This is a genomic window from Micromonospora sp. NPDC007208 (assembly GCF_042869175.1).
In the GTDB taxonomy this organism is placed as follows: Bacteria; Actinomycetota; Actinomycetes; order Mycobacteriales; family Micromonosporaceae; genus Micromonospora; species Micromonospora foliorum.
Genome location: NZ_JBIAFG010000008.1, coordinates 1 through 56,044 on the forward strand (window position 1 = coordinate 1; position 56,044 = coordinate 56,044).

The following is a 56,044-nucleotide window of genomic DNA, read 5'->3' on the forward strand; positions in this document are numbered from 1 at the left end:
CAACCGACCCCGCCGTATCCTCGCCTACAAGAAACCCAAAGAAGTCTTCGCCGAGCTGCTGACCAGCCAGATTGCTTCCACCAGCTGAGCACGGGGCTGCCTCCGGGCAACAGGATGCGGCAACGACCCTGATGTTGTGCGGATCATCGCCCCGGCCGCGTCAGCAGGGTGGGTTGGCGGCCGCACACATCCGGGCTGCCGCCGCCACTGCGAGCTGGACGAGTTCGGCCTCGGTGCCGTCGTCGCCGAGGCGGAGCACCGAGACGGTATCGCCGACCCGGACGACCGCCAGCAGGATCGGCGACGGCGCGTCGCCGAGCGGCTGCCCGGTCTCCAGGTCCCGGGTGACGGTGAGCGAGTCCCGCAGGATGGCGGCGTCGTCACCGGCGAAGCTCCGCCGCACCACCGACCACCGGTGCAGTGCTTCCCCCGTGCGGGTCCCTTTTGCAGTCATGATCGGCCCGACGCTCAGCCATTCGGCACACGGAGCGACCAGGTCGTCCAAACTGGCGAAGACCTGCGTGGCCGCCTCGGGCGTCAGGCGGAAGAGATCCTGCGTGACCAGCACGTGCTTGTCCACCTGGACGCGCGGAGGGTGCTCCCGCAGCAGGGTCTGCGAGCGGGACCAACGCGAGATTTGCCAGCCCTCCGGCAGCGCCTGGCTCGTGCGGCAGTAACCGAGCATGTCCGCCAGCCGGACCGGCTCGCCCAGCCCCGACTCGCTGAGCTGCACGCCGACCGGCTGCGCCAGGTCGGCCGGTTGCAGCAGCGCGTCGGTGCTGATCTCGCCCCGGGTCGGCGAGGCGGAGGCGGCCGGCAGAGCCGGTGACGGGGACTTCCCCGGAGCGGCGACCGCCGCGGCGGACACCCCGGCGAGGGCCAGCACGACGGTGGCCACCACGATCTTGCGCTGGCTGCGGCGACGGCCCCGGGAGCGGATCTCCTCCGGGGCGAGCCAGCGCACGTCCCGCAGGTCCCGCTGGATCTGTTCGACGAACGTCGGGTCGTCACGCATCGGTTGCCTCCTCCAGGTCAGAGACGGCGAGCAGACCGGCGAGCGCGGCACGCCCCCGGGAGAGTCGAGCCTTGACCGTGCCCACCGGGGCTGCGGTCTCCCGCGCCACGTCGGCGACCGGCATGCCCATCAGGTAGTACAGGGCGATCGCGACGCGTTGTTCCTCGGGCAGTAGACGCAGCGCGGCGACCACCTCGACGGTGTCGGTGCCCGGCCCGGGAACCGTTTCGGTCACACCGTGCCGCAGGTACGCGCGGGCCCGGCTCCGCAGACTGCGCCACCGGCTGACCGCGATCCGGCTGGCCACCACCCGCAGCCACGCCTCCGGGTCGTCGTACCCGCTCACCGTCGACCAGCGCTGCCACGCCCGGATGTACGCCTCCTGCACGGCGTCCTGCGCCTCGCCCCGATCGCCGGTGAGGGCGTAGACGAACCCGAGGAGTCGTTGCCGACTCCCCCGGTAGAACTCGTCGAACCCGTCGACGTCCGGCACCCCGCTACCTCCCCGTGTCGGTCGCTGGGAACACGCACCGGGCGGGGTCGTCGGTTGCCCCGGTCAGGGGATCATCTTCTCCAACTCGGTGAGCGGGAACGCGCCGGCCGCGATCCGCTCCCGGACCGCCCGGCGTACGGCCCGCTGCACGGCGACGTTGACCGGCGTCGGTACGCCGTGCAACCGGCCCAGCAGCGCGATCTCGCCGTTGAGGTGGTCCACCTCGGTCGAGCCGGTGCCCCGGGCCAGGCTCTGCCAGGTGGAGCCGCCTGAGCGGGCCTCGCCGTCGACCGGGCGCTGCCCGACCAGGTCGCCGCGTTCGGCCTTCTCCTCCTCCGGCGAGGTGTGCGCGATGCCGGCGGCGGCGAGCGCGGCGACGCCCTCGGCGCGTACCCGCTCGACCAGCGCGTCCGGGATGTCCTGGCCGAGCAGCGCCTGTAGGCCGTTACCGAGGTTGCTGAGCAGCTTGCCGTACTTCCAGCGCAGCACGTCGGCGCGGACCGGGGCGACGAAGCCGGCGGCGGTCAGGTCGGCGGCGATCGCCCGGTCCGTGTCGTCGGCGCCGCCGGGGTACCGCCCGATGTGGAGCATCCCGGGATGCGGGTACCCGTTCGCGACCACCACGCCCGGGTCCAGGTGCGTGGCCGGCAGCCAGACGCAGACCGGGTGTACGTCGGCGAAGAGCCGCAGCGCGGCCCGCTCGTTGGCCACCCCGTTCTGCGCGGTCACCAGCGGCAGGCGTTCGCCCGCCGTGCCGCCGCCGACCACCGGCGCGTCCACCCAGGCGGCCAACGCGCCGGCGGTGTCCTGCGACTTCACGGTGAGGACCAGCACGGTGTCCGCTGGCAGCGGCTGGTCACCGGGCCGGTCCACCGCCGCGAGCCGGGCGGTGACCGCGCCGTCGGGCTGCCGCAGAGTCAGACCCCGCGCGCGGATCGCGTCCAGGTGGGCACCGCGGGCCACCACTGTCACGTCCCGGTCGGCCTGGGCCAGCCGTACGCCGATGGTCCCGCCAACCGCACCAGCCCCGATGATCAGGTATCGCATGACCTCATCCTGCCCGACCGCGCCGTGCCGCCGTGGTCCGAGCCGCCACCCCTCCCGCCGTCGATCATGGAGTTGTGGTGCCTGGCTGCGGGGGTATTGCGGTTTCTGCGGCCCACCACAACTCCTTGATCGACGCGGACGGAGGCGGGGTTAGCCGGTCAGGCCGGCGTTGGTGAGGATCGGGCCGGCGAGCAGGAGCGCGCCGGCGATCAGCGCCGCCAGGTTGACGAGGGCGAAGACGCCCACCCAGAAGAGCGGCGGGAACGGGGTGAGCCCGGCGAGTTGGTCGGCGTCGGAGGCGGGCATCCGGCCCCGGGAACGCAGCCGTTGCAGCTCGACCACCGGCCGCACCCCACCGAGCAGAAGAAACCACACCCCGGTGTACGCGAACGCGGCCTGGACCTGCGGCGTCGCGTACCACGAGACGGCGAACACCAGCGCGCCGGTGACCAGCAACGACACCACGCCGAAGGCGTTGCGGATCATGACGAGCATGGCCAGCAGCAGCGCCACGGCCACCCACAGCAGCAGGGTGATCCGGTTTCCGCCGAGCAGCCAGGCGCCGGCCAGCCCGACCAGCGGCGGGGCGACGTATCCGGCGAGCAGAGTGAGGATCATGCCCGGCCCGGTGGGGCGGCCGGCGGAGAGCGTCAGCCCGGACGTGTCCGAGTGCAGCCGGATGCCACGCAACTTGCGGCCGGTGAGCAGGGCGACCAGGGCGTGCCCACCCTCGTGCGCGATGGTGATGGCGTTACGGGCGATCCGCCACGGCAGCCGGGTGGAGACCACCACCAGCGCGACGGCCCCGGTGATCAGCACCAGCAGCGCGGGCGGGTCCGGCTGCGCGCCGAACAGCGTGTCCCACAGGTCGCCCAGCCCGTCGATCGACATCATGGGGCGCGAGCCTACCGGCGGCGTTCCGTGTCGCTCCGGAGGCACCGGCTCGTATCCTGTGAAACTGATCGGGTGGCGAGGGAAGCGGGAGGTGAGCGCGGATGAGTGCGGAACCCCTGGGACACCACGTCGGGCTCTGGACCGAGGCCGACTACTTCGCCCTGGGTGAGACCCCGGACCGGATCGAGCTGCTCGACGGGAGCCTGATCGTGAGCCCTGCCCCGAGCAAGCGGCACCAGTTGGTGTCGTGGGAACTCGTCTACAGCCTGCGTCGAGCGATCCGACCACAACCCCTCCTCGTCTTCGAGGCGGTCAACGTCCGGCTCGGGGTGGATCGGATCGTCATCCCCGATGTGGTCGTCGCGGACACCGACGACGAGGGCACGGCGGTAGAGGCCGCCGAAGTGGTGCTCGTCTGCGAGATCGTCTCGCCCGGGAACGCCGCTGCCGACCGGCTGGTCAAGATGCAGCTCTACGCCATTGCGCGGATCCCCTGGTACCTGCTGGTCGAGCAGGACGGGGACGGTCACTCGTTGCGGCTGTTCCGGCTGGACGGTGAGCACTACGTCGAGGACCAGGTGGCCAAGCCCGGCGAGACGCTGACCGTCGTCGAGCCGTTCCGCTGGCAGCTCGACCCGGCCACGCTCCGCTGATCCGTCCTGCCCCGACCATCGGGCCTTCGCATCCCGTCAATGAAGCTTTTCTCCGGTCGGCCTTGTGATCTAGGGCACTTAACTCCAATGATGGGTGTCGATAGAGCGACGTCCTTGGAGGCACTCATGGCCCGTACCCGATCATCGCTGCGCCGCGCGCTCGCGGCCGGCCTCACCGTCCTCGCCACCGCGGCGGCGGCCCTGGTCGCGACCGCCGGACCGGCGACCGCCGCCACCACAGCCGGTGTCGACGTGTCCCGTTACCAGGGCACCATCAACTGGACCAGCGTCCGCAACGCGGGCATCGAGTTCGCCTTCATCAAGGCGACCGAGGGCACCAGCTACAAGGACCCGAACTTCAACGCCAACTACGTCAACGCGTACAACGCCGGGGTGATCCGCGGGGCGTACCACTTCGCCCGGCCGAACATCTCCGCCGGCTCCACCCAGGCCAACTACCTGGCGTCCAACGGTGGGGCCTGGTCCGCGGACAGCCGTACCCTGCCGGCCGCGCTGGACATCGAGGGCAACCCGTACGCCGGTGGCTACTGCTACGGGCTCAGCACCACCGGGATGCGCAACTGGGTGCAGGACTTCCTGAACACCTACCGCTCCCGCACCGGCCGGTACGCGGTCATCTACACCACCACGAGCTGGTGGAACCAGTGCACCGGCAGTTGGACCGGCCCGTGGGCGAACCACCCGCTCTGGCTGGCCCGCTGGTCGAGCACGCCCGGCGCCCTGCCGGCCGGCGCATCGGTGTGGAGCTTCTGGCAGTACACCAGCACCGGCGCGGTCTCCGGGATCAGCGGCAACGTGGACCGCAACTACTGGAACGGCGACCGGAGCCGCCTGATCGCGTTGGCCAACAACACCTGACCGGGCCGTTGGCGGCAGCGGGATCGACGGTCACCACACGGTCGACAATCGGTCCGGCTGCCGCCACACCACCGGGTACGGGTCAGGCCCGCCGCCGGCTCAGGACCGGCACCACAGCATCCTCACGAGCCAGCGCGCCCCTGCGGGTCAACCGCCAGGCAGCCACGCCAAAGCCGGCAACGATCACGACGCCGAGCAGTGCGACGAGCACCGAAACCCCGGCGCTGACCAGCAGCAGGATCGCGTCGCCGAGCGCCACGAGCATCCACAGTGCCAGCCGGGGCCGAGTGTCCCTCCGTCGGTAACCCATGTCGTGCCTCCTTCCGTCGTCGACTGTCAATTACCCACGACGACGGAAGGTCATGCGAATGAGTTTCAGTCCTGACGGTCGGGCACGAAACCCTTGGCGATCCGGTCGAAGTTCGGCAGGTTGGCCTGCCAGTCCTTCTGGGCGATCTCCCACCGCAGGGCGTAGCCGCGGTTCTTGGCCGTCACGAACCCGCGGTTACGGACGTGGATCCGCTGCCCGTCCCGGGTCTCCAGCCACTCCCAGTCTCCGCAGGTCTTCCAAAAGTCGCAGCCCACGATGTTGAGGTACTGGTAGTTGTTGACGAGCCGCTTGCGGTTCGGCTCCTGCTCCCGCCAGTCGGCGACCGCGTCCTTCGCCGGGGTGTTGGTCCACTGCACGAGCAGCTCACCCGGCCCGTTGGACTCGTTGAAGACGACCGTGAAGCTGTCGACCTGGCTACGCACCCACCCGTCGGGGATCGGCAGGGTGAAGCCGGCCGGGTCCCGGTGCAGCTTCCAGCCCGCCGGCAGCGCGTTCGGGTCGACCGAGGGGGTGGCCGAGGCCGACGGGCTGGGCGCACCGCTGGTGGGCGCCGGTGGCGCGGCAGCGGAGGTCGGCGCGGCCCCCGAGGTCGCCGCAGCACTGGTCGGGCCGGCCTGCGGACTCCTGTCGTCGTCCTTGGTCAGCATCGGCACGACCACCACGAGGCCGATCAGCAACAGGGCGACAACGGCACCGATCAGCAGGTTACGTCGGGTGTTGTTCGGCTTCGTGCCATCCGGGGGCAGCACCGCCGCGCGACCGGCCGGACTCACCGGCGGCATGAGCGACGTCGGCGTGGTCGGCTTGCGCTGCTCCGGAGCCACCGGCGGGCCATCGACGACCGTCGGCTCGTCGTCGCCGTTCGTCGTACCGTCGCCGCTCGTGTCGGGCGCGGCCGTGACCTTCGCGGTCGGCTCGGCATCGGACGGGTCGGCCTCGGACGGCGCCGGGCGGTCGATCGCCGTGCTCGGCTCGGCCGGCGCCGCTGCGGTCGGGTCGGCTGGCACCACCGCGGTCGGGTCGGCGACCGCACCGGAGGAGACGACGGCCGTCGGCGTGGCATCAGCGGCGGGCGTCGCGGCGGCAGCAGAGGTGGCGGTGGGCGTCGCGGCGGCGGCCGGCGGCGGCGACACCGGCCGGTCGACAGTCTCGGCCGGTCGCGGGGCCGGCACCACCGGCAGGCGCGGCTCGCGCGGACCGTTCGGCCCAGGCCGGCGTACGCCATCGAGCAGTGAGATGCCACGCGACCGCTTGCCGGCGGCGCGGCGCAGCAGGCGCTCCGCCACCTCGGCGGTGATCCGCTCGTTCGGGTCCTTGCGCAGCAGCCCATTGAGCACAGCCTTGAGCGGACCGGCGTTCTTCGGCGGCGGAATCGGCTCGGTCGCCAACGCCGCCAGGGTGCCGATCGCCGACGGCCGGGCGTACGGCGACTTACCCTCGACCGCCGCGTAGAGCGTCGCGCCCAGCGACCACAGGTCGGCCTCCGGCCCGGCGGTGCCGTCCCGTGCCCGCTCCGGGGAGATGTACGCAGGTGAGCCGAGCACCATGCCGGTGCGGGTCACGTTGGGGTCGCCCGGGATCGTGGCGAGACCGAAATCGGTCAGCACCACCCGACCATCGTCGCCGAGCAACACGTTGCCGGGCTTCACGTCGCGGTGCATGACGCCCGCCTTGTGCGCGGCGGTGAGCGCACCCAGCACACCAAGGCCGATCTCCACCGTGCGGGCCACCGAGACGGGGCCGTCCTCGGCGAGAGTGTCCTGCAAGGACTTCGACGCCACGTACTCCATGACGATCCACGGATCGCCGTCGGTGCGCAGCACGTCGAAGATGCGGACGACGTTGGCGTGGTTGAGCCGGGCGATGGCCCGCGCCTCCCGCAACGAGCGCTCGCGCATCTCGCGGCGCTCCTCATCGGTGAGACCGGGCGGCGGCACCAACTCCTTGATGGCGACGTCCCGGTGCAGCACCTCGTCGCGCGCCTTCCACACCCGGCCCATGCCGCCCTGGCCGAGCGGCGAAAGAAGCCGGTATCGGTCAGCGACGAGTTGGGGAAGCGCGTTCGACATCGGTGAGACGGTACCCGGACCCGCTGACGCTCACACCGCCGGCACGCCACTGTGCGCTTCGCGTAACTTCGCGCCGCGTACCCTGGCGGCATGTCTGCCGAAGAGCCGCTGTTCCGGGTCGTCCGCGGCGTGCCCACCGCCGAGGAGTTGGCCGCTCTGGTGGGGGCGATCCTCGTCCGGACCCGTCCGACCGTCGCCCCCGCGCCGGCAACCGCGTCCGCCTGGGCGCGCAGCGGTCGACCGGGTGGCTCCAGTGGGTGGCGCGCCGCCGGCCTGCCCCGTTGACCCGACCCGCCGTACGGGGGCTGTCAGGGGGGCGTTGAGCCGTTAACCTCACTCAGGGAAACGGTGCCGTTACGGGTAGGGAGGATCCATGATCCCCGAAGAGGACCGGCCAGCACCCTGGCTACGCGGTTACGGCGGCATCGAAGCCGACATCAGCCAGCTCAGAGAGTTCGCCGACCGGCTCGCCGCCGAGGTCGAGAGCAACTACGCGCCGCACCTGTCGTACATCGCCGAAGACATGTCCGCGAAGCTGCCCAACCCGTGCGACGCCTTCATCGAGCTGGTCACCTTCCTGCACGCGCACCACGAGACGCAGCAGGCCACCGCCGACATGGTGTACGCCGTCCGAGGCGCCACCGGCCACCTCGCCGCCGCCGCCGACCAGGTCGCCACCCACTACGCCGACAGCGACGCCTTCACCGCCGCCCGAGTGGTGGACGTGCAACGAGCCCTCGCCAACCCGGCCAGCGTCCTCCCTGGCGGCCCCACGCCGACACTGACCGACCCGACCAGCCCCGACGCCGAAGGGCCGGTGGTGCTGCCGTGATCGAACGGGGCGCCGGCCGCACCTCCGGCCTCACCGACTGGCACCTCATGGACGTCAACAGCATGTGGGCCTGCCTCCAGGACCACGACACCGCCAACCACTGGAAGCAGGTCGCCGGCTGGCGCAAGGTCTGCGACCTGGCGCAAACCCACCTCGGCCGCCTCCAGCAGTACCGACGCGGCCTCGCCGAGGCATGGCCCCCCGAAACCAGCGCCGCCTCCCGCACGTACCTCGCCGAACTCGACGAACTCATCGACAAGGTGCAGCGCACCCACGACGCCGCCGCCGCGAACTACACCGCACTCTCCGCCGCAACCCAGGCCATCGGCACCACCCGCGCCGCACTCCGCAAGATCTACGAGGAGTACGCGACCAAGTTCCAACAGAAGCAGGCGTACGAGTCGATGGCCGCCGACCCGAAAGCGGTGATGGGCAACCGAGTCACCGAGCCGCCGGTTGCTGACGGGGAACTCGAACGGCTCAACGTGCAGGCCCGATCCATGATGTTCAGCTTGAGCGGCGAACTCCAACAAGCCCAAGCAACCCTCCAAAAACCACCCCCGCCACCTCGTCGACCAGGCCATCAGCCGAATGATCCTGACGTTTATGACACGAGCGCACAGAGTCCGGTCATTTCCCCGGTCGTCGCAGTGCCAATATCGCCAACAACCCCGCCATCGCAGACTCCGAAAACATCTACTGCAGGCCCTACGCCTGCCGTGACTGCCCCGAGCGTAGGGCCGGTACTGGGTGGAGTGGGTGCGGCCTTAACGCCGGGCACGCCAAACCCAAGTCCCGCCGGACTGGCGAGCCCTCCGCTAGCCTCCCCCGGCGCTCCCATAAGCCCGCCACCCGGCATCTCAATGCGGCCTGTTGGCGAGCTGGCCCCCCATGCACCATCAGGGTCAATCGGCAGGCAAAAGGCTGGGGTCGAAGGCCCTACCCATCGATCAACGTCCCCGGTTCCGAATAGAGCCATGCCACCGGGAGGCATCATCGGAGGTCCACCGGCAATCGGTTTGGGCCAGCCCGGGTCAGGACCGAACTCGCCCCGCCGCGTCAACCCGATCGGCGGTGTGATTGGGGGCGGAGGCGCGGGCACAGCACCTAGTGGAGGAGCTGGTTCTCGACCCGGCGCAGGTCGCAGCCTTCCAGCGGCACAGAGCATCCCACCGATTGGCGGTGGCCCCGGCCTGACGAGTCCCGGTTATATGCAGCCAAACCCCGCGCGGCCGAGCGCCCGCAGACAGACTGATAACAGTTCGCCCCACTGGGACCCCGACAACCCGTGGGAGACCGAAAAGGGAGTGACTCCGGTAGTCCGGCCACCCGACGACGAAGGACCCATCGATCCAGGCCCGGCTATCGGCTTCGCCCGGTAATGCTATTCATTACCCGAGCCGTTCTAGTCTCGATAGTCGTGCCAATCGCGGCCCTTGGGACGGCCCCGGAGGGCCGGCCGATTTCGATACACGGCGCCCCAAAGCCGGGCCAAGTCGAGCGCATTCGCGAGGACCAGTGGCACCTTCGCTTCCTGAATGCCTCCCGAGCACAGACGATCAGCCAGGGCGAGGGCGTCACTGTCGCGGTTCCGGACACTGGCGTCGATCCTCATCCTGACCTCAGGAACAATTTACTCAAGGGCACAGACACCGTAGCGGGTGGCTCGGGAGATGGTCAGCAGGACCTGAACAGCCATGGGACGAGCATGGCGGGGTTGATTGCGGCACACGGCAGGGGCACAAGTTCGGGTGCGCTCGGCATTGCACCTAAGGCCAAAATTCTCCCAATAAGGGCGGCTGGTGCAGACAATTTCGGCGAAGCCGATGATCTCGCCGCAGCCGTTGAATACGCGATAGCCAGCAATGCTCAAGTCATTAGCATCTCGAGCGGAGGCGCCTCGACACCGCGACTCGTCCGAGCGATCAAGTCCGCACTCGCAGCCAACATCACAGTTGTGGCATCGGTCGGTAATTCACCCCACAGCCCGACTGCATATCCGGCCAGCGAAGAGGGTGTTATCGCGGTTGGGGGTGTCGATCGCGCTGGACAACACGCTGCTATCTCGGTAACCGGACCGAAGATAGATGTGGTCGCTCCTGCGGTTGACATCTACAGCACCAGCTACGGCGGGAAATACTCGAAAGGGACTGGCACGTCGAGCGCGACGGCCATCGTGGCGGGTGCGGCTGCTTTGATCAGGTCCAAGTACCCATACCTGCCGGCCCGGGAGGTGGCGCACCGGCTCACGGCTACCGCCGTCGACAAAGGCGCTCCTGGGCGTGACGACGAGTACGGCTACGGGGTGATCGATCTTGTGGCGGCGCTGACGGCAGACGTACCGCCGCTGGGTTTTGAATCGGTGAGCGCCCCGGCCGGTGCTGGCCCGACCACGACGGCTGGCGCTCAACCGGGTGATGAGAGTGATGGCGCGACCGCGCGCGGCCTGGCCACCCTTGGGGTGCTCGTCGCTGCCGGGGTCGGGTGGGCCGTGATAGCGCGGCGACGCCGGCGCGGTGATGATCCGCCGCCCAGAATCAGTCGCTGATCGATCAACGAAGCGTGATCCACTCGCGTTCCAGGAAACCGCGGTGTCCGGGGCGAGGGGATACCGCGTGTTCCTGAAAGGCGAGTGGATCAAGGGCCCGGCAGACCGGGCAGACCGGCCACCCGACCAAACCGACCGTTCGACCGGCCGGGGCGGCGGGGGCTGGGCGGGGTGGCGGTGTTGGTGCAGGGGTGGGCGGTAACGTCGGGCTCGTGTCTGAGACCTTGCCGCTCCGCCTCGTGCTCGCCTCGGCGAGCCCTGCCCGTCGTAAGTTGCTCCAGGCTGCCGGCGTCGAGCCGGAAGTGCTGGTCAGCGGGGTGGACGAGTCCCTGGTGGTGACCGAGCGGGCCGAGGAGTTGTGTCTGGAGCTGGCTCGTCTGAAGGCGCAGGCGGTGTTGACCCGGCTGAACCCGACCTCCGAGCAGCGGACGTTGGTGATCGGCTGCGACTCGGTGCTCGCCTTCGACGGCGAGATCCTCGGCAAGCCGGCGGATGCGGCCGACGCGACCCGGCGGTGGCTGCGGATGCGGGGGCGCAGCGGCGTTCTGCACAGCGGGCACTGCCTCGTCGATGTTGCCGCGGGGCGGCGTGCGGAGGCGGTGGCGTCGACCACGGTCCACTTCGCTGACATCAGTGACGACGAGATCGCCGCGTACGTGGCCACGGGTGAGCCGCTGGCGGTGGCGGGCGCGTTCACGATCGACGGTTTGGGTGGGCCGTTCGTGGAGCGGATCGAGGGTGACCCGGGGACGGTGGTCGGGCTGTCGATGCCGCTGCTGCGCCGGCTCCTCGCCGAGTTGGATCTGCGGATCACCGACCTGTGGACGACTGTCGCGCCGGGCGGCCAAACGGTCGAGCCGCTCGGTAACGTCCGGTCATGACCACCAAGTCGATCCCGCTCACCAACGAGCTGCACGCCTATCTGATCGCACACGGCTCCCCGCCGGACGAGATCATCCGTGACCTGGCCGAGGAAACCCGGTCGGTGCTGCCGGAGCACGCCACCATGCAGGTGGCGCCGGAGCAGGCCGCGTTCCTGACGTTCCTCACCCGGCTGCTCGGCGTACGGCAGGCCGTCGAGGTCGGCACGTTCACCGGGCTCTCGTCGCTGGCGATCGCCCGCGGGTTGCCCGAGGGTGGGCGACTGACCTGCTTCGACATCTCCGAGGAGTTCACCGGCATCGCCCGGCGCTACTGGGCGAGGGCCGGCGTGCAGGATTCGATCGACCTGCGCATCGGCCCGGCCGCGGACGGGCTGCGGGAGTTGCCGCACGAGCGGCACCTGGACTTCGCGTTCATCGACGCGGACAAGACCGGCTACCCCATCTACTGGGCGGAGTTGGTGCCCCGGATGCGTCCGGGTGGGGTGATCGCCGTCGACAACGTGTTGCGGGGCGGGCGGGTCATCGCCCCGCAGGACGCCGGTGACCGGGCCATCGCCGCGTTCAACGACGAGGTCCTCGCCGACGTACGGGTGGACCCGGTGATGCTGCCGATCGCGGACGGCCTGACCCTCGCCCGGGTCCGCTGACCGCCGACAACCATTGGACACGGAGATTGGGGTGTCCCCACCAGGGGACACCCCAATACCAAAGAGCAGCGAAAGCCAGCGTCAGCGGACGCTGCGGGCGAACTGGCGGGCGGCCCAGTAGACGCCCAGCGCCGCGAGGACCGCGGTGATGCTGAGGCCCTGCCAGACCTTGTCGCTGCCCAGGTCACCGGCGAACAGCGCCCGGGTGCCGTCGACCGCCCAGGAGAACGGGTTCCAGTTGGCGATGCCCTGCAACCAGCCGGGGGCGAAGGTCAGCGGCAGCAGGATGCCGGAGAGCAGCAGCACCGGCTGCGCCACGGTGTTCATCAGCGGGGCCAGCGCGTCCTCGCTCTTGACCTTGAGGGCGACGCCGTAGGAGACGGCCGAGGTCATGAGGGCGATCAGGGCGAGCATCAGGTACGCCAGCAGCAGGTCCCCGATGAACACCCGTAGGTCGAAGATGAGCGCCAAGAGCGTGATGATGACGGCCTGCACCAGGAGCGAGACCACGTCGCGCAGCGAGCGGCCGAGCAGCAGGGCAAGCCGGCTGATCGGGGTGACCCGGGAGCGTTCGATGACGCCGGCTCGCAGCTCGGCGATCAGCCCGAAGCCCTGGAACAGGCCACCGAAGATGGCCAACAGCACCAGCAGACCCGGTACGAAGATCTTGTAGGCGGCGGCCTGGGTGGGCGCGTTCAGTGCGGGCTTGAGCAGCGGGGCGAAGAGCAGCAGGTACATGACCGGCTGGAACACGCCGACGAAGACCCAGACCGGGTTGCGCAGCAGGAGTTGGATCTGGCGCTGAAAGATCAGCCACGTGTCGCGGGCGAATTTCATGAGAGTCGTCTCCGGTGGTCAGGACTCGCGCAGCGAGCGGCCGGTCTTGGTGAGGAAGACGTCGTCCAGGCTGGGTCGGTGCAGCTCGATCGAGCGCAGCTCCAGCCCGGCGTGGTCGAGTCGGCGCAGCACCTGCGGGATGGCGGTGGCGCCCTCGTCGACGTAGAGGCGCAGGCCGCCCTCGTCGACCGTCTCCAGCTTGTTGACGTACGGCTCGCCGTCGAGCGTCTGGGCGGCCTGCGGGGTGGCGGCCAGGTCGAGACCGACAAGCACCACGTCCCCGGAGATCTCCCGCTTGAGCTCGGTCGGCGTGCCCTCGGCCACCACCTCTCCGTTGTCCATGATCGCGATGCGGTCGCAGAGCGCGTCGGCCTCGTCCAGGTAGTGCGTGGTGATGAAGACGGTCATCCCGTCGCCGCGTAGCCGCCGGATCTCGTCCCACATGTGGGCCCGACTCTGCGGGTCGAGGCCGGTGGTCGGCTCGTCCAGGAAGACGATCTTCGGCTCGTGGATGATGCCGAGGGCGATCTCCACCCGGCGGCGCTGGCCGCCGGAGTAGGTCTTGCACTTGCGGTCGGCGTACTCGGTGAGCTGGAAGGCATCCAGGGCTTGGGCGGCGCGCCGCTGCGCGTCGGCCTTGCTGATGCCGTACATCCGGGCGTGCAGCACCAACTCCTCGCGGGCGGTGGACTCGTCCCAGGTGCTGCCGCCCTGCGGGACGTACCCGATGCGGCGGCGCACCTCGGCCGGGTCCTTGCGCAGGTCGGCGCCCGCGATGGTGGCCTCGCCGCCGTCCGGCTCGATCAGCGTGGCGAGCATCCGCAGCGTGGTGGTCTTGCCGGCGCCGTTCGGGCCGAGGAAGCCGAAGATCTCGCCCTTGGCAACGTCAAGGTCGACGCCCCGCACGGCGTCCACCGTCTTCGTCTCTCGACCCGCGCGGGAGCGGAACGACTTCCGCAGCCCCCTGGTCTCGATCATTTCTGCTCCTGGTCGTTCGGGCCGGTCGGGCCGGCCGTCGAGTGGGCGGACGCCGGACGGCGCACTCCCCCGCTGTGCCGCCAGCAGGCTAACGCGATATAGCTTTTTTAGTCAACGTTGATTATTCCGCGTCGGCGTCGGACGGCTCCACGCCGTCCCTCCACCCCGACCAACCCTGCGCTTCATCCAGCTCAGCAGGCAGGTACGACACTCCGGAATCGATCCGCTCCGCGATCCGCTCGCACCAGCTCATCTCCGCTTCCGCTCGCGCCGACCACAGCTCGAACATCCAGCCCACGTGCGCCGGCTTGCGGTTGCGCACCCAGTCCGACTCCAGCGAGGCGCGCATCGACTCGACGCCGGCGCGCAGCAGGTTGGCCCGGTTACGGAGGGCGGCGGCCGCCTCGGCGCGCGGCATGGCCGGCAGGAAGGAGAAGGCCGCCACGAACGGGTCGGCGGGCTCGCTGATGGTCCACCAGGAGTTGCGCAGCAGCGTCTCGAACTCGTCCTCCCCCTTGACCGTCACCTCGTACGTGGTGCGCGCCGGACGGGCGCCGACCTGCTCGGTCGCGACGGCGCGGAGCAGCCCTTCCTCGGTGAGCTTGCGCAGGGCGTGATAGATCGATCCAGGCTGTATGTTCGCCCACTTGTCGGCGCTCCAGCTCAGCAGCTCGCGGCGCACGTCGTAGCCGTGCACAGGCTGCATCCACCGCACCAGACCGAGAATCATCATCCGAGTCGAAGACACCCGACAAGCGTAATAGCCAAGTTTGACTAAACCGTGGTGGGTGCAGTGCGGCATCCCACACTGAGCGATCGTTAGGGCCGCCGTGGGCGGCCGATACACTCCCCGTCAGTAACCTGCCCGGGAGGAGCCACGAAGGTGCGCAAGGTACTCATCGCCAACCGCGGCGAGATCGCCGTCCGGGTGATCCGCGCGTGCCGCGACGCCGGCCTGGGCAGCGTCGCCGTGTACGCGGACTCCGACCGCGACGCCCTGCACGCCACCCTCGCGGACGAGGCGTACGCGCTCGGCGGGGACAGCGCGACCGAGACCTACCTGCGCATCGACAAGCTGCTCGACGTCGCCGCTCGGGCCGGCGCCGACGCCGTACACCCGGGTTATGGCTTCCTCAGTGAGAACGGCGACTTCGCCCAGGCCGTCATCGACGCCGGGCTGACCTGGATCGGCCCCACCCCGCAGGCGATCCGCGACCTGGGCGACAAGGTCACCGCCCGGCACATCGCCCAGCGGGCTGGCGCACCGCTGGTCCCCGGCACCCCGGACCCGGTGGCCAGCCCGGACGAGGTGATGGCGTTCGCCGTCGACCACGGCCTGCCGGTCGCCATCAAGGCCGCTTTCGGTGGCGGTGGGCGCGGCCTCAAGGTCGCCCGCACTATGGAGGAGATCCCCCAGCTCTTCGAGTCGGCCACCCGCGAGGCGGTCGCGGCGTTCGGTCGGGGCGAGTGCTTCGTCGAGCGGTACCTCGACCAGCCCCGGCACGTCGAGGCGCAGGTCCTCGCCGACCAGCACGGAAACGTGATCGTGGTGGGCACCCGGGACTGCTCGTTGCAGCGACGCCACCAGAAGCTCGTCGAGGAGGCGCCCGCGCCGTTCCTCACCGACGCCCAGCGTGCCCAGATCCACGACAGCGCCAAGGCGATCTGCCGGGAGGCCGGCTACCACGGTGCCGGCACTGTGGAATACCTGGTCGGCAAGGACGGCACCATCTCCTTCCTGGAGGTCAACACCCGGCTCCAGGTCGAGCACCCGGTCACCGAGGAGACCGCCGGCATCGACCTGGTCCGCGAGCAGTTCCGGATCGCCGACGGCGAGAAGCTGCGGATCACCGAAGACCCGACGCCGCGCGGGCACGCCATCGAGTTCCGGATCAACGGCGAGGACCCGGGCCGCAATTTCCTGCCCGCCCCGGGCACGGTCACCGCACTGCGCCTGCCCAGCGGGCCGGGTGTGCGGGTCGACACCGGCATCTCGGCCGGCGACGTGATCGGCGGCAACTTCGACTCACTGCTCGCCAAGGTGATCATCACGGGTGAGACGCGGACCGAGGCGCTGGAGCGCGCCCGCCGCGCGCTGGACGAGATGGTCCTCGACGGGATGGCCACCGCACTGCCGTTCCACCGGCTCGTCGTGCGGGACGAGGCGTTCACCGCCGAGCCGTTCACCGTGCACACCCGGTGGATCGAGACCGAGTTCCAGAACACCGTGCCGCCGTTCACCGCCGCCGCCGGCGCCGCCGAGGCGCCGGCCGAACGCGACACCGTCGTGGTCGAGGTCGGTGGCAAGCGCCTCGAGGTCAGCCTCCCCGCCGGCTTCGGCGGGAGTACGACCACCGCGGCACCCGCCTCCCGCAAGCCGACCCGGCGCGGTGGCGGTGCCAAGGCCGGCGCTCCGGTCGGCGGCGACGCGCTCACCTCGCCGATGCAGGGCACCATCGTCAAGATCGCGGTGGCGGACGGCGACACCGTGGCCGAGGGTGACCTGGTCGTGGTGTTGGAGGCGATGAAGATGGAGCAGCCGCTGCACGCGCACAAGGCGGGCACGGTCAGCGGTCTCAGCGCCGAGGTCGGTGCCGTGCTCACCGCTGGCGCCCCCATCTGCACCATCGCCTGAGCCGCCCGGCGGGCAGTCAGCGCAGGGTCTCGGCGGCGACCGCCCGGACGGCGGCGGTCAGGGCGTTCAGCACGTCCGACTCCAGCCGCCAGTGCTGCCAGTAGAGCGGGACGTCGAGGTGTCGGCCCGGCGCGAGGTCGACACAGCGGCCGGCGGCCAGGTCGGCCTGGGCGATCTGTTCCGGCACCAGACTCCAGCCCAACCCGAGCCGGATCGCCTCGCTGAACGCCGGCACCGACGGTACGTAGTGCACCGGCGGGTCGAGCGGCCGCCCGGCCACCACCCGGATGAAGCGGTGTTGCACTCGGTCCTTCCGGTCGAAGACCACCAGCGGGGTGGTCGCCAGCGCCGCCGCGGTGAGTCCTCCGACGAAGTGGGACGCCGCGAATTCCGGCGTGGCCAGCGGGCGGTAGCGCATGGCCCCGAGCCGCAGCACGCGGCAGCCCTGCACGGCCTCCCGCTGGGCGGTGACCGCCGCCGTCACCGAACCGTCGCGCAGCAGCTCGGCGGTGTGGTCCTGGTCGTCCTGGCGCAGGTCGAACGAGAGCCCGGCCCGCTGCGGTAACCGGGCCAGCGCGGCGGGAAACCAGGTGGCCAGCGAGTCGGCGTTGACCACCACGGCGACCCGGATCCGGCCACCGCCGGCCAGCGGGCCGCGGGCATCGGCCAGCGCCTCCCGTTCGAGCAGCGCGAGCTGGCCGGCCAGGCGCAGCAGCGGGCGGCCGGCGTCGGTTGCCACGCACGGTCGGGCGCGGCGGACCAACACCTGGCCGGCGGTCTCCTCCAGCGCCTTGATCCGTTGGCTCACTGCCGACGGGGTGACGTGCAGCAGTCGGGCCGCGGCGTCGAAGCTGCCCTCCGCCACCACCGCCGCGAGCGTCCGTAGCTGCGCCGAGTCGAGACCATCCATTAGCTGAGCTTAAGTTGCGTGAGAATCTTTAGTTGGACTGGTGGCCGTCGACGGCCCTAGCGTCGAGCCCGTGCTCACCTCCGCCGTCGCCGGCTTCTCGATCTCCATCGCGCTCATCGTCGCCATCGGCGCCCAGAACGCCTTCGTCCTGCGCCAGGGCCTACGACGTGAGCACGTCGTACCCGTGGTGCTGACCTGCGCCGCGTCGGACGCGCTGCTGATCATGGCGGGGGTGGCCGGGGTCGGTTCGCTGGTGACCGGCCGACCGGGCCTCCTGACGGCGATCCGCTGGGGCGGTGCGGCCTTCCTGCTCTGCTACGCGGTGCTCGCCGCCCGCCGCGCCGCGCGTCCCGGTGCCCTGCTGCCCACCGATCGACCGCCGGCAACGTTGGGCGCGACCCTGCTCGCCTGCGCCGCCTTCACCTACCTGAACCCCCACGTCTACCTGGACACCGTGCTGCTCCTCGGCGGCGTGGCCCAACAACACCCACACCGGTGGGTGTTCGGCGCCGGCGCCGCCCTGGCCAGTGTGGTCTGGTTCACCGCGCTCGGCGTCGGCGCCCAACGCCTCGCGCCGCTGCTCGCCCGCGCCGTCGCCTGGCGGGTGCTGGACGCGGTCATCGCCGTCGTGATGGCCGGGCTCGCCGTGGCGCTCCTGCTGGGCTGATCGGTTCGCCCGGCGGTGCGAGTGTTTTTCGCGACCACCGGCGGTGGAACCGACCGCGAGCGGGAATGATTGCCGGGTGCGGTTCCTTCACGGCGCGGCTCCCGCGCACGACTTGACCTATACCGACGTCTTCATGGCGCCGGCCCGCTCCGACCTGGGTTCCCGGCTCGACGTCGACCTGTCCACCGGCGACGGCACCGGCACCACCATCCCGTTGGTGGTGTCGAACATGACCGCGGTCGCCGGACGGCGGATGGCGGAGACGGTCGCCCGCCGGGGTGCCATCGCGGTGATCCCGCAGGACATTCCGATCGAGGTGGTGGCGAATGTCGTCGCCTGGGTCAAGCAGCGCCACCTGGTCTACGACACGCCGATCACGCTGGGCCCGACCGAGACCGTGGGCGACGCCATCCACCTGCTGCCCAAGCGCTCGCACGGTGCGGTGATCGTGGTCGACGACGCCGGCCGGCCGATGGGTGTGGTCACCGAGGCGGACACCACGGGCGTGGACCGGTTCGCCCAGCTGCGGCACGTGATGTCCACCGAGCTGCACACCGTTCCGGCGGACGCGGACCCGCGTACCGGGTTCGACCTGCTCTCGGCGGGCCGCCGCCGACTCGCCCCGGTGGTGGACGCCGAGGGCCGGCTGGTCGGGGTGCTGACCCGGCAGGGCGCGTTGCGCGCCACGCTCTACACCCCGGCCGTGGACGACCGGGGCCGGCTCCGGATCGCGGCAGCCGTCGGGATCAACGGTGACGTGACCGGCAAGGCGGCGGCGCTGCTGGAGGCGGGGGTGGACACGTTGGTCGTGGACACCGCGCACGGCCACCAGGCACGGATGATCTCCGCACTTCAGGCGGTCCGCAAGCTGGACCCGGGGGTGCCGGTGGCGGCCGGCAACGTGGTCACCGCCGAGGGCGTACGCGACCTGGTGGAGGCGGGGGCGGACATCATCAAGGTCGGCGTCGGCCCCGGCGCGATGTGCACCACCCGGATGATGACCGGCGTGGGTCGACCGCAGTTCTCCGCCGTGCTCGACTGCGCGGACGCCGCCCGCCAACTGGGCCGGCACGTGTGGGCCGACGGCGGGGTGCGGCACCCCCGGGACGTGGCGCTCGCGCTCGCCGCCGGCGCGTCGAACGTGATGATCGGCTCCTGGTTCGCCGGCACCTACGAGTCCCCCGGTGACCTGTACACCGACGCGGACGGCCGGCGGTACAAGGAGAGCTTCGGGATGGCCTCGGCTCGGGCGGTCAGCGCCCGAACCGCCGACGACAGCCCGTACGACCGGGCCCGCAAGGCGGTGTTCGAGGAGGGCATCTCCTCGGCCCGGATGCACCTGGACCCGGCCCGCCCCGGCGTCGAGGACCTGATCGACGAGATCATCGCGGGGGTACGCAGCGCCTTCACCTACGCCGGAGCACGGAACCTGACCCAGTTCCACGAGCGGGCCATCGTCGGCGTGCAGAGCGCCGCCGGCTTCACCGAAGGAATGCCCCTCCCGACCAGCTGGTGATCCCAGCCCCGCGCGCCCCGACGCGTCGATCATGGAGTTGTGGTGCCTCGCAGAAGGGGCAGCGATGGGTGAACCGCCCACCACCACTCCATGATCGACGCCGGGGGGCGGGGGCGGGCGGCGGGGCGGGGCGGGGTTAGGGCGCTAGTCGGCGTAGGACGGCGCGGGCTGCTTCGCGGGGGTTGTCGCCGACCCGGTCGGGCAGCGCGCCGGCCAGCCAGAGGGTGGCGAAGCCGTGCGCGATCGACCAGGCCGCGAGCGCGTCCCGGTCGGTGTCGGCGGGCGCGCCGCCGGTGGGTAGCGCCGCCACCCCGGAGCGGAGGGCTGCGCCGGCCCGGCCCCGGGCGGCGGCCAGCTCGGCGTCGTCGGCCCGGTAGAGCTCCGGCCGGAACATCACCTCGAAGTACGCGCGGCGCGTGACGGCGAAGTCGACGTACGCGACGCCGGCCTCCAACAGGTCGTCATTCGCCTCGGTCAACGTCCGGGCCAGCAGGTCGAAGCCCTGCGCGGCGAGCGCGGTGAGCAGGCCCGCCTTGTCGCCGAAGTGGTGTGCGGGCGCGGCGTGCGAGACACCGGCCCGACGGGCCAGGTCGCGCAGGCTCAGCGCGGCCGGCCCGACCTCCTCGATGGCCTCCAGCGCCGCGGCCAGCAGGGCGCGGCGCAGGTCGCCGTGGTGGTAGGCGCGCGTGTCGGTCATGCCCGAATCCTATCTTGCCATTGACAAGATACGACGTTGACGCTCAATCTTGTCACTGACAAGTTCGACCGAGGAGGATTCCGATGGCACCCCTGATCGCCCTGATCGTCGGCACCGCGCTGGCCCGACTCACCGGCCTGGCCGGCGTCTCCGCACTGGACGACTGGATTTCCGCACTCCGCGTCGGGCTGGCCGTGATGTTCACGCTGACCGCCGTCGCGCACTTCGCCGGTCAACGCCGAGCCGACCTGATCGCGATGGTCCCGCCCGGACTGCCCCGGCCGGACCTGCTGGTCACCGTCACCGGCGTGCTGGAGCTGGTCGGCGCGGTCGGCCTCCTGGTGCCGGCGACCGCCCGGGTCGCGGCGGCCGGGCTCGGCCTGCTCATGCTCGCCATGTTCCCGGCCAACGTCTCGGCCGCCCGTCGCGAACTGACTCTCGCCGGCCGCCCGGTCACCCCGCTCGGGCAGCGCACCGCCCTGCAGATCGTGTTCGTGGCCGCCGCCACGGTAATTTCGTTTGGTGCCTGACTATCAGGGGGCTAACCTACTTCTCGTGGAACTCGTGACCCTCCAGGACGTGCCGCTCGGCCGTCTCCTGGTGGTGGCCGGGCACCTGGTCGGGCAGCGGTGGAACCGCTACCTCGCCGAGGAGCACGGCCTCACCCAGGCCGGCATGATCACCCTGATGACGCTCGCCCGGCACGGCGAGCTGCCCCACCGGGCGGTCGCCGAGAGGGGGTTCGTCCGCCCGGCGACCCTGACCGGCATCGTCGACACGCTCGAGCGCGACGGTCTGGTCGAGCGGCAGCGTGACGACAACGACCGACGCAGCATCCGACTCGCCATCACCCCCGCCGGGCGGGAACGGGTGGCCGCGCTCGGCGCGCTCATGCACTCCGGACGGCCTCTCACCTCGGTCGACGCCGATCCGGCGAAGGCCCAGGTGATCCGGGAGTTCCTGCTTGAGGTCATCGGCAGCGGAGACGACCCGCGGATGACCGGACGCCCTACCGAAACGAAGGACCCGGCGTGCTGATCCGACTCCTGCGCGGCCAACTGCGCACCTATCAGAGACCGTTGCTGGCGGTCGTGCTGCTCCAGTTCGTGGGCACCATGGCCTCGCTCTACCTGCCCAGCCTCAACGCGGACATCATCGACCAGGGCGTGGCCCGGGGCGACACCGACTACATCGTGCGCACCGGCGGCTGGATGCTGTTGGTCAGCCTGATCCAGATCGTCTGTTCGATCGCCGCCGTCTACCTGGGCGCGCGGGTCGCGATGGGCTTCGGTCGCGACGTACGCGCCGAGCTGTTCGGGCACGTCAACCGCTTCTCCGCCCGCGAGGTGGCCCGGTTCGGGGCGCCGTCGCTGATCACCCGCAACACCAACGATGTGCAGCAGGTGCAGATGCTCGTGTTGATGAGCTGCACGATGCTGGTCGCCGCACCGATCATGAGTGTCGGCGGCGTGTTCATGGCGCTGCGCGAGGACGTCGGGCTCTCCTGGCTGATGCTGGTCAGCGTGCCGGTGCTGGCCATCGCGCTGGGCGCGATCATCCGTCGGATGGTGCCGGGCTTCCGGCTGATGCAGACCCGCATCGACACGGTCAACCGGGTGCTGCGGGAGCAGATCACCGGCATCCGGGTGGTCCGCGCGTTCGTCCGGGAGCCGTACGAGACGGACCGCTTCGGCGTCGCCAACGCCGACCTGACCGCCACCGCCCTGCGTACCGGTCGGTTGCTGGCGTTGATCTTCCCGGTGGTCATGCTGGTGCTGAACGTCTCCAGCGTGGCGGTGCTCTGGTTCGGCGCGCAGCGGGTGGACGCCGGCGCGATCCAGGTCGGCGCGCTCACCGCGTTCCTGCAGTACCTGATGCAGATCCTGATGGCGGTCATGATGGCCACCTTCATGCTGATGATGGTGCCGCGGGCGGCGGTCTGCGCCGAGCGGATCGTCGAGGTGATGGACACCGACTCCTCGGTGGTCCCGGCCGCCGCGCCGGTCACCGAGTTGCCCACCCGAGCCGAGCTGGAGTTGCGCGGGGTGCGCTTCCAGTACCCGGGGGCGGTGGAGCCGGTGCTGCGCGACATCTCCTTCCGGGCGACCCCGGGCACCACCACGGCGATCATCGGCAGCACCGGCGCGGGCAAGACGACGCTGCTGTCGCTGATCCCCCGCCTGGTGGACGTCACCGCCGGCGCGGTGCTGGTGGACGGGGTGGACGTGCGGGAGTTGGCGCCGGACGAGCTGTGGCGACGCATCGGCCTGGTGCCGCAGCGGCCGTACCTGTTCACCGGGACGGTTGCCAGCAACCTGCGCTACGGCAATCCGGACGCCACCGACGAGGAGCTGTGGACGGCGTTGGAGATCGCCCAGGCCCGGGACTTCGTGGCGCAGATGCCCGGCGGGCTGGACGCCCCGATCGCGCAGGGCGGCACCACCGTCTCCGGTGGGCAGCGGCAGCGCCTGGCCATCGCCCGGGCCCTGGTCCGGCAGCCGGAGATCTACCTCTTCGACGACTCGTTCTCCGCGCTCGACCTGGGCACCGACGCGCGGCTGCGAGCGGCACTGCGGCCGGTCACCGCGCAGTCTGCGGTGGTGATCGTGGCCCAGCGGGTCTCCACGATCATCGACGCCGATCAGATCATCGTCCTGGAAAACGGAGGGGTCGTCGGAGTGGGACGACATGCGGAGTTGTTGGACACCTGCCCGACGTACGCCGAGATCGTGGCCTCGCAGCAGACCACGGAGGTGGCGGCATGAGTGAGCGTGACGAGCCGCGCACCGCGGCCGTACCCAGTCAGAAGCCGGCCGCCGACGGACGGACGCCGGATGAGACCGCGCAGCAACCCGGCGGGGAAACCGCGCCGGAGACCGACGGTGGCGCGGCGACGCCGAAGCGGCTGCCGCCCGGCCGTCAGGGCGGTGGCCCGGGATGGATGAGCGCCGGGATGCCCGCCGAGAAGTCGATGAACTTCGGGCCGTCGGCCCGACGGCTACTCGGCCGGCTGCGCTCGCACCGACTGCACCTGGCCGCGATCATCACCCTCGCCGTGGTGAGTGTCGGGTTCAGCGTGGCCGGGCCGAAGATCCTCGGCCACGCCACCGACCTGATCTTCAGCGGGGTGATCGGGCGGCAACTGCCGGCCGGCACCACCGCCGAGCAGGCCGTCGCGGCGGCCCGGGCCAGCGGCAACGACAGCTTCGCCGACATGCTGGCCCGGATGGACGTGGTGCCCGGGGTGGGCATCGACTTCAGCGCCCTGAGTCGGGTGCTGCTGCTGGCGCTCGGGCTCTACCTGGCGGCGAGCCTGCTGTCCTGGTGGCAGGGCTGGCTGCTCAACGGCGTGGTCCAGCGCACCGTGCTGCGGCTGCGCGCCGAGGTGGAGGAGAAGCTCAACCGGCTGCCGCTGCCCTACTTCGACCGGCAGCCGCGCGGCGAGTTGCTCAGTCGGGTCACCAACGACATCGACAACATCTCCACCAGCCTTCAGCAGACCCTCAGCCAGCTGCTCACCTCACTGCTGACCGTCGTCGGCGTGCTGGCCGTGATGTTCTGGATCTCGCCGGTGCTGGCCCTGGTGGCGCTGGTCGCGGTGCCGTTGTCGGTGCTGGTCACCCAGCGCATCGCCAAGCGCTCGCAGAAGCAGTTCATCGCCCAGTGGACGCACACCGGCGAGTTGAACGGCCAGATCGAGGAGGCGTACACCGGTCATGAGCTGGTGAAGGTCTTCGGCCGACAGCGTGAGGTCGAGGCCGCCTTCCACGCGAAGAACGAGGAGTTGTTCCGAGCCAGCTTCGGGGCGCAGTTCATCTCCGGGATCATCATGCCGTCGATGATGTTCATCGGGAACCTGAGCTACGTGGCGATCGCCGTGGTGGGCGGGCTGCGGGTCGCCTCCGGCACGATGAGTCTCGGCGACGTGCAGGCGTTCATCCAGTACTCCCGCCAGTTCACCCAGCCGCTCACCCAACTCGCCTCGATGGCCAACCTGCTCCAGTCCGGGGTGGCGTCGGCCGAGCGGGTCTTCGCGGTGCTCGACGCGGACGAGCAGACCCCCGACCCGGTAGCGCCGGCCCGGGTCACCGACCCGCACGGTCGGGTCGAGTTCGAGCACGTCTCGTTCCGCTACGAGCCGGACAAGCCGCTGATCGACGACCTGTCGCTGGTCGCCGAGCCCGGTCACACCGTGGCCATCGTCGGCCCGACCGGGGCCGGCAAGACCACGCTGGTCAACCTGGTGATGCGGTTCTACGAGCTGGACGCCGGCCGGATCACGCTCGACGGGGTGGACATCACCACGATGCGCCGCGACGACCTGCGCGGCCGGATCGGCATGGTCCTCCAGGACACCTGGCTGTTCGGCGGCACCATCCGGGACAACATCGCCTACGGGCGGCCGGACGCGACCGAGGAGGAGATCCTCGCCGCGGCACAGGCCACCTTCGTGGACCGGTTCGTGCGCAGCCTGCCCGACGGCTACGACACGGTCATCGACGAGGAGGGCAGCAACGTCAGCGCCGGCGAGAAGCAGCTCATCACCATCGCACGGGCGTTCCTCGCCGAGCCGTCGCTGCTGATCCTGGACGAGGCCACCAGTTCGGTGGACACCCGCACCGAGGTGCTGTTGCAACGGGCGATGGCCGCGCTGCGCTCGGACCGGACCAGCTTCGTCATCGCGCACCGGCTCTCCACCATCCGCGACGCCGACCTGATCCTCATGATGGAGAACGGTCGGATCGTCGAGCAGGGCACCCACGAGCAGTTGCTCGCCGCCCAGGGCGCTTACCACCGGCTCTACCGCTCACAGTTCACCGGCGCGGTGGTCGACGAGGAACCGGCCGCCCAACCGGCGTCGGTCTGAGGTCGGGCGGCCGTGCGCGCGAGACGATCGGTGGGCGTGTCAGTCCGACGGCAGCAGGTCGGTCGCGCGGGCGGCGACCTGCCCGCCGATCAGGGCGAGCGCGGCGTCGGCGGGCATCGGGGCCAGGGCTCGGCCGCCGCGCGGGCGCAGCGCCACGTGCCCGTCGGCCACCTCCCGGGCACCCAACACCCCGAGGTACGGGACGCGGCGGCGGGCCGCGTCCCGGACCCGGGCGCCCAGCGAGCCGGCGACGTCGACCTCGACCCGCAGGCCGGCGTCGCCCGCCCGCCGGGCCAGGTCGGCCGCCGCGTCGACCTGGCCGTCGTCGACCGGCAGCAGCACCAACTGGACGGGCGCGTACCAGGCCGGGAACGCGCCCTCGTGCACCTCGATGAGGTACGCGAACAGCCGCTCCATGCTGCCGACCAGGCTGCGGTGCACCATCACCGGCCGACGCCGGCTGCCGTCCGAGTCGGTGTACGACAGGTCGAACCGTTCCGGCTTGTCGAAGTCCACCTGGATGGTGGAGATGGTCGACTCCCGGCCGGCGGCGTCGACGATCTGAATGTCGATCTTCGGGCCGTAGAAGGCGGCCTCCCCCGGCGCCTCGACGTACTCCACCCCGGCCAGCGCCTCCCGGAGCAGTTCCTCGGCGCGGGCCCACTGGGCGTCGTCGCCGACGTACTTCTCGCCCGGCCCGCGCAGCGACAGCCGGAACCCGGCCGGCCGGACGCCGAGCGCGGCGTGCGCTTCGCGGATCAGCCCGAGGATCTCGACGACCTCCGCGCCGACCTGCTCGGGGGCGCAGAAGGTGTGCGCGTCGTTGAGCGAGATGGCGCGGACCCGGGACAGCCCGCCGAGCACGCCGGAGCGCTCCGAGCGGTACATCCCGCCCAGCTCGGCGATCCGCAACGGCAACTCCCGGTAGGAACGGCCGCGCGCCCGGAAGACCAGCGCGTGGTGCGGGCAGAGCGCCGGCCGGAGCACGAACTCGTCGTCGGCGCTCAGCCGCATCGGCGGGAACATGTCGTCGGCGAAGTAGCCGAGATGGCCGGAGAGTTCGAAGAGTTCCCGCTTACCCAACGGCGGCGAGTAGACGTGCTGGTGGCCGGAGCGGCGCTCCAACTCCCGGACGTACTCCTCGACGGCGTGCCGGGCGGCGGCGCCGGCCGGCAGCCAGATCGGCAGGCCGGCGCCGGCCAGCGGATCGGAGACGAAGAGGTCCAGCTCGCGGCCGAGCCTACGGTGGTCGATCATGTCGGGCTCCTGGATCGGGTACGACCCGGAGGCGACCTGAGCTCCGAACGGCGCGCTGCCCTCGGGGGCGGATCGCCCCGGGGCCTGGTCGACGGTGGTTACGTCAGAGCGGCGCGCCGGGGACACCCGGCGTCGTGGTCATCACTACCGCGCTGCGCATACGGCGACCGTACCCGTGCGACGTTCGGGGACGCACCCGGATTTGCGGCGGAGGGGTGGGCCGCCGGCGCGGGACCCGCCGGCGGCCCTGGCGGCCGAATCGTCAGGAACGGGGGACCCGACGGGCGTGGCCGCGCCGACAACGGTACGCCGACGAAAGCCGTTCTGCCGCCCGCCTGGGACGGGTGGAACTACCGTGGAACCCGTCACCCGGCAGCGATCGGCCTCGTTGTAGCTGGGTTGGCCCAGTCGTGTCGACGGTCACGACGGGCCGGGGCCGTCCACCGTGACGCCGGACACGACGTCAGGCTCAAGACACCCAATCGGCCGCATCCGGCGAGGTGGCAGGCGTGCCCGAACTTCTGACTGACGTCGCGTCGCCGACGTGGGCGTACCTGGTGCTGCTCGCGCTGCTGATCGCGGACGCCTTCGTGCCGGTGATCCCCACCCAGATCGTCATGATCACCAGTGGTGCGCTCACCGTCTACGGCGGGCTCAGCCTGCCGGTCACCATCGCCGTCGGCGCGCTCGGCGTATTCGCCGGCGACCTGGCCTGCTACCTGCTCGGGCGCAGCGCACCGGACCGGCGGCCGCCCAAGCACGCCGAGCTGAGCCGGGCCCGCCGGGTGGCCAGCCGGGTCACCCAGGGGCTGCGACAACCCGGGCCGCTGGTCATCCTGCTCTGCCGATTCGTGCCGGGCGGCCGGATGGCGGCCTGCTTCTCGGCCGGACGCAGCCGCTACCCGTACCGGCTGTTCGTGCTCTACGAGGCCGTCGCGGCGCTGGGCTGGGCCACCTACGGTGCGCTGGTCGGGCACCTGGGCGGCACCGCACTGACCGAGTCGGCCTGGCGGCTGGCCATCATCGCCACCGCCGCGGCGGCCGGTTTCGCCGCGGCCGGATGGGCGATGACAGTGGTCAGCGCCCGCCACGCCCGCGCCGCCGCCGCCGTCGACGTCCCCATCGACTGAGTGCCGCCCCAACCTTCGCGATCTTGCACTTACTGTCCCGGCAATTGGGGCATGCCGCACATACGAACGACCGAAACTGCAAGATCGCGGCGGGTTGTCGGCAGGCCTCTAGGGGTGGTCCCGGGGGACGATTTCGGTGGCTGTCCCCGATTCGGCTGGGGTGTCCGCGGCGACAGGCTGAGGCATGCCTGTTACCCGGAGTACCGGCCTGCTGGCCCTGGGCGGGATCGCCCTGGCGGCGCTGCTCACCGTGATCGGCCACCTCGAAGTCAACGACGACCTCAACCCGTGGGCGTTGACCATCAGTGACTTCGCGGTCTCCGACCGGGGCGGCGTCATCGACGTCGCCATGGTGGTGCTCGCGCTCGCCACCGTGGCGCTGCTGTACGGCCTGCGCCGCGCCGGCCCACCCCGACCGCACTCCGGTCGAACGGCCGAACTGCTGCTCGGCGCATGGGTCGGTGGACTGCTGCTGGCCGCCGTGGTGCCGACCAACGAGCCGGGCACCGCCATGACCACCGCCGCCTACCTGCACCGGTACGCGTCGGTGATCGCCTTCCTGGCGTTGCCGGTCGGGGGCTGGCTGCTCGCCCGCCGACCCGACCTGACACCCGCCGCCCGGACGCTACGCGCCCTGGTCCTGCTCAGCCTCGTCCTGGCGGCGGCCATGATCTGGTCCGCCTACCCGGGTGACCGGATGCTCATCGGCCTGGCCGAACGCCTCCTCATCCTCACCGAGGTAGCCGTCCTGGCCACGGTGGCGATAATCCAGACCCGGCGGGCTACTCCAGCTCGTGCAGCATGAGCTGGCGGGCCGCCTCCGTGATCGAGCCGGACAGCGACGGGTAGATGGTGATGGTCTGGGCCAGCTCGTTGACGGTGAGGTTGTTCTCCACCGCCATGGTGATGGGCAGGATCAGCTCGCTGGCCTTCGGAGCGACCACCACACCGCCGATCACCTGACCGCTGGCCGGCCGGCAGAACAGCTTCACGAAACCGTCGGAGAGGTCGTCCATCTTGGCCCGGGCGTTGCCGGACAGCGGCAGCATCACCTGCCGGGCCGGCACCTTGCCCGCGTCCACCTCGTCCTGCGAGACGCCCACGGTGGCCAGCTCCGGGTCGGTGAAGACGTTCGCCGCGACAGTACGCAGCCGCAGCGGGCGCACCGCCTCGCCGAGCGCGTGCCACATGGCGATCCGGCCCTGCATGGCGGCGACGCTGGCCAGCAGCAGCACGCCCGTGCAGTCACCAGCGGCGTAGATGCCGGGCACGTTGGTCCGGGAAGCCCGGTCGACGGTCAGGTAGCCGCCCCGGCCCAGCTCCACCCCGTACTCGGTCAGGCCCAGGTTGGCCGTGTTGGGGATCGAACCGACGGTGATCAGCGCGTGCGAACCGGTCACCTTACGGCCGTCGGAGAGCTCCACCTCGACGCCGTCGGCGGTACGCCGTACCGAGTCCGCCCGGGAGTTGTTGAGAATCTCCATGCCCCGGTTGCGGAACACCCGCTCGATGGCGGAGGCGGCGTCGGCGTCCTCGTGCGGCATCACCCGGTCCCGGCTGGAGACCAGGGTGACCTCGACCCCCATCGCCAGGTACGCACTGGCGAACTCGGCGCCGGTCACGCCGGACCCGACCACGATCAGGTGCTTGGGCAGCTCCGGCAGGTCGTACACCTGTCGCCAGGTCAGGATGCGCTCGCCGTCCGGTACGGCGGTGGGCAACTGGCGGGGTGTCGAGCCGGTGGCCACCAGCACGGTGGACGCGTCGATCGAGTACTCCTCGCCGCCGTCGGCGGGGGTGACGACGACCCGGTGGGTGTGCCCGAGGGAGTCGTCGCCGAGCCGGGCGGTGCCGGCCACGAAGGTGACCCCCGCCTTCAGCAGCTTGGCGTGGATGTCGGCGGACTGCGCCAGGGCCAACCGCTTGACCCGCTCGTGCACCGCCCGGGCGTCGACGGTGACCGCCTCCAGGCCGTCGGAGTGCACCCCGAACTCCTCGGTGTCGCGGTAGCCGGTGACCACCTGCGAGCTGGCGATGAAGGTCTTCGACGGCACGCAGTCGGAGAGCACACAGGCGCCGCCGGCACCGTCGGCCTCCACCACGGTGACATCGGCGTCCAGCTGGGCGGCGACCAGTGCCGCCTCGTACCCGGCCGGCCCCCCACCGATGATCACGATCCGGCTCACAGCGTTCGCCCTTCGTCCATGCTCACAGTGACTTTCTTCTCCCGAGCGCATTCGACACGCACTGTCGTATTCTCCCCCACCCGTCGGCCGGGCTATCGTCATCGCCGTGCGTCATCACGCCGCCTACGGCTCAAATCTCGACCCCGCCCGGATGCGCGCCTACTGCCCGCATTCGCCGATGGTGGGCACCGGCTGGCTGGAGGGCTGGCGGCTGACCTTCGCCGGGGCCGACGTGATCGGCTGGGAGGGTGCGGTGAGCACCCTTGTCGAGTCTCCCGGTGACCGGGTCTTCGTGGCGCTCTACGACATCCACCCGTACGACGCGGGCCAACTCGACGAGATCGAGGGGGTGACCGCCGGCACGTACCGCAAGCTGCACGTCCGGGTCTCCACCCTCGACGGGGACGTGACCGCGTGGATCTACGTCTTCAACGGGTACGAGGGTGGCCTGCCGACCTCGTGGTACCTGTCGGAGATCGCCAACGCCGCCGAGAAGGCGGGCGCCCCGGACGACTACGTCACCGAGCTGCGGGCCCGCCCCACCGGCACCGCCTCGGCGTAGCAGCGCGTATCGCACCCCTCCAGTCTGCTACCGCTGTCGACCGGAGCGCCGGTCGGGCCGGACCGGGGTCGTCAATCACACACCGGCCGCCGGAACGGAACGTTCGTACATGTCGGTCCAGTGGGTCTCCCGCAGGCCCACCGACCGGTAGAGCGACAGCGGTGCGGTCGGGTTGGTGAGGTCGACGCCCAGGCCGACCGTCTGACGCCCCTTCTCGGCGTAGCGGGCGAAGGCGCGGCGCAGCAACGCCGCACCCACCCCCCTGCGCCGGTACGCGGACAGCACCGACAGACTCTTCACCCAGCCCGACTGCTGGTCGAGCGCCTGATCGGAGGACTGCAACGCGCCGACCGGCACCCCGTCCACCTCGGCGACGAACCACTCGTCCCAGGCGGTCAGGTCGCCGATCCGGGCCCGCCACCGCTCGTACGACAGCGGCTCGTGGTCCGGGGTGTCGCCGAAGGCGGTCTCGTAGATCCGGTGGAACTCCACCAGGTCGGTCTCGTCGTCCGGGCGGACCGGCCGCACCGTCACGGCCGCTGGCTCGGCCGGCTCGTCGGGCAGGTCGTCCAGCGGCCGGCTCATCCGGACGTACCGCTTGACGAGGGCGAACCCGAGCCCACGCAGGGCGTGTTCCCAGTCACGTTCCGGGGCGAAGACCGCGCAGCGGACGGTGAGCGACGGCAGCCCCCGTTCGGCAGCGCGCTCGGCGACCCGGTCCAGCAACGGCGCGCGAACGGCCGCGGCCCGTACCGGGTCGACGTAGACCTCCACGAACTCCCGGCCCACCCCGGTCGGGTTGTCCACCGTCGCCCAGCCGACCACTGTGTCGTCCGGGTCGATGGCCAGCCAGGAGTCCCGGGTCGGGTCGAAGTGGGGGGCGGTCAGCGACGCCGCGACATCCTCGGCGTCGAAGTCGGGATGGCCGATGGCGAAGGTGTCGGCGGCGTGCACCACCGCGAGGATCGCCGGCACGTCGTCGAGCGTGGGCCGGCGCGTTGTCCAACCAGCGGGAAGGGTCACGGCAGAACATCCTGGCAGCCGAGCTGCTCGGCCGCCGCCTATTTTCTAGGCGGCGGAAGGCTGGCCCTTTCTGGCGGGAGGCTCAGCCGAGGTCGGCCCGGGTGCGGTGCAGCAACTCCACCAACTCCGCGCCGTCGGCGGGACCGAGGGCCGTGAACGCCGGCGCGGCCAACCGGTTGGTCACCGCCTCCGCCCAGAGTCGGCGGCGCACCAGCGGCCCGATCGGCGGGTACGGCGGCGGCCAGCCGCAGGCCACCGCCCCGGCCTCGCCCTCCGGCCCGGCCAGCACCGCCTCCAGCGGGGTCATCCCGGCGGCGCGTACCGCCAGCAGGTAGGCGCCGGTGAAGTGTTCCCGGAGCAGCCGCAGCCCGGCGGCGCTACGGGCCCCGGGCGAGAGATCCGGAAGCGGCATGGCCCGCCACGCGGCGAAGAGCGGCATACCACTGGCCTCCGCCGCCACCACGGCCCGCTCGACGAGCGCCGACAGGCGCTCGGTGTCGGGCAGGGGGCCGAGCTGCTGCGCCCCCCACCGGCAGCATTCGGCGAGGCTCGCGGCGGCCACCTCGAACGGCGGGACGACCCGGGCGGCGGCGTCCCAACCGTCGGCGACCGCGTCCGGGGCGATGAACCCGAGGGCGGCGGCGGCCGTCTCGGCCCGCACATCGCCGAGCGCGCCGGCCCGGCCACTGATGTAGAAGGCCCAGCCGGAGATGCCGAGCAGGCGGGCCCGCCGCAACGTGGTCGGGTCCCGGCTGAAGGCGTCACCCAGGTCGAGCACGACGGGCTTGCTGGCGGCCGCGACCTGCTCCGGAGTCACCGCGGTGCCCCCGTCGGGCAACCCGACCCGCCGACCACGACCACGCCCCGACCCGGGGCCACCCGCCGTGTACGACCCGCACACTCGTCGTCGTCCATCGATGGTCAGTCTGCCGCGCCACCGCCCGCGTCCGCATTCCCCTCTTCGGCCGCGAGTGCCTCGACCGCCGCCTCGACCTCACCGGCGCGCCGCCGGGCCACGGTGACCGCCCGCTCGGCGGCACGCCGGGCGAGCTTGGCCCGGCTGAGATCCTGCTCGGCGACCGCGCGCCGCCGCTCCAGCTCGGCCAGCTCGGCCTCAAGACCATCGAGTACGGCCGCACCGTCGCGCTCCTGGCCGGTCGCCTCGGTCAGCTCGGCCTCGGCCCGCTCCTGGTCGGCCTGGGCCTTCGCCAGCTCCCGATCCAGGGCGCGGCGCTGCCGGGCCCGCTCGGCCCGGGCCGCCCGCTGTGCGGCCTGCTCGGCGCGCTCGGCCGCCCGGTCCGTGCGGGGCGTCGCCTCGGGACGGCCCCGCTGGGGGCCGGGGCGGCGGGCCGGGCGTTCCTCTTCGCGTTCCTCGTCGTCGCCAGTGACCAGCCGCAGTTGTGGCCGGGGCACCTCACCGAAGCCGGCGTAGCTGGCCGCCCGCAGCAGCCGGCCCGCCCGCACCTGCTCGGCGACCTCGACGTCGGAGAACGCCGCGTTCAGCGTCGCCTCCACCTCGGCCAGGGGCAGCCGGCTCGCCGGTGGCGCGTCCGGCTCGGCCGCGGCGAGCTTGCGGACCTCGACGACCAGGGCACCGACCACCGCCCGGCGCTGCGCGGACAGCTCCCGCAGTCGAGGCCCACGCAGCTCCCGCTGGGCGACCCGCAGGGCGTCGGCGAGCTGCACCAGATCGGCGACCAGCTCCGGACGTCGGATGGCGAGCAGGTTCACCAGCCAGGCGGCCACCGTCGGGCGACGCAGCCGAGCCAGTTGGCGGGCGGTGGTCGGGTCGCCGGCCCGGCGGGCCTCGGCCACGGCGGCGTCCCGGGCGGCCACGAACCGGTCCGGTGGTGTGCGGTAGAGCTGCTGCACCAGCTCCGCGGAGAGGCCGGGCATCGGGTCAGACGTCCACCCGGCTGCCGGGCTCCAGGCGCTGGTATTCGGTGCCGGACAGCGCGCTGTACTGCCGGTCGAGCACGCCCAGCCCCTTGTCGTTGAGCAAAGCGTCGTGCAGGGCGTACGCGCGCCGCGGCGCGACCGCGCGGATGAAGTCGACCACCTCGGAGAACTTCGACCACGGGGCGTGGATCGGCGCGAAGAGCGTGTCGACGGGTGTCTCGTCGGGCACCACCAGGGCGTCGCCCGGGTGGTAGACCACGTCGTTGATCAGGTATCCGAGGTTGTCGACCACCGGGATGTCGGGGTGGATCACGGCGTGCCGCCCCCCGTAGGCGCGCACCGCCACACCCGCGGCGGTGAACGACTCACCGACGCCGACCGGGCGCAGCACGTCGGCCGCGTCGCCCAGGGTTCCGGCGAGGGAGGCGGGCCCGTGGATCGGGAACGGCTGTCGGTCGAGCTGGAGGCGCACCGCCGCCAGGTCGAGGTGGTCGGGGTGTTCGTGGGTGATCAGCACCGCGTCCGCACCGTCCAGCGCCGCCTCGGCGTCGCTGAACACTCCGGGGTCGACGACGAGCACTCCCCCGTCGTGTTCCACCCGAAGGCAGGAGTGGGCGTACTTGGTGAGCCGCATCGTGACTCCTCGATTATCGAATCGTGACGTCCTCAGCGCAGTCTGCCGGAACCAGCCGGCGTGCGCGTCGCGTCCGAGCTATCGCCACACCGGTTGACGACGATGGGAGCGGGGATGGACGGACAGGTGGGACGACGCCGCGGTGCGCTGCTGGCGGCGACGACACTGGCGGCGGCGCTGGCGGTGACGGGGTGCGGTGCCGGCGACAGCGGAGCACGGGACAACGCTGACTCGGCGGCCGAGGCGCCGGCGGCCAACGGCGGCGAGGCGGGCCGGGACGCCGCCGCGGGCGCACCGGAGGGGGCCGGGGCGGGAGCGCCGGACCTGCGGGTCGACCAGCGGGCGATCATCTACACCGGAACGATGCGGGTGCAGGTGAACGATGTGGACTCGGCGGCCCGCGAGGCCGCTGCAGTGGCCACCCGGGCCGGCGGCTTCGTCGGCGGCGACGAGCGGCGCAGTGCCGACGATGACGACGCGGTGGCGGAGCTGGAGCTACGGGTGCCGGCGGCGAAGTTCACCGACGTGGTGGAGGAGATGGCGAAACTCGGTCGGCAGCAGAGCCGGGAGATCAACACTCAGGACGTCACCGAGGAGACCGTCGACCTGGACGCGCGGATCACCAGTCAGCGGGCCCGGGTGGAGAGCGCCCGCCGGTTGCTGGCCCGGGCCACCTCGATCACCGACCTGGTGTCGCTGGAAAACGAGTTGGGTCGCCGGGAGGCCGACCTGGCCTCGCTGGAGGCCAAGAAGCGACGCCTGGCCGACCTGACCGCCCTCTCCACGATCACCGTGTCGCTGGCCGGTCCGGCGGCGAAGGCCACCGACGAGGAGGCCGAGACCGGGTTCCTGGTCGGGCTCAGGGGCGGTTGGAAGGCCTTCGTCGTCTCGATGACCGTCCTGCTCACGGTGCTGGGCGCGCTGCTGCCGTGGTTGGTGGCGCTCGGCGTACCGCTGGCGGTGCTGCTGGTGGTGCTGCGCCGACGGCGCAAGTCCCCAGCTCTGGTCGCGCCGGTCAGCGCGCCGCCGCCAGTGCCCGCAACGCGGTCTGCACCATGACGCGGACGCCGACCGGGATGGCCCGCTCGTCCACGTCGAAGCTCGCGCGGTGCAGGTCGACGTTGGGGCCGGAGCGACCCACGCCGAGCCGGGCGAGGGCGCCGGGGACGTACTCCAGGTACCAGGAGAAGTCCTCGCCGCCCATGCTCTGCGGTGTCTCGGCGATCCCGTCCGGGCCGAGTGCGGCGGCGGTGGCGGCGGTCAGCACCTGGATGGCGTGGGAGTCGTTGCACACCGGCGGCCGGCCGCGCAGGTATTCCAGGTCGACAGTGGCACCGGTCGGTGCGATCACGTCCCGCACCACCTGAGCGACGATCTTGGGCGCCTGCTCCCAGGTGTCGCGGTCCATCACCCGGAGGGTGCCGGAGGCGCTCGCCTCGGACGGGATGACGTTGTAGCGGGTGCCGGCCGAGGCGTGGCCGAAGACCAGCAGCAGGCCGCTGTTGGCCGGCACCCGGCGGCTGACCAGGGCGGGCACCTCGGTGATCAGCCGACCGAGCGCGTCGACCATGTCGACGGTCAGGTGCGGGCGGGCGGTGTGCCCGCCCGGGCCGGAGAGTCGGACGGTCACGTTGTCGGCGGCGGCGGTGATCGGGCCGACCCGCAGGCCGACCTGGCCCACCGGCAGGTTCGGGTCGCAGTGCAGCGCGAAGATCTGCACCACGTCGTCCAGGCCGCCGGCCTCGATGACCTCCAGCGAGCCGCAGGGCAGGATCTCCTCGGCCGGCTGGAAGATCAGCCGGACCCGGCCGTCCAGCTCGCCGAGGTCGGCGAGCTGGGCCAGCAGCATGCCGACGCCGAGCAGGATCGAGGTGTGCACGTCGTGCCCGCAGGCGTGGCAGACGCCCTCCACGGTCGACCGGTACGGCACGTCCTTGGGGTCGTCCAGCGGCAGGGCGTCGATGTCGGCGCGCAGCGCCACGACCGGGCCGTCCGGCCTGCCGTTGACGTCGCAGATCACGCCGTTGCCCTTGGGCAGCAGACGCGGGTTCAGCCCGGCCAGCGACAGCTCCCGGGCGATCAGCGCGGCGGTCTCGAACTCGTTGCCGGACAGCTCAGGGTGCGAGTGGAGGTGACGGCGCGTAGCGATCAGCCCCGGTACCCGGAGCGCGAGGAGGTGGTCCAGCTCGCGGGGCAGGGGCTGGGAGCCGGGCGGCGTCTCCGGCCAGGACGACGCCAGCAGGCCACCCGTGGGCAGCGTCAACGCACTCGTCACGTCGAATTCTCGATCACTAGGAATGGATGGATCATCGGGGACAGCAGACAGCCTAGACCTCCGACGGTGACGCTGCGCAACCTCGTTACGGTAATGATCAGACCGCGCAGAGTCACGTATGCCCTGCTGGGGGCGCTCGTCGAGGCGGGGGACAGCAGGTAGATCACGGTCGAACGCCGTCATCAGCCCCTCACCTCCTACAACGCGTAACCGATCGCGGCGGTCCCGAATCCCGTCGCCAGTCGGAGACCCGTTGCCAAATTGTCGCATTAGTCGGGGTGGTGAACTGACACTCCGACAATTAGCCGACCACACTCCGCAACGAGCCGGATAAGGACGCTCACACGCACCCACACACCGTGGGCGCACACGGTGTGCGTCCCGGCTCAACCGACCGGATACCCGTTGAACCCACCGGACACACCGCGCACCGGGGCCGCAGTCGCGGGCCGGGCGGTCAGCCGCAGTCGCGGCCAAACGCTCAGAAGCGGTCGGTGGGCCGGTACAACCCCCACACCTCGCGCAGCGTCCCGCAGACCTCACCCACGGTCGCCCGGGCCCGCAGCGCCTCCTTCATCGGGTACAGCACGTTCTCGGTGCCCTCGGCGGCGGCCCGAAGACCAGCGAGCGACCGCGCCACCGCGTCGGCGTCCCGCTCGGAGCGCAGCCGCGCCAGCCGGTCGGCCTGGGCCGCCTCGATCGTCGGGTCGACCCGCAGCGGCTCGTACGGCTCCTCCTCGTCCACGGTGAACCTGTTGAGCCCGACCACCACCCGCTCCCCCGAGTCGATCTCCTGGGCGATCCGGTATGCGGACTGCTCGATCTCCCGCTTCTGGAACCCGGCCTCGATCGCGTCCACCGCCGAGCCGTGGTCGGCCACCCGCTCCATCAACTCGACGGCGGCGGCCTCGATCTCGGCGGTCATCGCCTCCACCACGTACGAGCCGGCGAACGGGTCGACAGTGGCCGTCAGGTCCGTCTCGTACGCCAGCACCTGCTGGGTACGCAGCGCGAGCCGGGCCGCCTTCTCGGTGGGCAGCGCGATCGCCTCGTCGAAGCTGTTGGTGTGCAGCGACTGGGTGCCGCCGAGCACGGCGGCCAACCCCTGCACCGCGACCCGGACCAGGTTCACCTCCGGCTGCTGCGCGGTGAGCTGCACGCCCGCGGTCTGGGTGTGGAACCGCAGCATCATCGACTTCGGATCCTTGGCGCCGAAGTCGTCCCGCATCAGCCGGGCCCAGATCCGCCGGGCGGCGCGGAACTTCGCCACCTCCTCCAGCAGCGTGGTGCGGGCCACGAAGAAGAACGACAGCCGGGGCGCGAAGTCGTCGACGGCGAGCCCGGCGGCCAACGCCGCCCGTACGTACTCGACACCGTTGGCCAGGGTGAACGCGATCTCCTGCGCGGGCGTCGCGCCGGCCTCCGCCATGTGGTAGCCGGAGATGGAGATGGTGTTCCACTTCGGCACCTCCTTGCGGCAGTACGCGAACGTGTCGGCCACCAGGCGCAGCGACGGCTTCGGCGGGAAGATGTACGTCCCCCGGGCGATGTACTCCTTGAGGATGTCGTTCTGGATGGTGCCGTTGAGCGCCGTGCCCGGCACCCCGTTCTCCTCGGCGACGAGCTGGTAGAGCAGCAGCAGCACCGACCCGGGCGCGTTGATGGTCATCGAGGTGGACACCTTGTCCAGCGGGATGTCGGCGAAGAGCAGCCGCATGTCCTCGATGGAGTCGATCGCGACGCCCACCTTGCCGACCTCGCCGTGCGCGATCGGCTCGTCGGAGTCGTAGCCCATCTGGGTCGGCAGGTCGAACGCGACCGAGAGCCCCATCGTGCCGGCCCGCAACAGCTGGTGGTACCGCGCGTTGGACTCGGTGGCGGTGCCGAAGCCGGCGTACTGACGCATGGTCCACGGGCGGGAGGTGTACATGGTGGGGTAGACACCCCTGGTGTACGGGAACTCGCCCGGGCTGCCGAGCCGTGAGTCCAGTTCCTCCGGAAGGTCGGCCTCCGTGTAGACGCCGTTGATCGGGAAACCGGACTCACTTGACCGCCGTTGGTTCATCCCCGGATGGTAAGACGCCTGGCCACGTCGTCGGGTGAGGGATACCGCACAGTGCGTCCCGACCGGTCGACACCAGGTGAACGACAGGGCACGTTCTGTCGACTTCGATAAACGTCCGTCGCGTCGGCTTTCGCATCGGGCGTCGGAACCAGCAAGATAGGGGGGTTGTGTCCCAGCCCCCCTCGATTTCCCCCGGTGGCTTTTCTGTGACTCAGATCCCGACGTGGAGCGGCGGACCAGTTAGTCCCGCCAACGGACGAGCGGCGCCCGGCACCACCATTGGTGGCCGGTACTCGCTGCGGTCCTCGGTGGGCAACGGCGGCATGGGCACGGTGTGGCGCGCCACAGACACGCTGCTGCGCCGTGACGTGGCGGTGAAGGAGGTCGTCCTGCCTCCGGGGCTGGCCCCCAGCGACCGCGACGCGATGTACGAACGCACCCTGCGCGAGGCCCGTGCCGCCGCCGCCATCCAGCACCCCGCGGTCGTGCAGGTGTACGACGTGGTCACCGAGGCCGGTCGGCCGTGGATCGTGATGGAGCTGCTGGACGCCCGCAGCCTCGCCGACATGGTGATCGAGGACGGGCCGGTCGCGCCCCGCGCCGTCGCCAAGATCGGCATCGCGCTGCTCGGCGCGTTGGAGGTCGCGCACGCGATCGGCGTGCTGCACCGCGACGTCAAACCCGCAAACGTGCTGATCTGCACCGACGGGCGCTGCGTGCTGACCGACTTCGGGGTCGCCCGGATGCCCACCGACGTGCAGCTCACCACCCCCGGCATGGTGCTCGGCTCGCCGCACTTCATCTCGCCCGAGCGGGCCATGGGCCAGGAGTTCGGCCCGCCGAGCGATCTCTTCTCGCTGGGTGTGACGCTCTACACCGCGGTCGAGGGACGGCCCCCGTTCGACAAGGGCGACCCGATCGAGACCATGCACGCCGTGGTGGAGGACCCGCCCGCCCCGCCGCAGCGCAGCGGCCCGCTGACCCGGGTGCTGATGGGTCTGCTGGAAAAGGACCCGGCGCGCCGACTCGACGTGCACACCTCCCGGGCCATGCTGCGCGAGTTGCTCGCCGGCCCGCTGGGCAGCACGGCGACGGCCGTGCACTCGGTCACCGACCCGTACGCCGTGGTGCCGGTGCAGCAGCGCCCCATTCCCGTCCTCCCGCCGCCCCAGCCGGAACCGAAACCGGACAGCCAGATCGGTGGCCCGGCGATGCTGGCCCCGGGTGAGTCCCTGACCGACCGGCTGGCCGCGCTGCGTCGCGGCGAGCGCCCCCAGGCAGCTCGCGCGGCCGGTGCCACCGGGGGGCTCGACGAGACCAGCGCCGACGCGTTGGCCGGCCCACTGCACACGCCGACCGGCGCGATGCCGGCCCCCGGCCGACCGGCGGCCGGGCGCACCTACGGCGGCAACGCGGACGCCACCCAGCGGGTGGACGCCGGCGGGCACCCCGACGCCACCCAGCGGGTCAGCTACGGCAACCCGGCCGATGCCACCCAGCAGGTCGGGTACGGCGGCGCCCCGGAGGCCACCCAGCGCATCGGCGGCACCTACGGCGGCGGCAACCAGTGGTCGGTGCCGGGCACCGGCCAGCCCTGGGCCACCACGCCCGCCGCTTCGGGCGGCAGCGCCCTGGACAAGGTTCGGGCCACCGGTGGTCAGCTCGTCACCACGGTCAAGGGCTGGCCGCGCAAGGTGCAGCTCGCCGCGGCCGGCGGGTTGGTCGTCGTGCTGCTGCTCACCGCGGTGGCGCTCTCCGGCGGCGAGGACACCCCGCCGAGCACGCCGGCGGCGCAGCCCACCGCGTCCGCCCCGGCGGCGCCCACCGTCGAGATGCAGGAGCACACGGGCCGCGGGATCCAGGTCATGGTGCCGAAGGGCTGGAAGAAGGCCACCGGCGGCTCGTACACCGACTACATCGACCCGCAGGACAGCGGCCGCAAGGTCCGCATCATCACCGAGAAGTGGTCCAGCAGCTCCGTCCGCTGGGCGGAGACGGCCGAGAACGGCCTCAAGACCAGGAGCACCTCCTGCGTCAAGCCGTACAACCAGATCTCCTCCACCGAGACCGAGTTGGCCAGCAAGCCGGCCGCCGAATTCGAGTACACCTGCGGCGAGGGTGACGTGATGCGGCACGGCGTCTGGCGGGGCGTGGCGCAGGACGGCAAGGCGTACTCGTTCTACCTCACCGCCACGGACGCCAAGTTCGCGGAGAGCAAGCCGATCTTCGACGAGATGGCGCGGACGTTCCAGCTCACCGGGAACGGCTGAGCCGGAGGGAACCCACAGGGGTGATCCGTCGCCGTGCTATCAAGGGGCATGGCGGCGGACACCACTGACATCGACGACATTCGCGAGCAAGCTCGGCGCTGGTTGGCCGACGACCCCGACCCGGTCAGCCGGGACGAGCTGACGGCGGTGCTCGACCGGCTGCCGGTGAGCGCCCCGGAGCTGGCCGACCGGTTCGCCGGGCCGCTGACCTTCGGCACGGCGGGCCTGCGCGGCCCGCTGCGCGCCGGCCCGAACGGCATGAACCTCGCCGTGGTCACCCAGGCCGCTGCCGGCCTGGTCACCTGGCTCGCGGCCCAGGGTGGCACCGGCCCGCTGGTGATCGGGTACGACGCCCGGCACGGCTCCCGGCAGTTCGCCGAGCGCACCGCCCAGGTGGCCACCGGCGCTGGTCGTCCGGCGCTGCTGCTGCCCCGCCCGCTGCCCACCCCGGTGCTGGCGTACGCCGTGCGGCACCTCGGCGGTGTGGCCGGAGTGATGGTCACGGCCAGCCACAACCCGCCGCAGGACAACGGCTACAAGGTCTACCTGGGCGCGGAGCTGGGTGGCGAGTTGGGCGCGGGCGCGCAGATCGTGCCCCCCGCCGACGCCGGCATCGAGGCAGCCATCCGGTCGGTCGGGCCGCTGACCCAGGTGCCGCTGGGCGAGCCCGGTCAGGTCCTCGGCGACGACCTGGTCGCCTCATACGTCGAACGGGCCACCGCGGTGATCGACCCGGACGGGCCACGGGATCTGACGGTGGCGTACACCCCGCTGCACGGGGTGGGCGCGGCGGTGCTCACCGCCGCCTTCGCCCGCGCTGGTTTCCCGACCCCCGGGGTGGTGCCGGACCAGGCCGAGCCGGACCCGGCGTTCCCCACCGTGTCGTTCCCCAACCCGGAGGAGCCGGGTGCGGTGGACCGGCTGATCGCCCTGGCCGACTCCACCGGCGCGGACCTCGCCATCGCCAACGACCCGGACGCCGACCGTTGCGCCGTGGTCGTCCGGGACGACCGCGACGGCTGGCGGATGCTGCGCGGCGACGAGGTGGGTGTCCTGCTCGCCGACCACCTGATGCGTCGGGGGGTGACCGGGCTCTACGCCACCACCATCGTGTCGTCGTCACTCCTGCGGGCGATGTGCGCGGCCCGGGGCCTTCCCTACGACGAGACGCTGACCGGCTTCAAGTGGATCGTGCGGGCCGGCGGCGGGAGCGCGCCGCTGGTCTTCGGCTACGAGGAGGCGCTGGGCTACTGCGTCGCCCCAGAACACGTCCGGGACAAGGACGGCATTACCGCCGCGCTCACCGTGGCGGAGCTGGCCGCCGGCCTGAAGTCGCGGGGTCGTACGTTGACCGACCGGCTGGACGAGCTGGCCGCCGAGTTCGGCGTGCACCACACCGACCAGCTCTCCGCCCGGGTGGACGACCTGCGGGTCATCGCCGACGCGATGGCCCGGATCCGGGCGGTCACCCCGGCCACCCTGCTCGGGCAGCCGGTGGACAGCGTCCGGGACCTGCTGCCCGAGTCGGACGTGGTGATCCTGCGTACCGCGGTGGCCCGGGTGGTGATCCGCCCGTCCGGGACCGAGCCGAAGCTCAAGGCGTACCTCGAGGTGGTGGAACCGGTCATGGACGGTGACGTCCAGGCGGCCCGCAGCAGGGCGGCGTCGGCCGTCGCCGCGCTGCGCGCCGAGGTCAGCGCCGCCCTCGGCATCTGACGTCAGCGGCGCGGCCCGAGGGCCTGGTCGACGGCCCGGGCCAGGGCGGCCACGACCAGGCCGACCGACGGGCGGACCACCGAGTCGTCGGTGCTCACCTCGCCGGAGAACCCGGCGCCGGTGGCGATCTCCTCCAACCGGCGGCGGGCGTCGGCGGCGGCCTCGCCGCTCACCCCGAGCGCGGACTCCATCCGGAGCACCACGACCAGGGTGGCCAGCGCCGCGGTCCGCTCGTCCGGGGCTGCCGCACCGGTCAGTGCCTCGGCCAGCCGCTGCCGGGTCTCCGCCTCGACGGAGGTGTCCACGACCGGGTAACGGTGCACGTGGATGAAGCCCAGCTCGGTCTCGTCGATGTCCCGGACGACGCCCTGCCGGCACAGGTCGGCGAGGATCCGGTCGCGCAGGCGGTGCCGCAGACGCTGCACCCAGGACGCCGGGGTGTGCGGGGTGTCCGCGGCCATCCGGCTGAGGACGTCGTCGCTGAACGGCTCGCCGGTCGGCGTCGGGTCGATCACCGTCAGGGATCCGTCGGCGTACGCGATCCGGCCGGCCAGGGCCAGCTCGACCAGCACCGCGGCGGCCATGCCCAGGTCCAGGCTGATCCGCGGCATGGTCGCCTTGCCGGTCGTGTCGTCGTAGGCGAGGAGCAACAACTCCTCGGCGAGCGCAACACCAGTCATGGCCGCAGACGCTAGCGGGTCCGCGCACCCCGCGCACGGACCCGCCGGACCCGGCACCGACCGGGTATCACCTCAGAAGCGGGGCATGCCACCGAACTGGCGGTCACCGGCGTCGCCGAGCCCGGGGACGATGAACATGCGTTCGTTGAGCCCCTCGTCGATCGAGGCCGTGACCAGTCGCAACGGCAGGCCGGAGCGCTCCAGCCGCTCGATGCCGACCGGGGCGGCGAGCACACAGAGCACTGTGATGTCGGTGCAGCCGCGGTCGGCCAGCAGCTGGCAGCAGTGCTCTAGCGAACCGCCGGTGGCCAGCATCGGGTCGAGCACCAGCACCGGCAGCCCGGCCAGGTCACGCGGCAGCGACTCCATGTACGCGCGAGGCTCGTAGGTCGCCTCGTCGCGGGCCAGGCCCACGAACCCCATCGAGGACTCGGGCAGCAGGCCCAGCGCGGCGTCCGCCATGCCCAGCCCGGCGCGCAGCACCGGGACCAGCAGCGGCGGGTTGGCCAGCCGGGTGCCCTCGGTGCCGGTGACCGGCGTCTGCACCGGGTACCGCTCGACGGGGAAGGAGCGCGCCGCCTCGTACACCAGCATGGTGGTCAGTTCGTGCAGCGCCGCCCGGAACGTCGAGGAATCGGTGCGCGCGTCCCGCATGGCGGTCAACCTGGACTGGGCCAGCGGGTGGTCAATGACGTGTACGTCCACGATCGCTCAACCTACCGGTCCGTAGCGCGCGGCGGTGCGGGTGCGGTCGGACCAGGGACGCCGCTCACGTCGGAGCGTCACCGAGCGCTCGTGAGCAAGATCACTCGGCGGTCCCGTGCGTAGACTTCTCGGCATGACGGCGACAACGACGTCGGCCCGGTCGGAGCTCTCCGAGCTGGGACGATCCGAGACCGCTCTGCGGACCTTCCTGCACGGCCTGCCCGGCGTGGACCAGGTCGGCGCGGAGCAGCGGGCGGCACAGCTCGGCACCCGCTCCATCAAGACCACCGCCAAGGCCCAGGCGATCGACCTGGCGATCCGGATGGTCGACCTGACCACCCTGGAAGGGGCGGACACCCCGGGCAAGGTGCGCGCGCTCGCCGCGAAGGCCCTCCGCCCGGACCCGGCCGACCCGTCCTGCCCGCACGTCGGCGCGGTCTGCGTCTACCCGGCCATGGTCCCGTACGTGGCCGAGGTGCTGCGCGGAAGCGCAGTGCACCTGGCCAGCGTGGCGACCGCGTTCCCGTCGGGTCAGGCGCCGTTGGAGATCAAGCTGGCCGACACCCGGGCCGCCGTCGCGGCCGGCGCCGACGAGATCGACATGGTGATCAACCGGGGCGCGTTCCTGGCCGGGCGCTACAAGGAGGTCTACGACGAGATCGTGGCCACCAAGGAAGCCTCCGGGGACGCCCACCTCAAGGTGATCCTGGAGACCGGCGAGCTGGCCACCTACGACAACGTCCGGCGGGCCTCCTGGCTGGCCATGCTGGCCGGCGGCGACTTCATCAAGACCTCCACCGGCAAGGTCCCGATCGCGGCGACGATGCCGGTGAGCCTGGTGATGCTGGAAGCGGTCCGCGACTTCCGCGAGGCGACCGGGCGGCAGGTGGGCGTGAAGCCCGCCGGTGGCATCAAGACCACCAAGGACGCGATCAAGTACCTGGTGATGGTCAACGAGACCGTCGGCCCGGACTGGCTCGACCCGGACTGGTTCCGCTTCGGCGCGTCCAGCCTGCTCAATGACCTGCTGATGCAGCGCACCAAGCTGACGACCGGCACCTACTCCGGTCCCGACTACTTCACCCTGGACTGATAGCCGATGTTCGAATACGCCCCCGCCCCCGAGTCCCGCTCGGTGGTGGACCTCAAACCCTCGTACGGGCTGTTCATCGACGGTACGTTCGTCGACCCGACCGACGGTGGCAGCTTCAAGTCGATCAACCCCGCCTCCGAGGAGGTGCTGGCCGAGGTCGCCGAGGCCGGCGCCCAGGACGTGGAACGCGCGGTGCGCGCCGCCCGGAAGGCGTACGACAAGGTCTGGGGTCCGATGCCGGGCCGGGACCGGGCGAAGTACCTGTACCGGATCGCCCGGCTCATCCAGGAGCGCTCCCGCGAGCTGGCCGTCCTCGAATCGCTTGACAACGGCAAGCCGATCCGGGAGAGCCGCGACGTCGACCTGCCGCTGGTCGCCGCGCACTTCTTCTACTACGCGGGCTGGGCCGACAAGCTGGAACACGCTGGCTTCGGCGCGAACCCGCGCCCCATCGGCGTGGCCGCGCAGGTCATCCCGTGGAACTTCCCGCTGCTCATGCTGGCCTGGAAGATCGCCCCGGCGCTCGCCGCGGGCAACACGGTGGTGCTGAAGCCGGCCGAGACCACCCCACTGACCGCGCTGCTCTTCGCCGAGATCTGCCAGCAGGCCGAACTGCCGGCCGGTGTGGTCAACATCCTCACCGGCGCCGGCGACACCGGCCGGGCGCTGGTCGAGCACCCGGATGTCAACAAGGTCGCCTTCACCGGCTCCACCGACGTGGGCCGGGCCATCGCCCGGTCGGTCGCCGGCACCCGCAAGAAGCTCACCCTGGAGCTCGGCGGCAAGGCCGCCAACATCGTCTTCGACGACGCGCCCATCGACCAGGCCGTCGAGGGCATCGTCAACGGCATCTTCTTCAACCAGGGGCACGTCTGCTGCGCCGGCTCCCGACTGCTGGTCCAGGAGAACGTCGCCGACCGGGTGCTGGAGTCGCTGAAGCGACGCATGGCCCAACTGCGGGTCGGCGACCCACTGGACAAGAACACCGACGTCGGCGCGATCAACTCGGCCGCCCAGCTGGAGCGGATCCGCGAGCTGTCCGACGCCGGCTCCGCCGAGGGCGCCGAGCGCTGGTCACCGCCGTGCGACCTGCCCGACCGGGGCTTCTGGTTCGCGCCGACCATCTTCACAGGCGTCACCCAGGCACACCGGATCGCCCGCGAGGAGATCTTCGGCCCGGTGCTGTCGGTGCTCACCTTCCGCACCCCGGCCGAGGCCGTGGAGAAGGCCAACAACACGCCGTACGGGCTGTCGGCCGGGATCTGGACCGACAAGGGCTCCCGGATCCTGTGGATGGCCGACCGGCTGCGCGCCGGCGTCGTCTGGGCCAACACCTTCAACAAGTTCGACCCCACCTCGCCGTTCGGTGGGTACAAGGAGTCGGGCTACGGTCGCGAGGGCGGCCGGCACGGGCTGGAGGGCTACCTCAATGTCTGAGCGGGTCGCGGTACGCAAGACGTACAAGCTCTTCATCGGCGGGAAGTTCCCGCGCAGCGAGTCGGGACGGTCGTATCTCGTGCAGTCCTCGAATGTGTCACTGGCCTCCCGCAAGGACGCCCGGGACGCGGTGGTCGCCGCCCGCGCCGCCGTCAAGGGCTGGGCCGGGGCGACCGCGTACAACCGGGGTCAGATCCTCTACCGGGCCGCCGAGATGCTGGAGGGCCGCCGCGAGCAGTTCGTCGCCCTGGGCATCCCCGGCGACGAGGTGGACGCCGCGGTCGACCGCTGGGTCTGGTACGCCGGCTGGGCCGACAAGGTCGCCCAGGTGTACGGCGGCGCCAACCCGGTCGCCGGCCCGTACTTCAACATCTCCGCGCCCGAGCCGACCGGCGTGGTCGCGGTGGTCGCCCCGGAGCGCCCCGCGCTGCTCGGCCTGGTCAGCGTTATCGCCCCGGCGATCGTCACCGGCAACACCGTGGTGGTGGCGGCCTCCCCGAGTGAGCCGCTGGCGGCGGTGACGCTGGCCGAGGTGCTGGCCACCTCCGACCTGCCCGGCGGCGTGGTCAACATCCTCACCGGCGCGATCACCGAGACCGCCCCGACGTTGGCCGCGCACATGGACGTCAACGCGATCGACCTGACCGGGGTCACCGACGCCGCGCTCGCCACCGACCTGGAGGTCAAGGCGGCGGAGAACCTCAAGCGGGTGCTCCGACCGGCCCCGGCCGACCACGACTGGTCGGTCGACCCGGGCCTGGATCGGATGACGGCGCTGCTGGAGACGAAGACGGTGTGGCACCCCAAGGGGGTGTGATCGTCTTTGCTCGGCCTTTGGGTTTTCCGGGGGAGCCCGCCCACTCCGGGCGGTCAGGCTTGATCCCTGCGTGGTCGGGCTCCCCCGGAAAACCCTCACGTGGGCCGGGTTCGCCGGGTGGTTCAGCTCAGGGGTATTGCCTCGGGTCGGGTTGCCGGGCGGCGCCGGCGGCGCGGTCAAGATTTGCGCAACTTCAGGGATGTTGCTGCCTCCAGCGCCTCGGAGGCAGCACCATCCCTGTTCTTGTCCGGATCTTGTACCGCCCCGCCGATCCTGGCTGGTGATCATGGGGTTGGCGGGGTGTTTGATCTCCGTCAAGCCGGTCAACCTCATGATCACCGCTGGGACGGCGGGTGGGGGCGGCTGGGTGGGTGGGGGGTCTACTACCGGGGGTAGGATTGGTTTGTGACTCGGTTGGGCGATCTTGAGCGTGCGGTGATGGACGTGCTGTGGGACGTGGTTCCCGGCACGTCGGACGGAGTGACCGTGCGCGAGGTGGCCGACGCGCTCGATGGTCGTGAGCTGGCGTACACCACGGTGATGACGGTGCTGGACCGGCTCGCCGGCAAGGGCATGGTGCAACGGGAGCGGGAGGGTCGGGCCTGGCGGTACCGGCCGGCCGCCAGCCGCGAGGCGCACATCGCGCAACTCATGCTCGACGCCCTCGACCTGGGTGGCAGCCGGGACGCCGCGCTGGTGCGGTTCGCCCGCTCGGTGACCGGCACCGAGGCCGAGGTGTTGCGGGCGGCTCTGGGCAGCGAGGCCGGCCTGACCGGGCCGGGCTCCACCGGTGGCGACGCGGGCGGGGCCGACGCCCTGACCGATCGGGTGGACGGGCCGGCGGGCCGACGACCCGCCGGCGAGGCAGCGGAGCGGTAGGGCGAACGCCATGGCCTACGCCGTGCACTTCGCCGCCACGATGCTGGCCTGCTATCTGACCGCCCAGGTGTTGGCCCGTTCCACCTGGACGTGGCGCAGCCCCCGGGTGGCGATCGTCTGCTGGCAGGCCGTCGGGCTGGCGTTGGGTCTCTCGGCGATGGGCCTGCCGATGGCGCTCGGGTTGAGCGCGTACGGCCGGCCGACCGGTAGCGCACTGCTCGCCCTGGCCAACGACCTCGCCCACGGAGCCCTCCCGATCGGGGTGGGCACGTTCCACCTGGCCGGCGTCGGCGTGGGCTTCGGCATCGGGGCGGTGCTGGTCACCACGACGGTGCGCAGCATCCACGGCACCGTCCGCGCCCAGCGTCGCCACCGGGACCTGCTCTCCCTGGTCGCCCGAAACGACCCGGCCGCGCCGGGCGCGCTGGTGCTGGATCATCCGAGCGCCGCCGCGTACTGCCTGCCGGGCGTGAAGCCGCAGGTGGTGGTCAGCGCCGGCACCCTGAGCCTGCTGGACCGGGCCGAGCTGGCCGCGGTACTCAGCCATGAGCGGGCGCACGCCCACGAGCGGCACGACCTGGTGCTGCTGCCGTTCACGGCGCTGTGCCGGGCGCTGCCGTGGTTCGGCTGGGTGCGCGACGCGCACGAGCGGGTCGCCCTGCTGGTCGAGATGCGCGCCGACGACAAGGCCCGCGAGCTGCACGCCGAAGCCCCGCTGGCGGGGGCGCTACGCCGGTTCGCCGCCGCCGGGCACCGGATCACCCCGGCCGGCGCGCTCGGCATGGGCGACCGGGATCTCGACGTACGGGTGCAGCGCCTACTGGTCAGCGACCGACCGCCCCGGGTGCTCGGTGCCACCGCCCTGGCGGTCGCCACCACGTTGGTCGCCCTCCCGATCACCCTGTTCCTGAACTGACACCCACAAGGCACCACTGAGCCGCCGCGGCCGGGGCCGCCGTGGCAGGGCCGTGCCGCGCGCACCCTGCGCCGCGCACCTCCGCACCGCGCGCCCTCGCCCGCGCACCCCTCGCAAGATCGCGCTCGATCCTGGATCGAGGGGCATCCCGGGGCCGCGAGACCACTACATCCAGGATCGAGCGCGATCTTCCTCAGATACTACGTGGCGTAGTAGTGTTGCCTACGACAAGACGTAGTAGGCGGACATGTAGCGATGCTACGTGTAGGGTGGCTACGATAAGGGAGCCAACGCTAGGGAGGGCTTGTCATGGACACCCTGCTCCTCGCCCGCCTGCAATTCGCCACCACGACCTCGATCCACTTCCTGTTCGTGGTCGTCACGCTCGGGCTGGTCACCCTGCTGGTCGGCATGCAGACCGCCTGGGTGCTCACCCGCAACCCGAAGTGGGAGCGGCTGACGCGCTACTGGGGCCAGCTCTACGTGATCAACTACGTGCTCGGCATCGCCACCGGGATCGTGATGGAGTTCCAGTTCGGGCTGAACTGGAGTGGCCTGTCGCGCTACGTCGGCAATGTCTTCGGGGCGCCCCTGGCCATCGAGACGCTTGTGGCGTTCTTCCTGGAGTCCACGTTCCTCGGGATGTGGATCTTCGGCTGGCACCGACTTGGCAAGGGCGTCCACCTCGCGTTGCTCTGGGGCGTGGCGATCACCGCGTACGCCTCGGCGTTCTGGATCATGGTGGCCAACTCCTGGCTGCAGAACCCGGTCGGTTACGAGGTCCGCGACGGGATCGCCCACCTCACCGACTTCGGCGCGCTGCTCACCAACCCCAGCCTCGGCATGGCCTTCGGGCACGTGGTCTCGGCGGCGCTGCTGGTCGGCGGGATGCTGATGGCGGCGGTCAGCGCCGGGCACCTGCTCCGGCGTACCCCGGACTTCGCGCTCTTCCGCACCTCGCTCCGGATCGGCCTGGTCACCGCGGCACTGGCCATCACGATGGTGCAGGGCTTCGGTTTCGCCCAGTTCGGCCCGGTCGGCGCGGTGCAGCCGACCAAGTTCGGCGGCGACGGCCCGGAGGCCCAGGCGCTGATCGCCGAGTGGACCGCGCGGTTCGGCCCCGGCGACTACACGCCGCCGGTGCTGGCCAGCGTCGGGCTGGGCTTCATGATCCTGATCGGCTTCACCCTCGGCTGCGTCTGGCTCCTGCTGCCACTGCTCTTCCGGGACTGGATCATCCGACTGCGCTTCCCGCTCTGGCTGCTCCTGCTCGCCCTGCCGCTGCCGTTCGTCGCGGTGATCCTCGGCTGGATCTCCCGGGAGGTCGGCCGCCAACCCTGGGTGGCGTACGGACTGCTCCCCACCGAGCAGGCCGTCTCCCCGGTCAGCGCACCGCTGATGCTCGCCTCGCTGATCGGGTTCAGCCTGCTGCTGGGCGCCCTCGCCGTCACCAACTGGGTGCTGCTCGCCCGGCACGCCAGACGCGGCGCGGCCGACCCGGCGCTCGGCCGCCCACCGGCACCGCCCAGCGAGCCGGCCCACCCCGAACCCGCCCTGATCTGAGCACCAAGGAGTAGACCGTGGACCTCGCCTGGTACGCCCTGCTCGGCCTCTTCTTCGCCACCTACCTGGTGCTGGCCGGCTACGACTACGGCGTCGGGCTGCTGCTCGCCCGCGGCGTCGGTCCGGCCGGGCGGCGGGAGGCGCTGACCGCCCTCGGCCCGTTCTTCCTCGGCAACGAGGTCTGGTTGGTGGCCACCGTGGGCATCCTCTTCGGCGCGTTCCCCCTCCTGGAGGGCGAGTTGCTCGCCGGCTGCTATCCGGCCGTCGTCGGCGCCCTGGTCGGCGTCATCCTGGTCACCGTCGGGGTGCAGTTGCGCAGTCGGCCCACCGACGAGCGGAGTCGCGCCCGCTGGGACCGCGTCGTGGTGGTCGGCAGCGCCCTCGCCGCGCTGGGCTGGGGTGTGCTGCTCGCCGCGCTGTTGCAGGGCGTGCCACTCCAGGCCGACGGGCACGTCGCCGGGGTGGCGCACCTGGCCACCCCGTTCGCGGCCGCCGCCGGGCTGGCCATGGTCGCCCTGGTCGCGGTGCACGGGGCGACTTTCCTCGCCCTGCGGCTGTCCGCCGAGGCCGCCGCCGTGGTCGGCCAGACCGCCCGAAGGCTGGTGCCGGTGGCGCTGACCGCGGTCGCCCTGGCCACCGTCGTGGGCCTGCTCTCCGCCCGGGTACGCGACGCCGTGCAGCGGCCGGCGGTGGCCGTACTCCTGCCGGTGCTGCTCGCGGCGGCGCTGCTGGCGGCCCGCGCGGCGCTGGCACGGCGGCGGCCGGGGTGGGCTCTGGTCGCCACCGGCGCGGCCCTGGCGCTGCCGGTGGTGCTGGTCGGAGCAGCTCTGTGGCCCTACGTGCTGGTGTCCACGACCGACCCGGACGCCTCGCTACGGGTGGCCGACGCGGCCGCCAGCGCGCCGACCCTGCGGCTGCTGGGCTGGGTGGCGCTGCCGCTACTTCCGGCCCTACTAGGCTTCCAGGCGATGTGCTGGTGGGTTTTTCGAGGACGGACCGACGGTAGGGCACCGGTGTACTGGTGAGCCGCCGTCCGTTCGACCCGCGTCTGCTGCGCCGGGTCCCCGCGGCCCGGGGCGATCTTGCCGTGCTCGCGCTCCTGGGGGTGCTGGCCGCCGGGTTGATCGTTGCGCAGGCCACCGCGCTCGCGTCGCTGCTGGCCACCGCGATCGACGGCCGGCTGGATCGACAGGCGCTCGCCGGTTTCGTGGTCGCGGTCGCCGCCCGCTCGGCCCTGGTCTGGGCGCAGGGCACGGTCTCCGCGCGGGTGGCCGCCACGGTCAAGGCCACGCTGCGGGCCGACCTGCTCGGGGCGGTGGGCCGGCACGGGCCCGGCTGGGTGGCGGGGCAGCGGGCCGGCGAGATCGCCACCCTGGCCGGGCGCGGGTTGGACGCGCTGGACGCGTACTTCACCGGCTACCTGCCGCAGCTGGTGCTCAGCGTGACGGTGCCCCTGGCGGTGCTGGCCCGGGTCGTCTTCGCCGACTGGAGCTCGGCGGTGATCATCGCGCTGACCCTGCCGCTGATCCCGGTCTTCGGAGCGCTGCTCGGCTGGCAGGCGCAGGCCGCCACCGAACGGCAGTGGCGGCGGCTCGCGCTGCTCGGCGGGCACTTCCTGGACATGGTGGCCGGGTTGCCCACCCTGCGCGCGTTCGGGCGGGCCCGGGCACAGACCGACGTGGTGCGCCGGATGGCCGACGGTCACCGCGTCGCCACCATGAAGACGCTGCGGATCGCGTTCCTCTCCGCGCTGGTGCTGGAGCTGGTCGCCACCCTCTCGGTGGCGTTGGTAGCGGTGCCGGTCGGCATCCGGTTGCTCGGCGGCGGGCTGGCCCTGCAGACCGCGCTGCTGGTGCTGTTGCTGACCCCGGAGGCGTACCTGCCGCTGCGGGCCGCCGGCAGCCGCTTCCACGCCAGCATGGAGGGGCTGGCCGCGCTGGACGAGGCGTTGACCGTCTCCGCCGTACCCGCCACGCCCCGGGCCGCCGAGGGCGCCTCCGCCCCGGATGCGCGGGCCGAGATCCGGTTCGAGGGGGTGACCGTGGCGTACGAGCGGACCACCGCGCTGCGCGACGTGACCCTGACCATCCGGCCCGGTGAGCGGATCGCCGTCATCGGGCCCAGCGGCGCCGGCAAGAGCACCCTGCTCGGCCTGCTGCTCGGCTTCGTGGTGCCGACCAGCGGCCGGATCACCGTCGGCGGGGTCGACCTCGCCACCGCCGACCCGGACGCCTGGCGCCGGCAGCTCGCCTGGGTGCCGCAGCGGGCGCACCTCTTCGCCGCCTCGCTGGCCGACAACATCCGCCTCGGCGCGCCGGACACCCCCGCCGACGCACTCACCGCCGCGGTGCACGACGCCGCCCTGGACGACGTGGTGGCCGGCCTGCCCGACGGCCTGGACACCCTGCTCGGCGAGCGCGGTCACGGGCTGTCCAGCGGGCAACGGCAGCGGGTAGCCCTGGCCCGGGCGTTCCTGCGTGCCGCCCCGGTGGTGCTGCTCGACGAACCCACCGCCCGACTCGACACGGCGGCCGAGGCGGTGGTGCTCGACGCCACCCGTCGCCTGGTCGCCGGACGGACCGCGCTGCTGGTCGCGCACCGACCGGCGTTGCTCGCCGACGCCGACCGGATCCTGCGCATCGAGGACGGTCGGGTCACCGAGTTGACACCCGAACCGACCGGGAAGGCCACCCGATGACGGCGGAACAAGGGCCGGCGGTGGCGCCCGACGCGGCACCGGCCGGGCGGGCCGCCGCCGAGCGGGCCGTGCTGCGACTGGCCCGGCCGTACCTGGGCCGCCTGGTCGGAGCCGGGCTGCTGGCGGCCGCCACCGAGTTCGCCGGGCTCGCCCTGATGGCCACCGCCACCTGGCTGCTGATGAGCGCCGCCGGTCAGCCTCCGCTGGACCGCCTCACCGTGGCGATCGTCGCGGTCCGGGCCCTGGCGATCAGCCGGGGCGTGTTCCGCTACACCGAACGGCTCGCCGGGCACGACGCGGTGCTTCGCATGATCACCGACGTCCGGGCCCGGGTCTTCGCCACGCTGGCGTCCCGCCATGGCACGGCGCACCGCTCGGGGGACGTGCTGAGCCGCCTGGTCTCCGACGTGGAGGCCGTCCAGGACCTGCTGCTGCGGGTGCTGGTCCCCGGCTCGGCGGCGGCCCTGGTCGGTGTGCTGGCGGTCGCCGTGGCGGCGCTGATCTCACCACCGGCCGCCGGCGCGCTCGCCGTCGGGCTGCTGGTCGCCGGGGTGGCGCTGCCCGCGCTGGCCACCGCGGTCACCCGCCGCAGCGCGGCCGAGGTGGCCCCGCTGCGGGGCGCGCTGGCCACCGACGCGATCGACCTCACCCACGGCGCCGCCGACCTGGCCGCGTTCGGGGCGACCGACGTCGCGCTGCACGGCGCCGAGCAGCGCGCCCACCGGCTGGCCCGGCTGGAACGGCGGTTGGCCGCCACCGGGTTCGCCGTGGACGCGGCCGGCGTGCTGGTCGCCGGCGTGACCGCCGCGGCGGTGGTGCTGGTAGCGCTCGCCGCCGACGTGCCGGGGGTGCTGGTGGGCGTCCTGGCCGTCGGCACACTGGCCGCCGTCGAGGTGACGCTGGCGTTGGTCACGGCGGCCCGGCAGTGGACGCAGCTGCGACCCGGCCTGACCCGGGTTGCCGACCTGCTCGACGCGGACCCGTCGACCCCGCCGCCCGGGACCGGTCCCACGGACCTGAGCGGCCCGCACGAGCTGCGCTTCCTCGACGTGACCGTGCGGTACCGGGCCGGCGCCGCCCCCGCCCTGGACGGGGTCAGCCTGGAACTCCCGGCGGGACGCCGGATCGCTGTCGTCGGCCCGAGCGGCGCCGGCAAGAGCACCCTGGCCGCCGTGCTGACCGGCACCGTCCGGCCCGCGTCCGGCCGGGTCACGCTGGACGGTCACGACCTTTCGACGTACGCCGAGGAGGCGCTGCCCCGCGCGGTCGGCGGGCTGCTGGCCGAGGCGTACGTCTTCCACGCCACGGTGCGGGAGAACCTGCTGCTCGGGCGGGCCGGGGCGGGCGAGGAGGAGCTGACCGCGGCCACCGCCGCCGCCGGCCTGCTGGACTGGGTCCACGCCCAGCCGGCGGGCTGGGACACGCTCGTCGGCGAGGAGGGCGGGCAACTCTCCGGCGGGCAGCGGCAGCGGCTGGCACTCGCCCGGGCCCTGCTCGCCGCGCCGCCGGTGCTGGTGCTCGACGAGCCCACCGAAGGTCTGGACCCGGCCGCCGCGGACGCGGTGCTCGCGTCCGCCCTGGCCGCCACCCCCGCCGGGCACTCGGTGCTGCTGATCAGCCACCGGCTCAGCGGGCTGGCCGAGCTGGACGAGATCGTGGTCCTGGACGGCGGCCGGGTGATCCAGCGTGGTCGGCACGCCGAGCTGGTCGCCGTCCCGGGCTGGTACCGGGACCAGTGGCTGCTTCAGGCCGCGGCCGAACGGGGTTACCTGGCGCTCGCCCCCTGACCCGGCTCCGGGGCGGACCAGGGTTCTCCCGGACGTCGACCCGCCGGAGTCCGTGGCAGGGTGGTGCCATGCGCGCTGAGGACGTGATGGTCGACGAGCACCTGCGGGAGCTGGCCGCTCGGTTGCAGGGGCCGGCGCGACTCAAGTCCGACCTGCTGACCGAGGCCCGGCACGGGTTGCTGGACGCCGTCGAGGCGTACCGGGAGAGCGGGGCGCCAGCCACCGAGGCGCAGCGCCGGGCGGTGGTCGAGTTCGGCTCCCCGGCGCAGGTGCTCCCGTCCTGGCAGGCCGAGCTGGCGGTGGGCGCCCTGCGTGGCCTCTCCCTGCGGATGCTGTTGATCGCCGGGGTGGGGGTGGTCGCCGGCGATCTGACCTGGCGCGGGGCGAGCTGGAGCGAGGGCCCCCGTCCGCCGGCCGGCTACCTGCTGCTCTCCAACTCGGTCGACTGGATCTGGATGAGCACGCTGCTGCTCTCGGTGGCCGGTCTGCTGGTGGTCTGGGCGAGCGCGCGGGCACCCCGGCCGGGCCTGGCCCTGGCGCAGCGTGCGGTGGGCGCCGGCCTGACCGGCCTGCTGGCCCTCGCCATGCTGGCCGGCTGCGCCCTCTTCGCCTGGTCCGTCAACCTCTGGGACGCGGCGCTGCACTGGCCTCCGATGATCATCGGAGCGGTGTTGGTGGGCGGCGGATACTTCTCGCTGACCCGCGCGGCGCGCGGCTGGCTGCTGGCCACCACCCGCTGATCGGCGGGCCCGACCCGAGCGGGTCAGGCTGGAGTGGGCGGGCTGCCGGGATCGAGGAATCGACCCACTGTCGTCTGGAACTCGCGCCAACCCGCGCGCTCCCCGGCCAGCGCCCGCCGGCCCGAGTCGGTGAGCTGGTACGTCCGCCGTTCCCGGCCGCTGACCGTGCTCCAGGTGCTCGCCACGTGGCCGGCGCGTTCCAGGCGACGGAGCGCCGGATAGATGGTGCCGGTGGGCAGGTCCAGATTGCCGTCACTGCGGGCGCGCAGCGCCTCGATGATCGCGTAGCCGTGCAACGCGCCCTGTTCGAGAA

52 protein-coding genes (1 of these 52 cut by a window edge) are annotated in these 56,044 nt (G+C 71.9%); 30 read left to right on the plus strand and 22 right to left on the minus strand.

Features of this window, described 5'->3' with window-relative positions; all coding sequences use genetic code 11:
* Positions 1-160 precede the first annotated feature (160 nt).
* The 4 genes from ACFYL6_RS17615 to ACFYL6_RS17630 form a co-directional block, all read right to left on the minus strand.
* A complete protein-coding gene (locus ACFYL6_RS17615) occupies positions 161-1,015 on the minus strand; it encodes a hypothetical protein (RefSeq protein WP_387172270.1) in 855 nt (284 codons plus the stop codon).
* Positions 1,008-1,508 carry a SigE family RNA polymerase sigma factor gene (locus ACFYL6_RS17620; RefSeq protein ID WP_210784424.1) on the minus strand — a complete coding sequence of 167 codons (501 nt, stop codon included), beginning with the start codon at positions 1,506-1,508 and terminating at the stop codon, positions 1,008-1,010. Before ACFYL6_RS17620 ends, ACFYL6_RS17615 begins: the two co-directional genes overlap by 8 nt.
* A gap of 63 nt (positions 1,509-1,571) precedes the next feature.
* Positions 1,572-2,555 carry a ketopantoate reductase family protein gene (locus ACFYL6_RS17625; protein ID WP_387172272.1) on the minus strand — a complete coding sequence of 328 codons (984 nt, stop codon included), beginning with the start codon at positions 2,553-2,555 and terminating at the stop codon, positions 1,572-1,574.
* A 150-nt stretch (positions 2,556-2,705) separates the two neighbouring features.
* Positions 2,706-3,449, minus strand: coding sequence for a M50 family metallopeptidase (locus tag ACFYL6_RS17630; protein ID WP_387172274.1), 744 nt, complete (start codon positions 3,447-3,449; stop codon positions 2,706-2,708).
* A 101-nt stretch (positions 3,450-3,550) separates the two neighbouring features.
* On the opposite strand from ACFYL6_RS17630, the gene ACFYL6_RS17635 reads away from it, so the two are divergent.
* Together ACFYL6_RS17635 and ACFYL6_RS17640 are read left to right on the plus strand one after the other, a co-directional pair.
* On the plus strand, positions 3,551-4,102 hold the full coding sequence (locus ACFYL6_RS17635; protein WP_387172276.1) for a Uma2 family endonuclease: 552 nt from the start codon (positions 3,551-3,553) through the stop codon (positions 4,100-4,102).
* 126 nt (positions 4,103-4,228) lie between these two features.
* The gene (locus ACFYL6_RS17640) at positions 4,229-4,981 is read left to right on the plus strand and encodes a GH25 family lysozyme (protein WP_387172278.1); all 753 of its coding nucleotides are present in this window, start codon (positions 4,229-4,231) and stop codon (positions 4,979-4,981) included.
* An 82-nt stretch (positions 4,982-5,063) separates the two neighbouring features.
* Here the strand turns inward: ACFYL6_RS17640 and ACFYL6_RS17645 are convergent, their stop codons facing one another.
* A complete protein-coding gene (locus tag ACFYL6_RS17645; protein WP_387172280.1) occupies positions 5,064-5,291 on the minus strand; it encodes a hypothetical protein in 228 nt (75 codons plus the stop codon).
* 65 nt (positions 5,292-5,356) lie between these two features.
* Positions 5,357-7,381, minus strand: a complete 2,025-nt coding sequence (locus ACFYL6_RS17650) for a protein kinase (protein ID WP_387172282.1) — start codon at positions 7,379-7,381, stop codon at positions 5,357-5,359.
* A gap of 90 nt (positions 7,382-7,471) precedes the next feature.
* Between ACFYL6_RS17650 and ACFYL6_RS17655 the strand changes: the two genes are divergently transcribed.
* The 5 genes from ACFYL6_RS17655 (at position 7,472) to ACFYL6_RS17675 (ending at position 12,292) form a co-directional block, all read left to right on the plus strand.
* Positions 7,472-7,666 (plus strand): acyl-CoA carboxylase subunit epsilon, encoded by a 195-nt coding sequence (locus ACFYL6_RS17655; protein WP_387172284.1) that lies wholly within the window; start codon positions 7,472-7,474, stop codon positions 7,664-7,666.
* A gap of 88 nt (positions 7,667-7,754) precedes the next feature.
* Positions 7,755-8,213 carry a hypothetical protein gene (locus tag ACFYL6_RS17660; protein ID WP_112581897.1) on the plus strand — a complete coding sequence of 153 codons (459 nt, stop codon included), beginning with the start codon at positions 7,755-7,757 and terminating at the stop codon, positions 8,211-8,213.
* 1,420 nt (positions 8,214-9,633) lie between these two features.
* The gene (locus ACFYL6_RS17665) at positions 9,634-10,761 is read left to right on the plus strand and encodes a S8 family serine peptidase (RefSeq protein ID WP_387172286.1); all 1,128 of its coding nucleotides are present in this window, start codon (positions 9,634-9,636) and stop codon (positions 10,759-10,761) included.
* Positions 10,762-10,973: 212 nt separating this feature from the next.
* Complete coding sequence (locus tag ACFYL6_RS17670) at positions 10,974-11,642, plus strand: Maf family protein (protein WP_387172288.1); 669 nt, start codon at positions 10,974-10,976, stop codon at positions 11,640-11,642.
* Positions 11,639-12,292, plus strand: coding sequence for an O-methyltransferase (locus tag ACFYL6_RS17675; protein ID WP_387172290.1), 654 nt, complete (start codon positions 11,639-11,641; stop codon positions 12,290-12,292). The genes ACFYL6_RS17670 and ACFYL6_RS17675 overlap by 4 nt, the downstream gene beginning before the upstream one ends.
* An 81-nt stretch (positions 12,293-12,373) precedes the next feature.
* Here ACFYL6_RS17675 and ACFYL6_RS17680 read toward each other — a convergent pair whose 3' ends face one another.
* The 3 genes from ACFYL6_RS17680 to ACFYL6_RS17690 all read right to left on the minus strand — a co-directional run bounded on the left by ACFYL6_RS17680 (position 12,374) and on the right by ACFYL6_RS17690 (position 14,840).
* Entirely contained in the window at positions 12,374-13,129 is a 756-nt protein-coding gene (locus tag ACFYL6_RS17680; protein WP_124823257.1) for an ABC transporter permease, read from the minus strand.
* 18 nt (positions 13,130-13,147) lie between these two features.
* The gene (locus ACFYL6_RS17685; RefSeq protein ID WP_387172292.1) at positions 13,148-14,107 is read right to left on the minus strand and encodes an ATP-binding cassette domain-containing protein; all 960 of its coding nucleotides are present in this window, start codon (positions 14,105-14,107) and stop codon (positions 13,148-13,150) included.
* A 121-nt stretch (positions 14,108-14,228) separates the two neighbouring features.
* A complete protein-coding gene (locus ACFYL6_RS17690) occupies positions 14,229-14,840 on the minus strand; it encodes a PadR family transcriptional regulator (RefSeq protein ID WP_387172666.1) in 612 nt (203 codons plus the stop codon).
* 150 nt (positions 14,841-14,990) lie between these two features.
* Between ACFYL6_RS17690 and ACFYL6_RS17695 the strand changes: the two genes are divergently transcribed.
* Positions 14,991-16,742: an acetyl/propionyl/methylcrotonyl-CoA carboxylase subunit alpha gene (locus tag ACFYL6_RS17695; RefSeq protein WP_387172294.1), complete on the plus strand. Its 1,752-nt coding sequence runs from the start codon at positions 14,991-14,993 to the stop codon at positions 16,740-16,742.
* Positions 16,743-16,758: 16 nt separating this feature from the next.
* Here the strand turns inward: ACFYL6_RS17695 and ACFYL6_RS17700 are convergent, their stop codons facing one another.
* Entirely contained in the window at positions 16,759-17,652 is an 894-nt protein-coding gene (locus ACFYL6_RS17700) for a LysR family transcriptional regulator ArgP (RefSeq protein WP_387172296.1), read from the minus strand.
* A gap of 70 nt (positions 17,653-17,722) precedes the next feature.
* On the opposite strand from ACFYL6_RS17700, the gene ACFYL6_RS17705 reads away from it, so the two are divergent.
* Both ACFYL6_RS17705 and ACFYL6_RS17710 read left to right on the plus strand, forming a co-directional pair.
* Positions 17,723-18,319 (plus strand): LysE/ArgO family amino acid transporter, encoded by a 597-nt coding sequence (locus tag ACFYL6_RS17705; protein WP_387172298.1) that lies wholly within the window; start codon positions 17,723-17,725, stop codon positions 18,317-18,319.
* A gap of 76 nt (positions 18,320-18,395) precedes the next feature.
* Positions 18,396-19,835: a GuaB1 family IMP dehydrogenase-related protein gene (locus ACFYL6_RS17710; protein WP_238657394.1), complete on the plus strand. Its 1,440-nt coding sequence runs from the start codon at positions 18,396-18,398 to the stop codon at positions 19,833-19,835.
* 136 nt (positions 19,836-19,971) lie between these two features.
* Here the strand turns inward: ACFYL6_RS17710 and ACFYL6_RS17715 are convergent, their stop codons facing one another.
* On the minus strand, positions 19,972-20,532 hold the full coding sequence (locus ACFYL6_RS17715) for a TetR/AcrR family transcriptional regulator (protein WP_387172301.1): 561 nt from the start codon (positions 20,530-20,532) through the stop codon (positions 19,972-19,974).
* 83 nt (positions 20,533-20,615) lie between these two features.
* Here ACFYL6_RS17715 and ACFYL6_RS17720 point away from each other — a divergent pair, with 83 nt between their 5' ends.
* The 4 genes from ACFYL6_RS17720 to ACFYL6_RS17735 are packed head-to-tail and all read left to right on the plus strand — an operon-like array spanning position 20,616 to position 25,399.
* The gene (locus tag ACFYL6_RS17720; protein WP_387172303.1) at positions 20,616-21,062 is read left to right on the plus strand and encodes a DoxX family membrane protein; all 447 of its coding nucleotides are present in this window, start codon (positions 20,616-20,618) and stop codon (positions 21,060-21,062) included.
* Between the two features lie 25 nt (positions 21,063-21,087).
* Positions 21,088-21,570 (plus strand): MarR family winged helix-turn-helix transcriptional regulator, encoded by a 483-nt coding sequence (locus ACFYL6_RS17725; protein WP_387172305.1) that lies wholly within the window; start codon positions 21,088-21,090, stop codon positions 21,568-21,570.
* Positions 21,564-23,297: an ABC transporter ATP-binding protein gene (locus ACFYL6_RS17730; protein ID WP_387172306.1), complete on the plus strand. Its 1,734-nt coding sequence runs from the start codon at positions 21,564-21,566 to the stop codon at positions 23,295-23,297. Before ACFYL6_RS17725 ends, ACFYL6_RS17730 begins: the two co-directional genes overlap by 7 nt.
* The gene (locus ACFYL6_RS17735) at positions 23,294-25,399 is read left to right on the plus strand and encodes an ABC transporter ATP-binding protein (protein ID WP_387172307.1); all 2,106 of its coding nucleotides are present in this window, start codon (positions 23,294-23,296) and stop codon (positions 25,397-25,399) included. The genes ACFYL6_RS17730 and ACFYL6_RS17735 overlap by 4 nt, the downstream gene beginning before the upstream one ends.
* A gap of 39 nt (positions 25,400-25,438) precedes the next feature.
* Here the strand turns inward: ACFYL6_RS17735 and thrS are convergent, their stop codons facing one another.
* Positions 25,439-26,656 carry a threonine--tRNA ligase gene (gene thrS, locus ACFYL6_RS17740; protein WP_387172309.1) on the minus strand — a complete coding sequence of 406 codons (1,218 nt, stop codon included), beginning with the start codon at positions 26,654-26,656 and terminating at the stop codon, positions 25,439-25,441.
* A gap of 509 nt (positions 26,657-27,165) precedes the next feature.
* Here thrS and ACFYL6_RS17745 point away from each other — a divergent pair.
* Complete coding sequence (locus ACFYL6_RS17745; RefSeq protein WP_387172311.1) at positions 27,166-27,786, plus strand: DedA family protein; 621 nt, start codon at positions 27,166-27,168, stop codon at positions 27,784-27,786.
* A gap of 184 nt (positions 27,787-27,970) precedes the next feature.
* Complete coding sequence (locus ACFYL6_RS17750; RefSeq protein ID WP_387172312.1) at positions 27,971-28,591, plus strand: DUF998 domain-containing protein; 621 nt, start codon at positions 27,971-27,973, stop codon at positions 28,589-28,591.
* Here the strand turns inward: ACFYL6_RS17750 and ACFYL6_RS17755 are convergent.
* Entirely contained in the window at positions 28,569-29,972 is a 1,404-nt protein-coding gene (locus tag ACFYL6_RS17755) for an NAD(P)H-quinone dehydrogenase (RefSeq protein WP_387172314.1), read from the minus strand. The genes ACFYL6_RS17750 and ACFYL6_RS17755 overlap by 23 nt on opposite strands.
* Before the next feature lie 106 nt (positions 29,973-30,078).
* Between ACFYL6_RS17755 and ACFYL6_RS17760 the strand changes: the two genes are divergently transcribed.
* Positions 30,079-30,534 carry a gamma-glutamylcyclotransferase gene (locus ACFYL6_RS17760; RefSeq protein WP_112588201.1) on the plus strand — a complete coding sequence of 152 codons (456 nt, stop codon included), beginning with the start codon at positions 30,079-30,081 and terminating at the stop codon, positions 30,532-30,534.
* Positions 30,535-30,609: 75 nt separating this feature from the next.
* On the opposite strand, the gene ACFYL6_RS17765 is transcribed toward ACFYL6_RS17760, so the two are convergent.
* The 4 genes from ACFYL6_RS17765 to ACFYL6_RS17780 form a co-directional block, all read right to left on the minus strand.
* The gene (locus ACFYL6_RS17765; RefSeq protein WP_387172316.1) at positions 30,610-31,557 is read right to left on the minus strand and encodes a GNAT family N-acetyltransferase; all 948 of its coding nucleotides are present in this window, start codon (positions 31,555-31,557) and stop codon (positions 30,610-30,612) included.
* A gap of 82 nt (positions 31,558-31,639) precedes the next feature.
* Positions 31,640-32,374, minus strand: coding sequence for a hypothetical protein (locus ACFYL6_RS17770; RefSeq protein ID WP_387172318.1), 735 nt, complete (start codon positions 32,372-32,374; stop codon positions 31,640-31,642).
* A gap of 104 nt (positions 32,375-32,478) precedes the next feature.
* Positions 32,479-33,453 (minus strand): hypothetical protein, encoded by a 975-nt coding sequence (locus ACFYL6_RS17775; protein ID WP_387172319.1) that lies wholly within the window; start codon positions 33,451-33,453, stop codon positions 32,479-32,481.
* 4 nt (positions 33,454-33,457) lie between these two features.
* Complete coding sequence (locus ACFYL6_RS17780) at positions 33,458-34,090, minus strand: MBL fold metallo-hydrolase (RefSeq protein WP_387172321.1); 633 nt, start codon at positions 34,088-34,090, stop codon at positions 33,458-33,460.
* Between the two features lie 93 nt (positions 34,091-34,183).
* On the opposite strand from ACFYL6_RS17780, the gene ACFYL6_RS17785 reads away from it, so the two are divergent.
* Positions 34,184-35,149, plus strand: coding sequence for a DUF4349 domain-containing protein (locus ACFYL6_RS17785; RefSeq protein WP_387172322.1), 966 nt, complete (start codon positions 34,184-34,186; stop codon positions 35,147-35,149).
* Here ACFYL6_RS17785 and ACFYL6_RS17790 read toward each other — a convergent pair.
* Both ACFYL6_RS17790 and ACFYL6_RS17795 read right to left on the minus strand, forming a co-directional pair.
* Positions 35,106-36,365, minus strand: a complete 1,260-nt coding sequence (locus tag ACFYL6_RS17790; protein ID WP_387172324.1) for an amidohydrolase — start codon at positions 36,363-36,365, stop codon at positions 35,106-35,108. The two genes, ACFYL6_RS17785 and ACFYL6_RS17790, sit on opposite strands and share 44 nt — an antisense overlap.
* 481 nt (positions 36,366-36,846) lie before the next feature.
* Positions 36,847-38,430, minus strand: a complete 1,584-nt coding sequence (locus ACFYL6_RS17795; RefSeq protein ID WP_387172326.1) for a methylmalonyl-CoA mutase — start codon at positions 38,428-38,430, stop codon at positions 36,847-36,849.
* A gap of 206 nt (positions 38,431-38,636) precedes the next feature.
* Between ACFYL6_RS17795 and ACFYL6_RS17800 the strand changes: the two genes are divergently transcribed.
* Together ACFYL6_RS17800 and ACFYL6_RS17805 are read left to right on the plus strand one after the other, a co-directional pair.
* Positions 38,637-40,700: a serine/threonine-protein kinase gene (locus ACFYL6_RS17800; RefSeq protein WP_387172328.1), complete on the plus strand. Its 2,064-nt coding sequence runs from the start codon at positions 38,637-38,639 to the stop codon at positions 40,698-40,700.
* A 48-nt stretch (positions 40,701-40,748) separates the two neighbouring features.
* Entirely contained in the window at positions 40,749-42,416 is a 1,668-nt protein-coding gene (locus ACFYL6_RS17805; RefSeq protein ID WP_387172329.1) for a phospho-sugar mutase, read from the plus strand.
* A 2-nt stretch (positions 42,417-42,418) separates the two neighbouring features.
* On the opposite strand, the gene ACFYL6_RS17810 is transcribed toward ACFYL6_RS17805, so the two are convergent.
* Both ACFYL6_RS17810 and upp read right to left on the minus strand, forming a co-directional pair.
* Positions 42,419-43,096, minus strand: a complete 678-nt coding sequence (locus tag ACFYL6_RS17810) for a GPP34 family phosphoprotein (RefSeq protein ID WP_387172331.1) — start codon at positions 43,094-43,096, stop codon at positions 42,419-42,421.
* A gap of 72 nt (positions 43,097-43,168) precedes the next feature.
* On the minus strand, positions 43,169-43,801 hold the full coding sequence (gene upp, locus ACFYL6_RS17815; protein ID WP_387172333.1) for a uracil phosphoribosyltransferase: 633 nt from the start codon (positions 43,799-43,801) through the stop codon (positions 43,169-43,171).
* 133 nt (positions 43,802-43,934) lie between these two features.
* On the opposite strand from upp, the gene deoC reads away from it, so the two are divergent.
* The 10 genes from deoC (at position 43,935) to ACFYL6_RS17865 (ending at position 55,731) form a co-directional block, all read left to right on the plus strand.
* A complete protein-coding gene (gene deoC, locus ACFYL6_RS17820) occupies positions 43,935-44,894 on the plus strand; it encodes a deoxyribose-phosphate aldolase (RefSeq protein WP_091394490.1) in 960 nt (319 codons plus the stop codon).
* A 6-nt stretch (positions 44,895-44,900) separates the two neighbouring features.
* Entirely contained in the window at positions 44,901-46,331 is a 1,431-nt protein-coding gene (locus ACFYL6_RS17825) for an aldehyde dehydrogenase family protein (RefSeq protein WP_387172335.1), read from the plus strand.
* On the plus strand, positions 46,324-47,148 hold the full coding sequence (locus tag ACFYL6_RS17830; protein WP_387172337.1) for an aldehyde dehydrogenase family protein: 825 nt from the start codon (positions 46,324-46,326) through the stop codon (positions 47,146-47,148). Before ACFYL6_RS17825 ends, ACFYL6_RS17830 begins: the two co-directional genes overlap by 8 nt.
* A 405-nt stretch (positions 47,149-47,553) precedes the next feature.
* Positions 47,554-48,027, plus strand: a complete 474-nt coding sequence (locus tag ACFYL6_RS17835; RefSeq protein ID WP_091394501.1) for a BlaI/MecI/CopY family transcriptional regulator — start codon at positions 47,554-47,556, stop codon at positions 48,025-48,027.
* A gap of 10 nt (positions 48,028-48,037) precedes the next feature.
* On the plus strand, positions 48,038-48,943 hold the full coding sequence (locus tag ACFYL6_RS17840; RefSeq protein WP_387172338.1) for a M56 family metallopeptidase: 906 nt from the start codon (positions 48,038-48,040) through the stop codon (positions 48,941-48,943).
* Positions 48,944-49,252: 309 nt separating this feature from the next.
* Positions 49,253-50,506, plus strand: a complete 1,254-nt coding sequence (locus ACFYL6_RS17845) for a cytochrome ubiquinol oxidase subunit I (protein WP_387172340.1) — start codon at positions 49,253-49,255, stop codon at positions 50,504-50,506.
* 17 nt (positions 50,507-50,523) lie between these two features.
* Complete coding sequence (locus ACFYL6_RS17850) at positions 50,524-51,531, plus strand: cytochrome d ubiquinol oxidase subunit II (RefSeq protein WP_387172342.1); 1,008 nt, start codon at positions 50,524-50,526, stop codon at positions 51,529-51,531.
* Positions 51,528-53,204, plus strand: a complete 1,677-nt coding sequence (gene cydD / locus ACFYL6_RS17855) for a thiol reductant ABC exporter subunit CydD (protein ID WP_387172344.1) — start codon at positions 51,528-51,530, stop codon at positions 53,202-53,204. Before ACFYL6_RS17850 ends, cydD begins: the two co-directional genes overlap by 4 nt.
* Positions 53,201-54,991 (plus strand): thiol reductant ABC exporter subunit CydC, encoded by a 1,791-nt coding sequence (gene cydC, locus ACFYL6_RS17860; RefSeq protein ID WP_387172346.1) that lies wholly within the window; start codon positions 53,201-53,203, stop codon positions 54,989-54,991. Before cydD ends, cydC begins: the two co-directional genes overlap by 4 nt.
* A 68-nt stretch (positions 54,992-55,059) precedes the next feature.
* Positions 55,060-55,731: a permease prefix domain 1-containing protein gene (locus ACFYL6_RS17865; protein ID WP_387172348.1), complete on the plus strand. Its 672-nt coding sequence runs from the start codon at positions 55,060-55,062 to the stop codon at positions 55,729-55,731.
* 23 nt (positions 55,732-55,754) lie between these two features.
* Here ACFYL6_RS17865 and ACFYL6_RS17870 read toward each other — a convergent pair whose 3' ends face one another.
* Positions 55,755-56,044, minus strand: partial view of a PadR family transcriptional regulator gene (locus ACFYL6_RS17870; protein WP_387172350.1) — the 3' portion only. The gene runs 49 nt beyond the window's last position; only the last 290 of its 339 coding nucleotides appear in the window; its start codon lies off the right edge, out of view; it ends in the stop codon at positions 55,755-55,757.

What these genes read in the sequence shown, in the direction of transcription:
- ACFYL6_RS17615 (WP_387172270.1), bottom strand. Translation starts at nt 1,015, where the DNA reads ATGCGTGACGACCCGACGTTCGTCGAACAGATCCAGCGGGACCTGCGG.
- ACFYL6_RS17625 (WP_387172272.1), bottom strand. Translation starts at nt 2,555, where the DNA reads ATGCGATACCTGATCATCGGGGCTGGTGCGGTTGGCGGGACCATCGGC.
- ACFYL6_RS17630 (WP_387172274.1), bottom strand. Translation starts at nt 3,449, where the DNA reads ATGATGTCGATCGACGGGCTGGGCGACCTGTGGGACACGCTGTTCGGC.
- ACFYL6_RS17635 (WP_387172276.1), top strand. Translation starts at nt 3,551, where the DNA reads ATGAGTGCGGAACCCCTGGGACACCACGTCGGGCTCTGGACCGAGGCC.
- ACFYL6_RS17640 (WP_387172278.1), top strand. Translation starts at nt 4,229, where the DNA reads ATGGCCCGTACCCGATCATCGCTGCGCCGCGCGCTCGCGGCCGGCCTC.
- ACFYL6_RS17645 (WP_387172280.1), bottom strand. Translation starts at nt 5,291, where the DNA reads ATGGGTTACCGACGGAGGGACACTCGGCCCCGGCTGGCACTGTGGATG.
- ACFYL6_RS17650 (WP_387172282.1), bottom strand. Translation starts at nt 7,381, where the DNA reads ATGTCGAACGCGCTTCCCCAACTCGTCGCTGACCGATACCGGCTTCTT.
- ACFYL6_RS17655 (WP_387172284.1), top strand. Translation starts at nt 7,472, where the DNA reads ATGTCTGCCGAAGAGCCGCTGTTCCGGGTCGTCCGCGGCGTGCCCACC.
- ACFYL6_RS17660 (WP_112581897.1), top strand. Translation starts at nt 7,755, where the DNA reads ATGATCCCCGAAGAGGACCGGCCAGCACCCTGGCTACGCGGTTACGGC.
- ACFYL6_RS17675 (WP_387172290.1), top strand. Translation starts at nt 11,639, where the DNA reads ATGACCACCAAGTCGATCCCGCTCACCAACGAGCTGCACGCCTATCTG.
- ACFYL6_RS17680 (WP_124823257.1), bottom strand. Translation starts at nt 13,129, where the DNA reads ATGAAATTCGCCCGCGACACGTGGCTGATCTTTCAGCGCCAGATCCAA.
- ACFYL6_RS17685 (WP_387172292.1), bottom strand. Translation starts at nt 14,107, where the DNA reads ATGATCGAGACCAGGGGGCTGCGGAAGTCGTTCCGCTCCCGCGCGGGT.
- ACFYL6_RS17690 (WP_387172666.1), bottom strand. Translation starts at nt 14,840, where the DNA reads ATGATGATTCTCGGTCTGGTGCGGTGGATGCAGCCTGTGCACGGCTAC.
- ACFYL6_RS17700 (WP_387172296.1), bottom strand. Translation starts at nt 17,652, where the DNA reads ATGGATGGTCTCGACTCGGCGCAGCTACGGACGCTCGCGGCGGTGGTG.
- ACFYL6_RS17715 (WP_387172301.1), bottom strand. Translation starts at nt 20,532, where the DNA reads ATGACCGACACGCGCGCCTACCACCACGGCGACCTGCGCCGCGCCCTG.
- ACFYL6_RS17720 (WP_387172303.1), top strand. Translation starts at nt 20,616, where the DNA reads ATGGCACCCCTGATCGCCCTGATCGTCGGCACCGCGCTGGCCCGACTC.
- ACFYL6_RS17735 (WP_387172307.1), top strand. Translation starts at nt 23,294, where the DNA reads ATGAGTGAGCGTGACGAGCCGCGCACCGCGGCCGTACCCAGTCAGAAG.
- thrS (WP_387172309.1), bottom strand. Translation starts at nt 26,656, where the DNA reads ATGATCGACCACCGTAGGCTCGGCCGCGAGCTGGACCTCTTCGTCTCC.
- ACFYL6_RS17750 (WP_387172312.1), top strand. Translation starts at nt 27,971, where the DNA reads ATGCCTGTTACCCGGAGTACCGGCCTGCTGGCCCTGGGCGGGATCGCC.
- ACFYL6_RS17775 (WP_387172319.1), bottom strand. Translation starts at nt 33,453, where the DNA reads ATGCCCGGCCTCTCCGCGGAGCTGGTGCAGCAGCTCTACCGCACACCA.
- ACFYL6_RS17780 (WP_387172321.1), bottom strand. Translation starts at nt 34,090, where the DNA reads ATGCGGCTCACCAAGTACGCCCACTCCTGCCTTCGGGTGGAACACGAC.
- ACFYL6_RS17795 (WP_387172326.1), bottom strand. Translation starts at nt 38,430, where the DNA reads ATGAACCAACGGCGGTCAAGTGAGTCCGGTTTCCCGATCAACGGCGTC.
- ACFYL6_RS17805 (WP_387172329.1), top strand. Translation starts at nt 40,749, where the DNA reads ATGGCGGCGGACACCACTGACATCGACGACATTCGCGAGCAAGCTCGG.
- ACFYL6_RS17810 (WP_387172331.1), bottom strand. Translation starts at nt 43,096, where the DNA reads ATGACTGGTGTTGCGCTCGCCGAGGAGTTGTTGCTCCTCGCCTACGAC.
- deoC (WP_091394490.1), top strand. Translation starts at nt 43,935, where the DNA reads ATGACGGCGACAACGACGTCGGCCCGGTCGGAGCTCTCCGAGCTGGGA.
- ACFYL6_RS17825 (WP_387172335.1), top strand. Translation starts at nt 44,901, where the DNA reads ATGTTCGAATACGCCCCCGCCCCCGAGTCCCGCTCGGTGGTGGACCTC.
- ACFYL6_RS17830 (WP_387172337.1), top strand. Translation starts at nt 46,324, where the DNA reads ATGTCTGAGCGGGTCGCGGTACGCAAGACGTACAAGCTCTTCATCGGC.
- ACFYL6_RS17840 (WP_387172338.1), top strand. Translation starts at nt 48,038, where the DNA reads ATGGCCTACGCCGTGCACTTCGCCGCCACGATGCTGGCCTGCTATCTG.
- ACFYL6_RS17845 (WP_387172340.1), top strand. Translation starts at nt 49,253, where the DNA reads ATGGACACCCTGCTCCTCGCCCGCCTGCAATTCGCCACCACGACCTCG.
- cydC (WP_387172346.1), top strand. Translation starts at nt 53,201, where the DNA reads ATGACGGCGGAACAAGGGCCGGCGGTGGCGCCCGACGCGGCACCGGCC.
- ACFYL6_RS17865 (WP_387172348.1), top strand. Translation starts at nt 55,060, where the DNA reads ATGCGCGCTGAGGACGTGATGGTCGACGAGCACCTGCGGGAGCTGGCC.